Origin of the sequence: Kitasatospora sp. NPDC004745 (assembly GCF_042873275.1) — a bacterium.
GTDB lineage: Bacteria > Actinomycetota > Actinomycetes > Streptomycetales > Streptomycetaceae > Kitasatospora.
On record NZ_JBIALK010000001.1, the window covers coordinates 406,937 to 463,671 of the forward strand.

Here is a 56,735-nt window from a genome sequence, read left to right on the forward strand (position 1 = left end):
GGCGGGCACCGGGACGGCGGGCGTGCCGCAGCGCAGCGTGGCGGCCGTGGTGCCGGCCCCGGCGTGGTGGACCACGGCCGCCGTCCGCGGGAACAGCCACTCGTGCGGGGTGTCGCCGATGGTCAGGACGTCGTCCGAGTCCTCGGCGCCGAGGCCGCTCCACCCCGCCTGCAGGACGGCCCGCGCCCCCGCGCCGCGCACCGCCGCGAGGACGGTCGCGGTCAGCCGCTCGGGCTCCGGGACGACCAGGCTGCCGAAGCCGACGAAGACGGGCGCGGGCCCGGCGGCCAGGAAGTCGAGCAGCCGGGCCGGGGGCTGCCAGTCCGGATCCCGCACCGGCCACCAGTAGCCGGCGACGTCCAGTCCGGGAGGCCAGTCGGCCGGGCGCGGCACGACCGTGGGCGAGAAGCCGTGCAGGACGGGGTGCCTGCGCCGGGCCCGGGCGATGCCGACCGGGGGCAGGCCGAGGCGGCGGCGCAGGGCGCGGACAGCCGGGGCGAACAGCCGGTCGGTGGCGGCCTGGACGGCGTGCCCCGCGAGCAGGTTTCCCCGCCGGCCGAGCGACCGGGTGCCGGTCACCGCCGGCGCGAACTCGCGGGTGGGGGAGAGGGGTTGGAGGTACAGCCCGATGCTGGGGATGCCGGCGGCCTCCGCGGCCACCTGGCCCAGCGCACTGGTGGTGCTGGTGGTGAGCAGCAGATCGGCGCCCAGCGCGGTGGCGTCCGCGATGCCCTCGCCGAGGGCCGGCATGAACCTCCGCCCCAGGCGCAGCAGTTGCAGGATCGCGTACGGTCCGCTGCCGGCGCGCAGCAGCCGCTGCCCGTCGTCGGAGGCGAGTTCCGCGCGCGGGTCGACCGGCAGCGGGCGGAACTCGAGCCCGGCGGAGCGCACCGGCGCGGTGAAGGTGGTGTGCGTGGCGACGGCCACCTGATGGCCGGCCGCTCGCAGGCGGACACCGAGCCCGATGAACGGGGCGACGTCGCCCCGGGAGCCGGCGGTGGCGATCAGGATGCGCATGGCGGCAGTATCCCGGCGCGGGCGCCCGGGCGGGAGGGTGCCACGCCCGGGGCAGGGGCCCGCGGGGCCCGTCGGGCGGGTGTGCCGGACGGGGCCGGTTCGAAGCCGGGCCAGGGGCGGCTCCGGACTGGTCGGGCCGGTGCGGGGCGCCCTGCGTCGTCGCCTGCCGGTCTCGCCGGTGCGTGTCGCCGGTCGGTGTCGCGGGGGTGGTGGCGCCGGAACCGCGGGCCGGGCGGGTGGCGTCCTCCGGTGCAGAGCGGCGGGACGGGGCCGTCGCGCCGCGAACGGGAGGGACAGATGAGCATCGTCGCGTGGATCGTGCTTGGCCTGGTGGCGGGGGCCCTGGCCAAGCTGCTGCTGCCCGGGAAGGACCCGGGCGGCCTGATCGTGACCACCCTGATCGGCATCGCCGGCTCCTTCGTCGGCGGTTGGATCGCGTCGCACTTCCTGCACAGGTCGGTGACGGCGCACTTCTTCGACATGGCCACCTGGTTGTCGGCGATCGGTGGCGCCCTGGTGCTGCTGATCGTCTACCGGCTGCTGTTCGGCAGTTCGCGGCGTTAGGGCCCGCGGTGAGCCGGGCGGCGGCGGACTCGTGCCCGCCGCCCGGCCCCGGCCATGTCGCGGTCGCATGCGCAGGCCAGTCGTCGGCTCGCCGTAGGCCCGTCGCAGGTCCGTAGCGGGCCCGCGGCGGGCCTGCGCTCAGTTCGGCGCCGCCGACTCGGCGGCCCAGCCCGGGAGCGCCTCGCGCGCGGCCGACCAGGCGGCCGGGACCTGCCCGAGACCGGTGCGGGCGGCGACCACCCCGGCCGCGATCGCGCAGGTGGTGTCCATGTCCCCCCAGCCCCCGAGGGTGTGCCAGACCGCCTCCGGCAGGCAGTCGAGCCGGCCCGCGGCGGACCAGAGGGCGAACGGGACGGTGTCCGGGGCGGAGATCGACAGGCCCGAGCCGAGCACCGTGGCGGCGTGCCGGACGCTGGTGTGCGCGGGCAGCCGGGCGGCGATCCGCAGGCCGGAGCGCACGTCGCCGTCCGGCAGCCGCTCGGCGACCTCGGTCAGCAACTCGGCCCGGTCGGGCGGGGTTTCGCCCCGGCTGCGGACGGCGAGGGCCGCGGCCAGGGCGACCGCGACGGCGCCGGCGACGGCCTCCGGATGGAAGTGCGTGGTGAGCGCCTGCCGTTCGGCCTGCCGGGCGGCCTCGTCGAGGTCGTCGGCGAACCAGGCGCCCAGCGGGGCGACCCGCATCGCGGCGCCGTTCCCGTACGAGCCCTGGCCCTCGAACTGGCCGGAGGTGACGGTGCGCCAGTCCTCGCCGGCGCCGATCCCGCGCAGCACCCGGTGCATCGACGGGCCGTACTTGCGGCCGTACTCGCGGGCGTACTCCTGCGCGAACTCCCGCGCCAGCGCGTCCTGCCGGACCTCGCCGTGGTCGACCAGGTGCCGCACGAGCACCAGGGCCATCGCGGTGTCGTCGGTCCAGTGCCAGGGGGCGGGCCGGATCCGGCGGGCGGCCAGTGCCGAGGGTGCCTCGTCGGGCGGGACGGAGAACCACCGGTCGCCGAAGGCGTCGCCGAGGGCCAGCCCCTCCAGACTGTCCAGAACCGGCCGGGCCGCGCGCATGTCATCCTCCAAGTGAGATCAACCTGCGCGGCAGTCTGCCGGACGGCCCGGTGGGCCGGCCACCGGATTCCCTCCGGCGCCCGGCCCACCGGGCCGTGACGCGTCCTACTTGGCGAGCAGCCCGCCGAGGATGAGCTTCCAGAGCGCCTCGAAACGGTCCTCGACGGTCGGCTCCGACCACGTGGACGCGTACGCCGGGTCGTGGAACGGGGCGGTGGCGTCGAAGACGGCGCGGGCCGTGGAGAGGATGTGGGCGAGCTTGAACTCCTTGCCCTCCATGCCGTCCTGGACGATCTGGGCGATCTGGCCGACCAGGGTCTCGATGTGCGCGTCGACCGTGCGGCTGTTCTCCTCGACCAGCACCATGTACGTCGCGAACAGCTCCGGGTCGTCCAGCGCCTTCTTCCGCTTGGCCGCGAAGAGCGTCACCAGCCACCGGTGCAGCCGCTCGGCGGCCGGGCCCGGCTCGGTCGAGATGAAGGCGAGCTCGTGGTGCGCCTGGTCGAGCCAGCGCTGGGTGACCGCCTCGCGCAGCGCGGCCTTGCTCGGGAAGTGGCGGTAGACGCTGCTGTGGCTGACACCGAGGATCCGGGCGACGTCCACGACGGTGGCCTTGGCCGGGCCGAACCGCCGGAGGACGTCCTCCGCCGCGATCAGGATCTGCTCGGCGGTGAGTGTGGTGTCCGTGGTCACGGGGAGGCCGTCCTTAGGGTCGTGCGTTCAGGGGCGGTGCGGTGCCGGGCCCGGGGTCGGACCGGTCCGGCCGGGTGTGCTCCGATGGGAGCACCGGTCAGCGTTCGCTGTCCAGGTGCGCCATCTGGGCGGCAGCGTAGCGGTCGCCCGCCGCCGCACCCGCCGGCACGGCCGCCTCGATGGCGGCCAGGTCCGCGGCGGTGAGCGTGACGTCCAGCGCGCCGAGCGCCTCGGTGAGGCGGTCGCGGCGCCGCGCGCCGACCAGCGGGACGACGTCCTCGCCGCGCGAGGCGACCCAGGCGATGGCGACCTGTGCGACGCTCGCCCCCTTCGCGGTGGCCACCCCGCGCAGCGCCTCGACGAGGGCGAGGTTGTGGGTCAGGTTGTCGCCCTGGAAGCGCGGGCTGTGGCCGCGGAAGTCGGTGCCGGCCAGCGGGCGGTCCTGGTTCCAGTGGCCGCTGAGCAGACCGCGGGAGAGGACGCCGTAGGCGGTGACACCGATGCCGAGCTCGCGGGCGGTGGGGAGGACGGCCGCCTCGATCGAGCGGGAGATCAGCGAGTACTCGATCTGCAGGTCGCTGATCGGGTGGACGGCGGCGGCGCGGCGAAGGGTGTACGCGCCGACCTCGGACAGGCCGATGTGACGGACGTGGCCGGCCTTCACCAGGTCCGCGATGGCGCCGATGGTCTCCTCGACCGGGACGCTCGGATCCAGCCGGGCCGGGCGGTAGACGTCGATGTGGTCGGTGCGCAGGCGGCGGAGCGTGTAGGCGAGCGCCGTCTTGGTGGCGGCGGGGCTCGCGTCGTAGCCGAGCCACTGGCCGTCCGGGCTGCGCTGGGCGCCGAACTTCACGCTGATCTGCACGCTGTCGCGGTCCCGGCCGCGCAGGGCCTCGTGGATCAGCAGCTCGTTGTGGCCCATGCCGTAGAAGTCGCCGGTGTCGAGGAGGGTGATCCCGGCGTCGAGTGCGGCGTGGATGGTGGCGACGCTCTCGGCCTCGTCGGCCGGCCCGTACAGGTCGGACATGCCCATGCAGCCGAGGCCGAGGGCGGAGGTGACGGGGCCGGAGGTGCCGAGGGTGCGCTGTGCGGGGCGGGAGGTGGTGGACACGGGGGGCTCCAGGGGTGGGTGCGGCGCCGGGGCGGGCGAGGGCGGGGTGACCCGCGTCCCACTATGGCACGACGGCGAACAGATTTCAAAATCTGTTCGCTGTCGTCTGTCATCTGAAAGCTGTCATCTGAAAGCTGTCATCTGAAATCTGTCGGCTGTCATCTGTCACCCGGGGGCGTCCGTCGGCGCCGTCCCGGCCTCCCGCCCGCCGGGCGAGCGCAGCAGGTGGGCGCGGGCTGGCGGCAGGTTGCGCCACGCGGTCCGCCCGCCCAGCCCGTACGCCTCCTCGAACTGCCGCAGCAGCCGCACCACCGCACGGTGACGGGCACCCCGGCGGGGCCCCGCCACCAGCGTCCGGGCCGCGGTCGTGCCGAGGTACCCGAAGTACGTCAGCTCGCCGCCGGGCAGCAACAGGCGCAGGTAGAGGTCGAGGAGGTGGCGCACCTGAGCCGGCTCGAAGTTGGTGAACGGCAGGCCGGACACGATCACGTCGTACCGCTCGCCCTCGGCCGCCGCCCGGGCCCGGCCGTCGCCCGCGGTTCCGCCCCCGGCGCCGTCCGCGGTGCCGTTGCCGACCGCCCCGCGCGTGCCGTCCGGTCGTTCCGGTGCGGACGGGCGCCACCGCGCCAGCTCCTCCACCCGGCAGGCCGACAGTCGCACCGAGACCCCTGTACGGGGCTCGGCCAGGTCCGGGTCCGCCCGCAGCCGGGCGGCGAACCGGGGGTTGGCCTCGACGACGTGCAGCCGGTCGCCCGGGCGCAGCACCTGGGCCAGGCGTCGCGTCACCACACCCGTCCCGGCACCGACCTCCAGGACCGAGATGGGCCGGTCCGGGCGACTGGTGGCCGGCACCACCAGGGCGTTCACGAGGTCCGCGCCGCTCGGCGCCAGCGCTCCCGTGTCGTGGAAGGTGCGCAGTGCCTCGACGAGGAACAGCAGACGGTCGCCGCCGGACGGTGAACTGTGCGACGGGATGCCGGAGCCACCGGCCTCGGATCCGGCGGGCGAGCCGGGAGATCCGGGCGAGCCGGAGGGGGCGGAGGGGGCGGAGGGGGCGGAGGGGGCGGAGGAGCCGGGGCGGGTGCGGAGCTGATCGGTCGTCATGTCGACGACGCTAGGGAGCGGAGCCGGGGCGGGGATCGGCCGGGCAGCCGCGCCGGCCTCCGACGAAAGTCGAGGGTGCGGGTGCCCGGGAGGAGGGGGCGCTCGGCCGTCGCCCGCCCTTAGCATCGAGCCGGACGTCCGCGGAGCGGGTGCGGGAGGGCAGGGGAGAGCTGGGAGAGGACCGGGGAGGACGCGGGGAACGCACGGGTGGGGCGGGAGGGCAGGAGCGTGAGCCGGAGGACGGGAGGAGCCCGATGCACACAGCCCGGCTGGGCTGGTACGGCCCGGGTCGTCGGCCGTCGGCCGACACGGTGCTGCTGCTCGGCATCCTCGGCCTCGCCGTCGAGGAGTCCCTCTTCCAATGGACCCACGCCGAAGGACCGTTGCGCCTTGCCCGTACCGTACTGGCCGCGCTCGCCGCGCTCTCCCTGGTGTTCGCCCGGTGCCACCCGGTGGCCTCCGCCGTCCTGCCGGTGCTCACCGGCGGCCTGTTCAACCGCGCCTTCCCCGGCCTGTTCAGCGTCTACCACCTCGCCTCCCTCGGCCGGACCGGCCCGGCCGCGGCCGGCGGCGCCGTCATCGCCCTGGTCAGCGCCGCCCGTGCCGATTCGCTGATCGGCTGGGCCGGCACCACCGGCTCCCAACTCCTCGTCGAGTCGGCCACCTTGTCCGTCGGGCTGTGGCTGCACGGCCGTCGGGTGCTGATCCGCACCCTGCACGAGCAGGTGGACGTGCTGCGCCGCGAGCGCGAACTGCGTGCCGAACAGGCCCGGTCCGCCGAACGCGCCCGGATCGCACGGGAGATGCACGACGTGCTCGCCCACCGCCTCAGCCTGCTGGTGCTGCACGCCGGGGTGCTGCGCGATCAGGCCCTCGCCGGTACCGTCGCCGACGACCCGGACCGGCTCGCCCACCGCCTCGAACTGCTCCGCACCACCGCGGCCCGGTCGCTCGACGACCTGCGCGACGTGCTCGGCGCCCTGCGCGCCGACCCCACGCCGCCACCGGTCGCCGGTCAGGGACCGCCGGAGTCCACCGGATCGGACCGCGTCCCGGCACCCGCCCTGCGCGACCTCACCGAACTCGTCGGCGAGGCGGTCTCGGCCGGGCAGCAGGTGGAACTCGCCCTCGCCGGGGATCCGGAGGCGGTGCCCACCACGCACCGCCTGGCCGTGCACCGCCTGGTGCAGGAGGCGTTGACCAACGCCCGCAAGTACGCGCCGGCCGCGGCCGTCACCGTGCTGGTCCGCTACGGGGCCCCGGCCACCACCGTCGAGGTCCGCAACGGGCCGGGCGCGGCCTCGGCGAACGGTCCGGTCACCGGTGGCGGGTACGGCCTGGTCGGGCTCACCGAACGGGTCGGCGCACTCGGCGGACGGCTCGACGCGGGCCCTGACGGCGGGGGCGGCTTCCGGCTCTCCGCCCGGTTGCCCGCTCCCGAGCGTCCGCCCGACCCGGCTCCGGCCGCAGTCTCGGTCTCGGCGCCGGCCTCGGCCTTGGCCCTGGCCCCCGTACGGCCCGTGGTCGGCGGGCCCTCCCCGATCCCCTCTCCGATCCCCGCCCAGCCCCCCGCCCCGAAGCCGGAGGACGCCTCATGATCCGCACGATGGTCGTGGACGACGACGCACTGGTGCGGCTCGGCCTCGTCGACCTCCTGGCCCAGGACCCGGCCCTGACCGTCGTCGCCGAGGCGGCCGACGGGCTGCAGGCCGTCGAACTCGCCCGCCGCCGGCGGATCGACGTCGCCCTCATGGACATCCGGATGCCCCGGCTCGACGGCATCGCCGCCACCCGGCGGCTGCGCGAACTGCCGGAGCCCCCGCGGGTGATCGCGCTCACCACCTTCGACCTCGACGAGTACGTCTACCAGGCGCTCGCCGCCGGTGCCGACGGCTTCCTGCTCAAGGACACCGAACCCGCCGAGATCGCCCGGGCCGTCCACGTCGTCGCCGCCGGCCAGGGGATGCTGCACCCGGCAGCGGCCCGCCGCCTCATCGACCGCTACCACCGCACGGGCGCGCCCCGGTCCGTGGCCGCCCGCAACCGGATCGCCGGGCTGACCCCGCGCGAGACGGACGTGCTGCGCGAACTCGCGGACGGGCTCTCCAACGCGGAGATCGCCGGCGCCCTCGGCATGCGGGAGAGCACCGTCAAGGCGCACGTCAGCCGGATCCTGACCGCGCTCGGGGTCGGCAACCGGGTCCAGGCGGCGCTGCTCGCCCGGGACGCCGGGATGGTGGAGGACGGCGGCTGAACCCGACCGCGGGGCCGGGCCGGCCGACCTCGACGGCCCGCCCGGTGGCCGGGCGGGGGCAGTGGGCGGATGCGCGGGAACCGCGTGGGGCGGGAGCCGCGTGCGGTCCGCGCCGGGCATCGTCCGGTGCGTGCCGCTCGCCGCGTGGAACCGAGGACGCCGCCAACCGGCCGTCCACCAACCATCCACCGACCCATCCACCGACCCATCCACCGACCGGACGGTGCGCCGCCAGGGGAGGGCGGGGCGCCGGGGCCGGTGGTGCCGGGTGAAGCTGTCGGGGCCCCGCTGGCTCCGCACTCCGATGGTGCCACCGAAGCCGCGAGGGGCGTTACGTCGGGCGGTGTTCACGTGGGTGTTCCCCACGCTTCGGACCGGGCTCCCCCTGAGCCGGTGCTGTGCCCCCGGTTGGTACCGCGCGCTGAGCCGTTGTCACCCATCCGGCGTGGAAATCCCGCGCCTTGGCGGTTTGCGCTGCCGAACGCGGGCGGCGGGTCCATGGTGGAGATGGGCGCGATCCGGCGACCGCGTCCGCGCGCCGATCCAGGCCCGCGCGCCGAGCGCCCGCCGCCGTTCTCCGACGGGTGCCCGTGGCTGAGGCCCGGTCCCGGCACGCTGGGAGCAGGGCCACCTCGCAGGAAGTCGAACGGTTCTTCTAGGCTCACATCTCGGCTTCCCTGCGACGGTCCGGCCACTGCGCCCGTCACCAGGAGGCCGCCGTCCACGGGGCCCCGGGCGCACCGGGGCCACCGGATCGAGCGAGGAGGACGCAATGCCAAGCACGCCGACCAGCCGTTCCACCGCACCCGGGCCAGACGGGCCGTCCCGAAGGACCGCGCACCATCCCGGTCGATCGGCACGGTCGGGCCGGGCCCGGCAGCCGGGTTGGGGCGGTCGGCCGGTGCGGCCGCTGAATACCGGCGGCGGCCGCGGAGGCGAGCGTTGAGTCCCCAGATCGTCGGGTCGCCCGCCGCACCGAGTGCCGCCGCCGAACCCGACCCGGACCGCGGCCCCGCCCCAGCGGGCGCGCCCGTCCCCGCCGATCCCGTCGCGCCCGCCCCTGCCGCGCCCGCTCGTACCGCGGTGGTCCCCGCGGCCCAGGCCGCCGCCGAGGGCGAGGCCCCCGCCGCCGGTGCCCCGGCCGCCGTCATGGCCGCGACCACCACCGCCGCGCTGGCGACCGCCGCGGCCGCCGCCGCGCTCCCCGGCCTGCCGCAGGCCCTCAGTACGCGAGCGCGCACCCTCGCCGGCGCCGTCCGGCGCCGCTGCGCCGATCTGGCCCGGATAGAGTCTCCGAGTGGGGACGCCCCCCGACTCGACGGCCTCGCCGAGGAGTTGGCCACCGGTTTCGGTGCGACCGGCGCCACCGCCCGCCGCGAACCGGGGCCGGCCGGAGACCACCTCGTCCTGGAGTGGGAAGGGCAGGACGAGACCCTTCCGCACCTGCTGATCGTCGGGCACCACGACACCGTCTGGCCGGTCGGCACCCTCGCGGACTGGCCCGTCACCGAGCAGGACGGCAGGCTCAGCGGGCCCGGCGTCGTCGACATGAAGGGCGGACTCGCCATCCTGGAGGGCGCGTTCGCCCTGCTCGCGGACCTGGGGCAGCGCCCGCACCGGACGGTCCGGCTGGTCGTCGTCTCGGACGAGGAGGTCGGCAGCCCGGACGGCAGGAGGCTCGTCGAGCGCCAACTCCGGGGCGCGGCAGCGGTCCTGGGCCTCGAACCGCCGCATCCCGACGGCCGGCTGAAGACCGCCCGGCGCGGCAGCACCCGGGTCCGGCTCACCGTCACCGGGCGCGAGGCGCACGCGGGCAACGACGCCCGCGACGGGGTGTCGGCCGTAGACGAGCTCGTCGACCAGCTCGTCGTCGTCCGGGGCCTCGCCGGCCAGCCCGGCACCGAGCTCAACGCCGGTCGGATCAGTGGTGGTTCGCGTGCCAACGTGATCGCCGGCCGGGCCGAGGCGGAGCTCGGTCTGCGGTTCGCCACCGCCGAGGCGCAGCGCCGTACGCTCGACAACCTCGCCAGACTCACCGCGCTGCGCCCGGGCGCGAGGGTGCGGACGGAGGTGCTGTCGAGCCGGCCGGCCTGGCCGGAGCGGTCGGCCAACCCGCTGCTGCGGCACGTCCGTTCGCTCGCCGCAGTGCTCGGTCAGCAGCTGGACGGCGGTCCGGCGGGCGGCGCGGGGGACACCAACCTGCCGGGTTCGCGCGGGTTGCCGACGCTGGACGGCTTCGGCGCGGTCGGCGCTGGTGCCCACGCCCGGCACGAGCACATCCGCCTCGACCAGCTGGCGCCCCGGATCGCCCTGCTGGCCGCGCTCCTCGCCGTTCCGCTGCCGAGGCTGCGGGACCGTACGGAGGGGTGACGGGCCTGCCCGGCTGCCGCTGAGGGCTTGGGTCGGCCGGCGCTCGCCCGCCACCCGTCCGCCCGCGGCCTGCCCGGCCGTCCGCGTGCCGCCCGCCGGCGTGCCGCTCGCCAGCGCCTCCGCCCGCCCGTACTCCGGTGGTCGGCCGACGACCGGCCCGCGACCGGCCGACGACCGGCCGGTGCCGGCTGACGGGTGACCGGTGACGGCGAACAGATGACAGCTGACAGATTTCAGAATCTGTCGGCTGTCATCTGTCGTCTGTGATCTGTTCGTCGCCGCCCCTCGCCCCGTCGCTCCTCCCGTGTCCCTTGCCATCCCTCCGTCCCGCCGCGCAGAATGGTACCGACCGAACGGTCAGTCGGTTGGCGCCCCAGGGGGCGCCGGAGCAGGACACGAGAGGGGACCGTGGTGACAGCAGAGGTGGCCGAGGCGGTCCCGGCGCAGACGCCGGAAGACCGGTTCGGGGCGGTCGTCGCCGCCGAGCAGCGGATCGAGCCCAGGGACTGGATGCCCGAGGCCTACCGGGCCACGCTCATCCGCCAGATCGCCCAGCACGCCCACTCCGAGATCATCGGCATGCAGCCCGAGGGGAACTGGCTCACCCGTGCCCCCTCCCTGCGCCGCAAGGCCATCCTGCTCGCCAAGGCCCAGGACGAGGCCGGCCACGGCCTCTACCTCTACGCCGCCGCCGAGACGCTCGGCGTCGACCGCGCCGAGCTCACCGAGAAGCTGATCTCCGGGCGCCAGAAGTACTCCTCGATCTTCAACTACCCCACCCTCACCTTCGCCGACGTCGGCGTGATCGGCTGGCTGGTGGACGGCGCCGCGATCTGCAACCAGGTCCCGCTCTGCCGCTGCAGCTACGGCCCCTACGCCCGCGCGATGGTGCGGATCTGCAAGGAGGAGTCCTTCCACCAGCGCCAGGGCTACGAGCTGCTGATGACGCTGATGCGCGGCACCGAGGCCCAGCGCCGGATGGTCCAGGACGCGGTGGACCGCTGGTGGTGGCCGTCGCTGATGATGTTCGGCCCCTCGGACGCCGACTCGCCGAACACCGCCCGCTCGATGGCCTGGCGGATCAAGCGCCACACCAACGACGACCTGCGCCAGCGCTTCGTCGACATGTCCGTCCCCCAGGCCGAGCACCTGGGCGTCACGCTCCCGGACCCGGAGCTGCGCTGGAACGAGGAGCGCGGCGGCTGGGACTTCGGCGAGCCGGACTGGTCCGAGCTGACCAGGGTCATCCAGGGCCAGGGGCCGTGCAACACCCAGCGGATCGACCGCCGCCGGGCCGCGCACGAGGACGGCGCCTGGGTCCGCGAGGCGGCCGTCGCCTACGCGGCCAAGCGCCGGGCCGAGCAGTCCGCACCGGCCGCCGCGGAGCCGTCGGAGAGCCCGCGGCCCGCCGGAGAGCACGCGCACACCGAACAGGAGAACGGAAAGTGACCGAGTCCAAGGCCGAGTCCAAGGCCGGGTCCAAGGCCGGCTGGCCGCTGTACGAGGTGTTCGTGCGCCCCCGGCGCGGCCTGAACCACGTCCACGTCGGCTCGCTGCACGCGGCCGACGACCGGATGGCGCTGCTCGCCGCCCGCGACCTCTACACCCGCCGCAACGAGGGGGTCAGCCTCTGGGTGGTCCGCTCGGACGCGATCACCGCCTCCACCCCGGACGAGCGGGACCCGTTCTTCGAGCCGAGCGGCGACAAGGTCTACCGCCACCCGACCTTCTACGACATCCCCGAGGATGTCCCGCACATCTGACGGGGGAACCGCAATGCAGGATCACACCACGCACACCGACGCGCACGACGTCGACGACCACGTGTACCTGAGCCTCACCGAGGCCGCCCCCGGCCCCGAGGGCGAGGGCCGCTGGGCGTACGGGACGGGCTTCGCCGACCCGCTGCTGGGTGTGGACACCACTCTGCCGGCCGGCCTGGACGGCGCCGACCTCGCCGCCTGCTGCCTGATGCTCGGCGACGACGCCCTGGTCCTCTCCCAGCGGCTGATCGAGTGGTGCACCCGGGCGCCCGAGCTGGAGGAGGAGGTCGCGCTCGCCAACCTGGGCCTGGATCTGCTCGGCCAGGCCAGGCTGCTGCTCACCCGCGCCGGCCAGGTGGACGGCTCCGGCCGCACCGAGGACGACCTGGCGTACTGGCGGGAGGAGCACGAGTTCCGCAACGTCCGCCTGGTCGAGCTCCCCAACGGCGACTTCGCCCACTCGATCGCCAGGCTGCTGCTGTTCGCGACCGCCCGCGGCGCGCTCTACGAGGCGCTCGCCACGCACCCGGACCCGGTGCTGGCCGCGGTCGCCAACCGGGGCGCCAAGGAGCTGGCGTACCACCGCGAGTACGCCACCGCCTGGACGCTGCGGCTGGGTGACGGCACGCCGTACTCGTCGGCGCGGATGCAGGCCGGTCTGGACGCGGTCTGGCCGTTGCTGGAGGAGCTGTTCACCGCCCATCCGGTGGAGCTCCGGGTGGGCGTGGACCCGGCCGCACTGCGCGATCCGGTGCTGCGCGAGCTCGGCGCCGTCCTCGCCGAGGCCGGACTGACCGTGCCGCAGGTGCCGCCGCTGGCCACCGTGCTCGGCCGGGCCGGTCGCGACGGCGTGCACACCGAGGCGCTGGGCCTGCTGCTCGCCGAACTCCAGGTGCTGGCCCGCGCCCACCCGGGGGCGACGTGGTGAGCGCGACGACGGCGGCTGGCGCGGCGCTCCCGGGAGCGGCCGGCAGGGCGGTCCCCGAGACGGCCTGGGAGATCGCCGCGGCCGTCCCGGACCCGGAGCTGCCCATGCTCACCCTGGCCGATCTGGGCGTGCTGGCCGAGGTCGAGACGGACGGCGCCGAGGTGACGGCCTGGCTGACGCCGACCTACTCCGGCTGCCCGGCCGTCGCCGAGATGGCCGCCGACGTGGACCGCCGGCTGCGCGCGGCCGGGTACCGGGCCGTCCGGGTCCGGCTGCGGCTGGACCCGCCGTGGTCCACCGACCTGATCACCGCCGAGGGCCGCCGCAAGCTCGCCGAGGCGGGGATCGCCCCGCCGCACCCGAGCGCGGCCGCCGCAGGCGCGGCCGGGCCCGGGCCCGTCGCGCTGACCCTCGGCCCCACCCGCACCGCCGCCGCCCTCCCCGTGCCCTGCCCGCGCTGCGGCGGCGCGGACACGGAGGAGCTGTCCCGCTTCGGCTCCACCGCCTGCAAGGCGCTCTGGCGCTGCCGCGCCTGCCGGGAGCCCTTCGAACGCGTCAAGGAGATCTGAATGCCCGCCGCCTCGCCCGCAGCCTCCTCCGCCGAGGCCTCGCTCACCGCGGCCACGCCCGTCGAGGACCTCGGCCCGGCCGCCCGCCCGGCCCGTCGCCCGGCCTTCCACCGGCTGCGGATCGACCGGATCGAGCGGCTCTGCGAGGACGCCGTGGCGGTGACCTTCGCGGTGCCGGACGGGCTCGTGGAGGAGTTCGCGTTCCGGCCGGGCCAGACCCTGACCCTGCGCAAGGTGGTGGACGGCGGCGACGAGCGCCGCTCGTACTCGATCTGCGCCCCGGCCGGGGGCCCGCTGCGGATCGCCGTCCGGGAGGTGCCCGGCGGGCTGTTCTCCCGGTGGCTGGTGCGGGACGCGCGGCCCGGCGAGGAGGTGGAGGTGCTGACGCCGTCGGGCCTGTTCACCCCCGAACTCGGTTCCCCCGCCGACCACGTGCTGCTCGCGGCCGGCTCCGGCGTCACTCCGATGCTGTCGATCGCCGCCTCCGTGCTGGCCGCCGACCGCCGCTCCACCGTCACCCTGCTCTACGGCAACCGGCGCAGCGACACCGTGATGTTCGCGGACGAGCTGGCCGACCTGAAGGACCGCTACCTCGGCCGCTTCCAGCTGGTCCACGTGCTGTCCCGGGAGACCCGCGACGCCGAACTGCTCACCGGCCGCCTCGACCCGGAACGGGTGCGGGCCCTGCTGGCGGCGCTGGTGGACGTGCCGACCGTCGGGCACTGGTGGCTCTGCGGCCCGTTCGGCATGGTCGCCGGGGCGAAGGAGCTGCTCGCCGAGCTGGACGTGCCGGGTGAGCGGGTGCACCAGGAGCTGTTCCACGCCGACGACGAACCGGTCGCCGAGCGCCCCGAGGACCGCGACGACGCGGACGCCGCCGACGGCGCGCACAGCGAGGTGACCGTCGTCCTGGACGGACGCGGCAGCACCCTCTCCCTCTCGCGCGACCGCTCGATCCTCGACGGCGCCCAGCGCTCCCGCCCCGACCTGCCGTTCGCCTGCAAGGGCGGGGTCTGCGGCACCTGCCGCGCCCTGGTCACCGAGGGCGAGGTGGAGATGCGCCGGAACTTCGCGCTGGAGGAGAAGGAGCTCGCCGCCGGCTACACCCTCACCTGCCAGGCCCGGCCGCTCACCGACCGGGTGACGGTCGACTTCGACCGCTGATCCGCTGATCCGCCGACTCGCCGACTCGCCGACTCGCCGGCCCGATGACCGCTGGCCGTTGCCGACGGGCCGGTGACCGCCGGCGTCCGCCTCGCGGGCCGGGCGGGCCGGCGGGCGTCAGACCGCGGCCGGTACGGCAGCCGGAACCAGGGCCGCAGCCGGGGTCCGCACCGGGACCGGGGCCTGGACCGGGACCGGAGCCGTGGCGGGATCCACGGCCGGGGCGGGCTGCTCGGCGGGGTCGCCGAGCAGCCGGACCAGGTCGTTGACGGCTGCGCGCCCGGCCCGGTTGGCACCGATGGTGCTGGCGGACGGGCCGTAGCCGACCAGGTGGACGCGCGGATCGGCGGTCGCCCTGGTGCCGGTGAGGGCGATGCCGCCGCCGGGGGAGCGCAGCCCGAGCGGGGCCAGGTGACCGACCTCCGGCCGGAAACCGGTGGCCCACACGATCGCGTCCACCGCCAGCTCCTGGTCGCCCCAGGCGACGCCGTGCTCGGTGAGCCGGTCGAACATCGGCCGCCGGTGCAGCGCTCCCAGCTCCTCGGCGCGCCGGTAGGCGACGGACGGGCCGAGGCCCGTCACGCTCACCACGCTGCGCACCGGCAGCCCCTGCCGGACCCGCTCCTCGACCTTGGCGACCACCGCGCGACCGTACTCGGGGGTGAAGGGTCCCTCGTGGAAGACGGGTTCGCTCCGGGTGACCCAGACGGTCTCGCCGACCGCCGCCACCTCGGACAGCACCTGGATCGCGGAGGCGCCGCCGCCGACCACCAGGACGCGCCGGCCCGCGAACTCCTCCGGGCCGCGGTACTCCGCGTAGTGCAGCTGACGGCCGCCGAAGTGACCCGGGTAGTGGGGGAGGAAGGGGCGGGTCCAGGTGCCGGTGGCGTTGATCAGGGCCCTGGTGGACCAGGTGCCCCGGTCGGTCTCGACCAGCAGCCGGGAGCCCGGGCGGTCGGACTCGGCGCGCACCGTGCGCGCGGTGACCGGGCGCACGACGGGGAGCGCGTGGCGGGCCTCGTACGCCGCGAAGTACCCCGGCACCACCTCGCGCGCGGGGGCCTGCGGGTCGACCGGCGGGAGCTCGGCATCCGGGAGGTCGTGGAAGCCGTGGACGGTGGCCATCCGCAGGGACGGCGCGCGGTGCGCCCAGGCGCCGCCCGGCGCGGGGGCGGCGTCGAGTACGACGAAGCCGCCGTCGGCGTCCGCCCGGTAGGGGACGAAGCCGCGGCGGCCCAGGTGGTAGGCGGCCGACAGGCCCGCCTGGCCGGCGCCCACCACCAGCACGTCCACGCGCCGGGCTCCACCGTCGTTCGTTGCACCGTAAACAGTCACGACCGTGAAACATCCGGGGTGGGGCCGGTGTTCCCGGGCGGTGGACGCTCTCCGGCGGCGGGTGTTCCCTTGCCGTCAGCCGTCAGCCGTCAGCCGTCAGCCGTCAGCCGTCAGCCGTCAGCCGCCGGGTGGTCGGTGGGTCGGCGGTCGGCGACCCTGCGCTCGGCGACCTCGCGCTCGGCGGTGGTCGGCCGCCGCTCTCAGGTGGCGGGGGAGATCACCACGGCCGTGCCGTACGCGCAGACCTCGGTGCCGACGTCCGCCGCCTCCGTCACGTCGAAGCGCATCATCAGGACGGCGTTGCCACCGCGCGCCCGGGCCTGCTCGACCAGCCGCTGCATCGCCTCGTTGCGGCTCTCCACCAGGGTCTTCGTCAGGCCCCGCAGCTCGCCGCCGATCAACGACTTCAGTCCTGCGCCGATCTGGCTGCCGATGTGACGGCTGCGCACGGTCAGCCCGAAGACCTCGCCGATCACGTGGTCGACCCGGTAACCGGGGATGTCGTTGGTGGTCACGACCAGGACGTCGGCGTTCGGGCCCTGCCCGCCGCCGTACTCGTTGATGTCAGCCATGGCGCCCATCCTGCCGCCGTCGTGCGTCCGAGTGACAGAGGCACGACCGGGCGATGGCCGAGAAGGCGTCCAGAAGCTGGTTCAGACCGGTGATCGGGCGGCCGAAAGGCCGTACCGTAGCCCCATGGGCGAGCGAAGCGATCATCCACAGGGGCCGGGCGCGGCGGAGGACTCCGGCGCGCAGGAGATCGAGGCGACGGTGGTGCTGGGCCTGCGGATCACCGACTGGCCGGCGCTGCGCGCCGCCGCGATCAGGGCGGTCGAGGACCTGACGTTCGAGGGCATCGACCCGGCCGGCCAGCGCCGTGAACTGCTGCGCGAGGTCGCCGAGGACGCCAACGCGGCGCTCGGCGCGCTGCTGCACCCGGACCGGCTGGTGGCCGCGATCCCGGGCGTCGAGGCGATCGGCGGCACGCTGGAGATCAGCGTCACCGAGGACTTCGCGCCGGACTTCGCCGAGCTGTTCCCGCTGGAGGGGGACGACGAGGAGGGCGGCGCGGGGGTGGACTGGACGCTCACCCCGCGCACCGCGTGCCTGCTGCACGCCCAGCTGCTCGGCCTGGCCGACGCGGCCTACGACGACCTGGACGAGCACGGCGACGACCCGGTCGCCGAGGGCGACGACGCCGACTGGACGGTTTTCGCCCGGCTGCCCCAGCGCACCTGGCGGCTCCACCGCGCCTGGCGCCGCGCGATGGCCCGAGCCTTCGACGACCTCGCCGACGACCTCGCCCTCGGCGAGTGGCCGCTGCCGCGCTGCCTGGCCGAGGAGATCGCCCTGCGGATGGCCCTGGTCGACGCCCGGGCCCTGCTCGGCGCGCAGCCCGAGTCGGTGGCCGACATGATGGGCGACCTCCCGGCCGACCTGTACGACTACGACTGGGACGGCTGCCACGACGAGCTGTTCGGTGTCTACGGGCCGGACGACGGTGACCCGGAGCTCGGCGCCGAGCAGCGGACCGAGGTGCTGCTGGCGGCCACGCACCCCGAGGGCTGGTTCCTGACGTACGAGGACGCCGAGGCGAGGGACCTGCAGCGCGGCTACCGGCGCTGACCGGCTGTCGGGCTTTTCGGGCTGTCGGGTCCGTGCCCGGCGTTCCGGCGTTCCGGTGTCCGGGCGCTGGGACGGGGGTCCGGCTAGGCTGCGGGCATGTCCGATGCGTCTGATGTGCGTGATGTGCCGGGGCGGACGGCCGGGGCGGACGGCCTGCCGCCCGGCGAGGGCGACCAGGTGTTCGCCCGGATCTCGCTCGGGCTGGAGGGCGTGCAGGCCGCGCAGCGCGGTCGGACCGCCCAGGCGCGGGCCAGCTTCGAGGCCCTCTGGGAGGCACTCGGTGAGAGCGGAGACGTCTTCCACCGCTGCGTCCTGGCGCACTACCTGGCCGACCTGCAGGACGACCCGCAGGCCGAACTGGAATGGGACCTGAGGGCGCTGGCCGCGGCTGACTCGCTCACCGCCGAACGCGCCGAGACCTACCGGTCCGCCCTCCAGGTGCGGGCCTTCTACCCCTCGCTGCACCTCAACCTGGCCTCGGACCACCTCAAGCTCGGTGAGCCCGTGCTGGCACGCGAACAGCTGGAACACGCCGTGCACAGCCTGGACGCCCTGCCCGAGGACGCCTACAGCGCGAGCATCCGGACGGCGGTCGACGAACTGCGCCAGCGGCTGCGTTGAGCGGGCCGCGCCGCCGTCCCGCCCGGCGTGCGCCCGGCCCGGCCGTCCCGTCGCGTCCGGCCCGTCGCGTCTGGCCCGTCCGTCCCGTCTCCTCCCGTCCTGCCTCGCGTCGGCCCGTTTCCTTTCGTCCGTCCCGGACACCGCGTGATCACCGGCTCGGCCGGGCTGGCATGCTGGACGGGTGACTTCTCCGTTCGATGACCCGACTCCCGCTCCCGCCTCCGCCCCCGTCCCCGAGGGGGACTCCGCCCCGCACCCCGAGGACCGCGACGCGCGGACGCAGTACGTGCTGCCGCTGGTCGTCCGGCTGGAGCGGGCCACGCCGCCCGGGCGGACGGACGCGCTGGAGACCTCGGCGCGGGCGGTCCTCACCCTGCTGGCCGACGCGCGGGTGACCGGGGCGGACGGCGAGTGGGCGGAACGCGTCGTGGCCTGGGAGGACGCCCGCATCCGCAAGGTGGTCCGGCGGGCCCGCGGCGGGGAGTGGCGCAGGGCGGGCGAGCTGCCGGGGATCACGGTCGCCGGAAGGGAGGCCGAGGTGCGGGTGTTCCCGCCCGTCCCGCTGGACGGCTGGCCCAAGGAGCTCGCCAAGCTCCAGGTCTCGGGTACGGACCTGGAGGAGACGGCCGAGGTCGGCGCTCCGGAGCCGGGCCTGCCGGTGCTGTGGCTCAACCCCGAGCTGGAGATGAGCGCGGGCAAGACGATGGCGCAGACCGGTCACGCGGCGCAGCTCGCGTGGTGGCGACTGGACGAGGCGCAGCGCAAGGAATGGGCCGAGTCCGGGTTCGCGCTCGCGGTGCGGACGGCCTCTCCTGAGGCGTGGGAGGGACTTGTCGCGAGTGGCCTGCCGTTGGTCCGGGACGCGGGTTTCACCGAGATCGCGCCCGGCAGTTGCACGGTGGTCGCGGACCACCCGGCGCTGCGGTGATCGGTGATCGGTGATCGGTGACGTGCAATAGGTGCCCATTGACCGGAGAGCGGCGTGGGGGAGCCGTGACGCACGGCAGTCAGCGGACGCCGGCTGACAGATGACAGCGAACAGATTTCAGATTTCAAAATCTGTTATCTGTTATCTGTTCGCTGTCATCTGTTTCGTCCCGCCGGGGCTCGCCCTCGTACGGCGCCGGCGGTCGAGCGGATCAGCCGGCCTCGAACCGCCGGAGGGCTCGCAGGCCGCCGTAGGTCGCGGCGGCCGTCCAGAGGGCCATGATCAGCAGCCCCGTCCAGTGCCCGTAGTGGACACCGGCCTCGGCCTGGGTGCGGGTCGCGTACAGCCCGGCGCGGTCGGGCAGGAACTGCCCGGCCTCGCGGACGCCGGGGATGGCCGCGAGCCAGGTGGTACCGAGGAACAGCATCGGCGTCAGCACACCGAGCGCGGCGCTGAAGTTGCCCAGCATCGCCGTCAGTCCGAGGCAGAGCAGCACCAGCAGCGGGTGGTAGAGCACTCCGGCGAGGAAGCTGCGGGCCAGGCCGGGGGTGGAGAGGTCCAGGCCGACGGTGGCGCCGACGACGAGGAACGAGCCCGCCGTCGAGACCAGGCCGAGCAGCAGTCCCACCGCGGCCCCGAGCGCGAGCTTCGCTCCGTACAACCGCCTGCGCAGGGGTACGGCGGCGAGCGAGGTGCCGATCATGCGGGTGTTGAACTCCTGGCCGATCAGCAGGATCCCGGTGCAGGCCACGGCCACGTGGCCGAAGAGCAACCCGTAGTAGATCCCGCCGGCGGGATCCTCGCCCGGTGTGTGGTCCTTCGTGCCGTAGGCGGCGTTGACGGCCGTGGTGATCCCGACGGTCAGGGCCAGGGCCACCAGCGGGGCCGCCCACTGCGAGGGCAGGGTGGTGAACTTGATCCGTTCGGCGCGCAGTGCGTGGATGGGGCTCAATCCCTCGTCTCCACTTCGTTCGTGGTCGGTTGGCGGTTTGTGGTCCGCCGGGAGGTGCGGATCCACCCGGCGATCGTGGGGTGGCCGGGGCACCTTGGCCGCGGGAGTCACCCGGTGCGTCGCAGGGCGAGCAGTCCGCCGTAGGCGGCCCCGCCGGCCCACAGGGCCATGATCAGCAGCCCGGTCCAGTGGCCGTACGCCACCTGTGGATCCCCGGCGTAGCGCAGGGCGTACTGGCCCGCCCGGTCCGGCAGGAACTGGGCCACCCGGCGCACCCCGGGAACGCCGCCGAGCAGGGGCGAGAGCAGGAAGACCACCGGTACCAACAGGCCCATGGCGGCGGTGAGGTTGCCGAGCAATGCCGTCGTCCCGAGGCAGAACACCACGAGCAGCACCGGGTACAGCACACCGGCGGTGGCGGAGCGGGCGAAGCCGTGGCCGTCCCAGGCGCCGGGCACGGTGGTTGCGTGCCCGGCGAAGGCGCCCGCCGTGCCGGCCGCACCGACGGCGAGGCCCACGAGGGCGCCGAGCGTGAGCTTCGCTCCGTACAGCAGGCCGCGTCGGGGCACGGCGGTGAGCGAGGCGTCGATCATGCGGGTGTTGAACTCCTGGCCGATCAGCAGGACGGCGAAGCAGGTCAGCGCGGCCTGGCCGAAGTTGAGCCCGTAGTGGACTCCAGTACCGGGGTCGTCGGTGAGGTTGTGGTCCCTGTCGCCGAGGGCCGCGCCGACCGCCGCGGTGACGCCGGCGGTCAGGCCGAGGGCGAGTAGCGGGGTGAGCCAGAGCGAGCGGAGGGTGGTGAACTTGATCCGCTCGGCGGTGAGGGCGTTGAGGGCGTTCATGCGGCGGCCTCCGCGCGGTACTCGAGACTGTCGGCCGTCATCCTCATGAAGGCCTCCTCCAGGGAGTCCTGTCGGGTCGTGATCTCGTACAGCACGACGCCGTGCGCGGCGGCGAGGGCGGCGATCCGCTCGGGCTCGAGGCCGGTCACCTCCCAGGCGCCGCCGTCGACCTGGGTCGCGGTGGGGGCGCCCCCGATGTCCCGGGCACCCGGCGATCGGCCGTAAGGCATCTCACCGTGGGGCAGTTGGTCCCTGACCAGTTGGTCCTTGAGCAGTTCACCGCCGAGCAGTTCGCCGCCGAGCAGGGCGGCCAGCTTGTCCGGGTCGACGGCTCGGACCCGGATCCGGGTGCGGCCGTGACGGTCGAGGAAGTCGCGGGTGGCGGCGTCCGCCAGCAGCCGGCCGCGGCCGATCACCACCAGGTGGTCCGCGGTGAGCGCCATCTCGGTCATCAGGTGGGACGAGACCAGCACGGCACGGCCCTCGGCGGCCAGTCGGCGCAGCAGGGTGCGGATCCACCGGATGCCTTCCGGGTCGAGGCCGTTGACCGGTTCGTCCAGCAGCAGTACCGGCGGGTCGCCGAGCAGGGCGGCGCCCACGCCGAGGCGCTGGCGCATGCCCAGCGAGAAGGTCCGGATCCGCCGCCCGGCGGCCTCGGCCAGGCCGACCTGGGCGAGCACCTCGTCCACCCGGCGCTGCGGCAGGCCGTTGCTCGCGGCGAGCCAGCGCAGGTGGCCGCGGGCCGTGCGGCCGCCGTGCAGGGCGTGGGCGTCCAGCAGCGCGCCGACCCGGCGCAGCGGGTCGGAGAGTTCGGTGTACGGGCGGCCGTCGACGAGGGCGCGTCCGGCGGTCGGGCGGTCGAGGCCGAGGACCAGGCGCATGGTGGTGCTCTTGCCGGCGCCGTTCGGGCCGAGGAACCCGGTCACCAGCCCGGGCCGGACCTCGAAGGACAGCTCGTCGACGACGCGTCGGCCGCCGTACTCCTTGGTGAGGCCCTGGATGTCGATCACGGCCGTGCTCCTCTCTCGTCGGTCCGGCGCCCCTGCCGTCACCGTCTCGGCGGCCTGGTCGCCCGTGGTGCTCCGGGTTTCCGGTGGGTCGTGCTCCGGTGGTCCCGTGCTCCGGTCCTCCCGCGGCCCGGTGGTCCGGTGGTCCGGTCCTCCTGCGGCCCGGTGGTCCGGTGGTCCGGTCCTCCTGCGGCCCGGTGGTCCGGTGGTCCGGTCCTCCTGCGGCCCGGTGGCCGCGTGCTCCGGTTGGTCCCATTCGACCGGAGCGGGGCCGCCGGCGGATCCCGCCCGGGCGGGGACCGGTCTCCCTCCCGGGAGGGAGACCGTCCTGCACCGGTGGGGGAGCGCCGGTGAGGCGCTGACCTGGCAGGATGTCGGGATGCCCAGGATCCTCGCGCCACTTCTCGCCGGCGCCACGTACGCGCGTCTGCTGCACCTGATGGTCGGATGGATCTTCGCGGGCGTCCTCCTGATGGTCTATCCGGGGACGTACCACAAGGGTCTCGGCGAGATCGTCGTGGCGAGCGTCTGCGTGGACGCGGCCCTGCTCGTGCTCGTAGCCCTGGTGCCCGCCGCACGGCTCGCGGAGGGCGTCCAGGCCCGGCTGTTGCTGGTGCCCGACCGGGAGCGGGACATCTCCGCCGAGCCCTCCCGCACCTGGGCCGACCGCCGGCGCACCGCAGGGTGGTTGATCGGGCGGGTCGCGCTCGGCTCCCTGGTCGGGTTCGCGACGATCTTCGGACTCACCGGCGGATTCGACCTGCTGTCCGGCGCCGACTCCCTGCGCTACCTCCCGCTCGTGCCGCCGGCCCTGTTCGGCTACGGCTGGCTGGTCGTCGCCGCCGGGCGGCTCCAACTCGCCATGGCGGTGCGGCTGCTGGGGCCGTCTCCGGCCGAACGGCTGGCCGACGCGGAGCTGCGGGCCGAACGGCTGCTGGAGCGCAACCGGTTGGCCCGCGAGCTGCACGACTCCATCGGCCACGCACTGACGGTGACGGTCCTTCAGGCCGGCGCGGCGCGCGAGGTCGGGGACCGGGAGTTCACCGCCAGGGCGCTGGAGGTCATCGAGGAGACCGGCCGCCGGGCCATGGAGGACCTCGAACGCACCCTCGTCCTGCTGCGGGAGAGCCCGGACGCCGACTCGCCCGCCACCGTGACCGAGCGGCCCGGCGTGGAGCAGCTGCCCGCGCTCTTCGACACCGCCCGCGCGGCCGGCAGCCCGGTCGAGGCCCGGATCGAGGTGTCGGCGGGGGAGTTGCCCAGGGTGCTCTCGCGGGAGTCGTACCGGATCGTCCAGGAGGGTGTCACCAACGCGCTCAAGTACGCACCGGGCCAGCCGGTCAGCGTGCGGATCGCCGTCCGCGACGGACAGTTGGAGCTGCGCTGCGCCAACCGCACGGCGGTGGCCGGCGCCGGTGCGGTGCGGCCCGCGGGCGGCGCGGGCCGCCGGGGCGGCAAGGGCCTGCGCGGCATCCGGGAACGCGCCGCGCTGCTCGGCGGGGAGGCCGGTGCGGGAGCGTCCCCGGACGGGGCCGGGGAGTGGGTGCTCGCCGTCCGGCTCCCCCTACGCTTGGGCTCGTGACGAACGATCTTGTGGGGGACGGCCGGGCGAAGGTGACCGCGGCGACGATCGACATCCTGCTCGCCGACGACGAGGAACTGGTCCGGGCCGGCCTGCGGGCCGTCCTGGAGGCGCAGGGGGACCTGCGGGTGGTCGGCGAGGCCGCCGACGGCGCGGAGGCGGTGGCACTGGCCCGGGCGCTGCGCCCGGACGTCGTGCTGATGGACGTCCGGATGCCGGTCCTGGACGGCCTGGCGGCGACCCGTGAGCTCGTCCGCCCCGGCGCCCCGGGGGAGCGGCCGCCGAAGATCCTGGTCGTGACCACCTTCGAGAACGACGACTACGTCTACCAGGCGCTGCGGGCCGGCGCGGACGGCTTCCTGCTCAAGCGCTCCCGCCCGGCCGAGATCGCGCACGCGGTGCGGCTGGTGGCGGCGGGCGAGTCGTTGCTGTTCCCGGCCGCGATCCGCCGTCTCGCGGCCGGTCAGGGCAACCCGGCCGCGCGCGCCGCGATGGCCGGGGCGGCGCTCACCGAGCGCGAGGCGCAGGTGCTGCGGCTCGTCGCGCGCGGACTCAGCAACGGTGAGATCGCCGAACGGCTGTTCCTCGGAGTGCAGACGGTGAAGACGCACGTCAGCAGTGTGCTGGCGAAGCTCGGGGCGCGGGACCGCACCCAGGCGGTGATCGCGGCGTACGAATCGGGGTTCGTGGAGCCGTCGGAGTCGGACTGACGGCACCTGCGGCCAGGGGCGGACGAGGAGGTGGGGGCGTGGCAGGACCGGTCAGGCCGGGTAGCCGTGGGTCTGGGCGGCCTTGACCGAGGCCCAGACCGCGGACCCGGGAGCCAGGTCCAGCTCCGCGACGGCCGCCGGGGTGAGGTCGGCGGCCATCGGCAGTTCGCCCTCGAGATCGGCGCGCACCTGGTCGCCGTGCAGGTCCAGGCCGGTGACCTGGAGCTTCCACACGTTGCGCGCGCTGGACTCGGGCCGCTCCCGGTGGAGGGTCACGGCGGATGGCGGGAAGGCCACGAAGGCCGGGCCGGACAGGTCCTCGGTGGTGGTCAGCACCGTGCCCGTCGGCAGTGTCACCTGGTGGTCCTTCGCCGTGCCCTGGTACAGGTTGAGTCCGACCAGGCGGGCGATGTAGTCGGTGCGCGGCCGGCGGGCGACCTCGGCCGGGCTGCCGGACTGCACCTCGTGGCCGTCCTCGATCACCACCAGCCGGTCGGCCAGCACCATCGCGTCGAGCGGGTCGTGCGTGACCAGCACCGCTACCGCCTCGAACTCGGCCAGGCGTCGCCTGAGTTGGGAGCGCACGTCGAGCCGGGTGCGGGCGTCCAGGGCGGCCAGCGGTTCGTCCAGCAGGAGCAGTCGGGGGCGTACGGCCAACGCCCGTGCCAGCGCCACCCGTTGGGCCTGACCGCCGGAGAGGCGGCCTGGCCGGGCGGAGGCGTGCTCGGCCAGGCCCATCCGGTCGAGCCAGACGGACGCCTCGGCCCGGGCGGCGCGCTTGGGCCGGCCCTGGCAGCGCGGGCCGAAGGCGACGTTGTCGAGCGCGCTGAGGTGCGGGAAGAGCAGGTAGTCCTGGAACACCACGCCGACGGGCCGTTCCTCGGCCGGGGTGCACACCCGCCGGCCGGGGTCCTCGAGCAGTACTCCGTCCAGGCGCAGGTGGCCGCCGGTCAGGGGGAGCAGCCCGGCGAGCGCGCGCAGGGCGGTGGACTTGCCGGCGCCGTTCGGGCCGAGCAGCGCGACCACCTCGCCGGGGGCGGCGGTGAGCGCGAGGTCGAGCGTGAACGCGGCGCGGTCCACCCGGAGCCGGGCGTCGAGGGCGGGGGCGGTGCTCATCGGGGCGGCGTCCAGGGGCTCGGTGGGCGGAGGTTCGGCCTTCGGCGGCCCGGTGTCAGGTGGCCCGGTCTCAGGTGGCTCGACGGCGGGTGGCCCGGTGTTCGGTGGCCCGGCGGCCGGTGAGGCGCCGTCCGGTGGTGAGGTGCCGTGCAGTGGTGCCTCGCCGTGCGGTGGTGAGGCGCCCGGGAGGCCGGCCGGGTGGCCGCCCGGGCGGCCGCTGCGGGGGCCCTCACGGCGTGGGCATCCAGCGCTCGCGCAGGCCGACCAGGACCGCGATGGACACCACCAGCAGGACCAGGGACAGGGCGATGGCCGCCTCCGGATCGGACTCCATGGCGAGGTACACGGCCAGCGGCATGGTCTGGGTCCGGCCCGGGAAGTTGCCCGCGAAGGTGATCGTCGCCCCGAACTCGCCGAGCGCCCTGGCCCATGCCAGGACGGCCCCGGCGGCGATCCCCGGGGCGATCAGCGGCAGCGTGACCCGGCGGAACGCCGTCAGCCGGGAGGCGCCCAGGGTCGCCGCGGCCTCCTCGTAGCGGGGGTCGGCGGCCCGCAGCGCGCCCTCGACGCTGATCACGAGGAACGGCATCGCCACGAACGCCTCGGCGATCACCACGCCGGTGGTGGTGAACGGCAACGTGATGCCGAAGGTCGAGTCCAGCCAGGAGCCGACGATGCCGCGCCGCCCGAGGACCAGCAGCAGCGCCACACCGCCGACCACCGGTGGCAGCACCAGCGGCAGGGTGACCAGGGCCCGGACCACCCGCCGGCCCGGCAGCTCGGTGCGGGCGAGCAGCCAGGCCAGCGGGACGCCGAGGACCAGCGAGACGGCCGTGGCCGCCGTCGCGCAGACCAGCGACAGGCGCAGTGCGTCCCAGACGGCGGCGCTGGTCAGCTGGTCCGACAGACTGCTCCACGGCGCCCGGATGAGCAGCCCGACCAACGGGAGGACCAGGAACGCGAGCCCGAGCAGCGCCGGGAGCAGCAGGGCGACCGGGACCCGGTTCGCCCGCCGCCGACTCCGGCGCGGCACGGCCTTCACCGCTGCGGCCGCGCCGGGGCCGCCGCCGGGCCCGCCGTCCGGGCCGGTGCCGGCACCGCTGCCGGCACCGGGGGTGTGGCCGGGGGAGTCGTCGGGGCCACCGGCGGTGGTGCGGTCGCTCACGGTGCCTGGAAGCCCGCCGTGGTGAGCACCTGCTTGGCCTCGGACGACTGGACGTACGCGACGAAGGCGGCGGCGCCGTCCTTGTTCGGTGCCTTGGCCAGCGCGGCGATCGGGTAGTCGTTCACGGCCTTGTCGGCCTCGGGGAAGTCCACGCCGTCGATCTTCGCAGCATCGGCCTTCACGTCGGTCTTGTACACCAGCGAGGCGTCGACCTCGCCGAGTTCGACCTTGGTGAGCGCACCCTTGACGTCCTGTTCGAGGGTGACCGGGGTGAGGCTGACGTTGGCGGCCTTGAGCGCGGTCAGGGCCGCGGCGCCGCACGGCACCTCCTTCGCGCACAGCGCGACCTTCACCCCGGAGCCGGTGAGGTCGTTCAGACCCGCGACGTGCTTGGGGTTGCCCTTGGGCACGGCGATGGTGAGGGTGTTGCGCACGAAGGTCTTCGGGTCGCCGCTCGCGCCGCCCGCGTCGGTGACGGTCTTCATGGTGGCCGGGCTCGCGGCCGCGAACACGTCCGCCGGGGCGCCCGAGTTGATGCTGGTGGCGAGGGCGGAGCTGCCGCCGAAGTTGAAGGTGACCTTGGCGCCCGGGTTCGCGGCCTCGAACTTCTTGCCGAGGTCGGTGAAGGTCTCCTTCAGCGAGGCGGCGGCGAAGACGGTGATGGCGCCGGTCGCCTTCGGCACGCCGGCGCCGGTGGTCGCCGCCGCGCCCGTCGCGGCGGCCGGGGCCGCGGAGGAGGACGCCGCGTCGGAGGCCTTGCCGCCGTCGCTGCCGCACGCGGTGGCCCCGAGGCTGAGAGCGAGGGCCGCGGCGGCGGCGACGGCGAGTCTGCGGGTGTTGGTCGTACGGGTGTCCATCGGTGCTGCCCCTCCAGGGTTCGCGCCGGAAGGGGCGCGGGGACCAGGCCGCAGCTGCGGCCATTACGGCGATCATAGTGCCGCAAATGCGAGCGATAAATCCTCTGTCGCTTTGCACAGGCAGGGTGCGGCGAGGGCCTGTTCCCGGCTGTGGGAAGGCTCAAACGTGCACGGACCGTGCCGGGGTCGCGGCGCGTCCGCGGGCGGCGTCGGCAGGGCCGAGGGGGTGGACGACGGGCAGGCGGGCGGGGGTGTCGGCCGGAAAATTGCGTCGCGCGGGATCGGCCGAGCGGACAGAGTGGTGCGAGCGGTCGGGGCGGGGCCGCGGGTCGCAACCCGTGTGCGCCACACGCGCCACACATGCGCCGTATCCCGCCCGTATCCCGTACCTCGCATCCCGTATCCCGTATTGCGCACCACGCACACCACACACCGCCGGCCGGCGAACGGCCGGAACCGAAGAGGGGGAGGAGTCCGCCCATGTCCACCTTGCGCGTCACCGCCGAGAAACTGGTCATCCTGGAGCACCCGAACGCCGATGCCCTGGAGCTCGCGCAGGTCGGTCTCTACCGGGCGGTGGTCGCCAAGGGCAGCTACCGGACCGGCGACTACGCCGTCTACATCCCCGAACAGGCCGTGCTCCCGGAGCAGTTGATCGGCGAGCTGGGCCTGACCGGCAAGCTGGCCGGCAGCCGGGCCGACCGGGTGCGGGCGGTTCGGCTGCGCGGTGAACTCTCCCAGGGCATCGTCTGCCGGCCCGGAGTCCTCGCCGACACCGACCTGGAGGCCGCCGCCGAGCGCGGCGAGGACTTCGCCGAACTCCTCGGGATCGTCAAGTGGCAGCCGCCGGTGCCGACGTCGATGAGCGGCGACGTGCTCAGCGCGCCGGACCTGCTGCCCTGGGTGGACATCGAGAACCTCAAGCGCTACCCCGACATCTTCGAGCCCGGCGAGCCGGTCGTGCTCACCGAGAAGCTGCACGGCAGCTGCTGCCTGGTGACGTACACCGCGGCCACCGGAGAGGTGCGGGTGTCGTCCAAGGGCATCGGCGCGCAGGGGCTCTCGCTGGTCGAGGACGAGCGCAACCTGTACTGGCGGGCGGTGCGCGCGCACGGCATCCCCGCGGTGGCGGCCCGCCTGGCCGAACGGCTCGGCGCCGAGCGGGTGGGCGTCTTCGGCGAGGTCTTCGGTACGGGGGTCCAGGACCTGACGTACGGGGCCTCCGGGTGCGCCGAGCTGCCCGGGTACGCCGCGTTCGACGTGTCGGCCGTGGTGGACGGGCGGATGGAGTGGTACTCCGCCGCCGAACTCCTCGAAGGGGAGCTGCCGTTGGTGCCCGAGCTGTGGCGCGGTCCGTTCGATCCCGAGGTCGTGCTGGGGCTGGCCCAGGGCAGGGAGACCGTCTCCGGACGGGAACTCCACCTGCGCGAGGGCGTGGTGGTCCGGCCGGTGACCGAGCGTTGGAGCATGGCGGTGGGCGGACGCGCGATCGCCAAGGTGGTCAGCGACGCCTACCTGACCCGTAAGGGCGGCACGGAGTACGAGTGACGCGCCGGGGCGTCGGAGCGGGATCGGCGGGCGGGTGACGGCGAACAGATGACAGTGGACAGCTGACAGAGTTTGAAATCTGTTATCTGTTCGCTGTCATCTGTTATCTGTCACTTGTTCGTCGTCCGGCGCCGCAGACCGCCGCCGGAGCCCCGGGCCGACGCCCGGACGGGTGTGGTCGTCGGCCTTCCAGGCACACGACCTCTCCATTCGAACACGGCGACCGCGCTCTGCGGGCAGCTTTTCACATCTTCGGGTGGCTGATTCCGGCCCCTCGATAGCGTCCCACGCACCCCAGACCGGAAGCGCACGTGCGGCTGGCATATGACGGGCCGGCGGTCCACGTGACCCCGCCGATCCGCCGCCGGCCGCCTGGAGTCCGCCCGGTCCGGGTTGCCCGGGCGCACCGCGAACCGCCCCCGGGCTCGACCGGTCGACCGGAGGTCCCGTGGGCACCCTCAACCATCTCGGCTTCGGCTGGCTGACGCCCGCCCTCTCGTACCTGATGGCCTGCGCCGGCGCCGCCCTCGGCCTGCGATGCACCCTGCGCGCACTCGCCGCGAGCGGCGCCGCCCGCCGGAACTGGCTGCTCGTCGCCGCCACCGCGATCGGCTCGGGCATCTGGACCATGCACTTCGTCGCCATGTTCGGCTTCGCCGTCGACGGCACCGAGCTGCGCTACGACGTGCCGCTGACCGTGCTCAGCCTCGCCGTCGCCGTCCTGGTCACCGGTCTGGGCCTGGTGGTGGTCTGCTGCGGCGGTCACCGCGGCCCGGCCCTGCTGGCCGGGGGCTTCACCACCGGCATCGGCGTCTCCGCGATGCACTACCTCGGCATGGCGGCGGTCCGGATGCACGGCGGCCTGCGGTACGACGCCGGCACGGTCGCGATCTCGGTGCTCATCGCGATCGGCGCGGCCACCGCCGCCCTCTGGGCCGCCGTCACCATCCGCAACGTGTACGCGGCGGCCGCCGCCTCACTGGCCATGGGCCTCGCCGTCACCTGCATGCACTACACCGCCATGGCCGCCGTGCACGCCCGGCTCGATCCGGCCCGGACCGGCCTGGGCGGAGCGAGCCCGCTGGAGTTCGTCCTCCCGCTCGCCGTCGGGCTCGGCTCCTTCCTCTTCCTCGCCTCGGCCTTCGTCGCGCTGTCGCCGCCCGCCCAGGACCGGGCCGGCGGCCACGACGAGGGTGAGCTGACGATCGAGGAGTTCCGCGTCGCCGCCGAGCACCCCGGTCCCGGGCCCCACCCCGGCCCCGGCCCTGGCCCCGGCGCCGGGCACCCGGGGGCCGGACGCCACGGGACCCGCGAGCGGCACGAACGCGCGGCCTGACACCCACCCGCCGTCGCCCGTCCGTTCCGGAGCCCCCGCCGGCCCCGATCGCACCGGTCCCCGCCGCCGGCCCTCCCCCTCCGTCGCCCCCTCCCCGCCCGAAAGGCGCCCCACCCATGCCTGAAGACCGCGGCGCCCCCGCCCGCCCGCCGCGTCCCGGCTCCGGGCGGCCCGGTTGCCGGGTGCGCGGCCCGCGCGGCCCGCGTGTGCTGCGCGACCTGCGGCCCAGGACCGTGCGCGCCCGGATCATCGCCCTGCTGATGGTCCCGGTGGTCTCCGTCCTCGCCCTGTGGGGGTTCGCCACCGTCACGACCGCCGAGGACGTCTGGCAGCTGCTCCGTCTGCGCGACGCCCAGCGCACCCTGCTCACGCCGGTCGCCGCCACCGTGGCCGGTCTGCAGGTCGAACGGGCTGCCGCGGGGCAGCTGTTGGCCGCGCCCGGCGCCGACCGGGCGGGCGCCCTGCAGGAGGCCGTGGCCGCCACCGACCGGGCGGTCGCCCCGCTCTTCCCCGATCAGGGTCGCCCCGATCAGCGTCACCAAGAACAGGGTCGCGCCGATTCGGGCCGTCCCGTCACGGCCGGTGCCGGCACGGCCCGCCCCGGTTCCGGCTACAACCGGGCCGACGCGCAAGGCCTCGGTGCGGACGCCGCGACCAGGCTGGACGCCCTCGGCGCCGCCCTCGGTGCGCTGCCCGGGCTGCGTGACCGGGTGTCGGCCAGAAGCGCCGACTGGTCCGAGGTGTACGCGGTGTACGGCGCCGCGGTGGACCGGGCACTGGCCGTCGCCGGCGCGCTCACCCCGGCGCCGGACCGGCGGGCCGGCGCCGTCGCCCGCGTGCTGCCGGAGCTCGCCCGCTCCCGTGAACTCCTCTCCCGGGAGGACGCGTTGCTGCGCGCCGCCCAGCTCTCCGGAGCGCTCACCGCGGACCAGCTGCGCGAGTTCTCCGGCGTGGCCTCCGCCCGGCGGCAGTTCGAGCAGGCCCTCGTCGCCGACCTCCCCGGGGCCGATCTGCCCGGCGCCGACCCGGCGGGGGCCGGTCCGGGCGCCGTGGGCCGGGCGGCACTGCTCGCCGTCACCGGAGGCCAGGACCAGCGGGATCTGGCCGACTACGAGGAACGGGTCCGTGCGGCCGGCGACCCGAAGGCGGCGCTCGCCGCGGTGGCGCCCGACCGCTGGGCCCTGGCCGCCGGCAACCTCACCCGTGACCTGCGCACCGTCGAGGACCGGGCGGGCCGGATCGCCGCCGAGGGACAGGATCCCTACACCTCGGGCCTGTTCACCCCGGCCGGGGCGGCCGTGCTGCTCGGTCTGCTCGGGCTGATCGCCTCGCTGGTGATCTCGGTGCGGATCGGGCGGGGCCTGGTCACCGAGCTGATCGGTCTGCGCGACTCGGCTCTCGACCTGGCGGGCCGCAGACTCCCGGCCACGATGCGGCGGCTGCGGGCCGGGGAACCGGTCGACGTCGAGGCCGAGGTGCCGGAGCCGGTGGGCGGCGGAGACGAGATCGGCCAGGTGCACCGGGCGCTCGGGACGGTCCGGCGGGCGGCCGTCACCGCGGCGGTGGAGCGGGCCGAGGTGCTCTCCGGAGTGTCCGGGGTGTTCGTCAACCTGGCGCGGCGCAGCCAGGTCCTGGTGCACCGCCAACTCACCCTGCTGGACGCGATGGAGCGCCGCACCGAGGACCCGTCCGAGCTCGCCGACCTGTTCCGGCTGGACCACCTCACCACCCGGATGCGCCGGCACGCCGAGGGCCTGATCATCCTCTCCGGGGCCGCCCCCGGCCGGGCCTGGCGCCGACCCGTCCCGCTGCTGGACGTGGTGCGCGCAGCCGTGTCGGAGGTCGAGGAGTACGCCCGGATCCAGCTGCACCCGCTGCCGCCCGCCGCCGTCAGCGGTGCGGCCGTCGCCGACCTCACCCACCTGGTGGCCGAGCTGGTGGAGAACGCCACCGGGTTCTCGCCGCCACGCACCCGGGTCCACGTCCGGGGCGAACTGGTCGGCAACGGCTACGCGTTGGAGATCGAGGACCGCGGCCTGGGCATGGGCCGGGCGGCCCTCGCCGCGGCCAACCGGCGGCTCGCGGCCGTGGAGCAGAGCGACCTCTTCGACAGCGATCGGCTCGGCCTGTTCGTGGTCAGCCGGCTCGCCCGGCGGCACGGCGTCCGGGTCTCGCTGGTGACCTCCGCCTACGGCGGTACCACCGCCGTCGTCCTGTTGCCCGCCGTGCTGCTGGCCGATGGCGCGGAGGGCGGGCGGCAGGTCCAGGAGTCCGAGCCGGTACCGGAGTTGGACGTCGTTCCGGTGGACGAGGGGCGCGCGCACACGGACCGGCCGGTCAGGGCGCGTCCGGGCGCGGCCTTCACCCTGGACGACGGGCTGCTGGACGGCCTGCCGGAGGGGGAGCCGGGCGGCCGGCCGCTGTCCCCGGCCGGGGACGAGCTTCCGGCGGCGGGTGGGCCGTCGCCGGAGGGTGGGGCGCTGCTGCCGTTCGGCTCCCGGGGCGGCGACCCCGGGCCGGCGCGCCGCACCCCCGCCCGGGCCTCCGCTGCCCGGGCGGGCGGACCGGCTGCGGGCGGGGAGCCCGGTCTCGCCTCCGGCCCGCAGCCCGGCCCGCAGCCTGGTCCGCGGTCTGGCCCGCAGCCCGGCCCGCAGCCCGGTCCTCCGCGGCCGGTGACCGGGCGGAGTGGCGCGGTCCTCGGGCCGTGGCCGGGTGGACAGCAGGCCCGACGAGTGGACGACGGGGGCCGCAGGGACGACGGGGACGACGGGGGCTACGGGGACGAGGAGTTGCCGCGCCGCGTCCGACAGGCGAGCCTCGCCCCGCAGCTGCGCGAGGCCCCGTCCGGTGCGGCCGCACGCGGTGGCCGTACCACGGCCGGGTCGACGTCCGGGGAGCGGAGCCCGGAGGCGCCGGGCGCCGCGATGTCCGCGTTCCGGGCCGGATGGACGCGCGGCACGGGCTCGTTCGGGAGTTCGGGTACGGCCGGGCGCTCGGTTTCGGACGCTGACCCCGACTCCGGCCCGGACTGTGCATCCGATACCGGCCCCGATACCGGCCCCGATACCGGCCCCGATACCGGCCCCGACACCGGCCCCGGCGACGTCGGCGATCCTGGTGGCGGCCGCCCGCTGCGCCTGTCCAGACCCGAAGGGGACCGGTCGTGACCGGTACCGACCACTCTGCGGCGGTCTGGAAGCGGCTCCTCGACGAGCCGGTCCGGCGCGCCCCCGCGTTCCGCCGCGCGGTCCGGCCCACCGCGACCACGCCGCCGTGCGCGACGGGCGGTCGGTGAGCACCGTGGCCCGCCCCCACCGGCCCCCGCAGCAGGCGCCGTCGCCACAGCAGGAACCACCGCCACAGCAGGCGCCCGCGCAGGACTGCGGCGCCGGGGCGGTGGCCCCGGGGCCCTACCCCCGCAACCCCCTCGCCGCCGCCCACCACGCCCGGTGGTTCGACCGCGACGCCGGCCCGCTGGTCCGTCCGTACACCGTGACGGGCGGCCGGACCGCCGCCGGCGGCCGTCGCCTCGACCTGATCGCCCTGGTGGTGAGCGAACCGCTGGCCCTCGGGGAGCTCGCGGGCCCCGGTGACTTCGGGGATCCGCCCGCGCTGCAGGTCGGTCCCGAGCAGGCGAGGATCCTCGCCCTGTGCCGGGGGACGCCACTGTCCGTGGCCGAGCTGGCCACCGAGCTCGACCTGCCGGCGGGCGTCGTGCGGGTGCTGCTCGGCGACCTGCAGGCGGCCGGACTCATCCGGGTACGCCACCCCGTTCTGCCCGCCCTGCTCCCCGACGAGCGCATCCTCCAGGAGGTCGTCCATGGACTTCACGCACTCTGACCACCCGCCCGTACCGCTGCGGCGCTCCGGACCGACCGGGCGGTCCGGACCGGCAGAGCCGACCGGGCGGTCCGGGCCGTCCGGACCCGACGACGGTGCCCTCGCGCTCAAGATCCTGGTGGCCGGCGGCTTCGGGGCGGGCAAGACGACGCTGGTCGGAGCGGTCAGCGAGATCCGCCCGCTCTGCACCGAGGAGCGCCTGACCGAGGCCGGCCGGGAGGTGGACGACCTCGGCGGCGTGGAGTGCAAGACCACCACGACGGTGGCGATGGACTTCGGACGGATCACCATCCGCCAGGGCCTGTCCGTCTACCTGTTCGGCACCCCGGGGCAGGACCGGTTCTGGTTCGTCTGGGACGAGTTGGCGCGCGGAGCCCTCGGTGCCGTCGTGCTCGCCGACACCCGCCGACTGACCGACTGCTTCCCCGCGGTGGACTTCTTCGAGCTCCGCGGCATCCCCTTCGTCGTCGCGGTGAACCGTTTCGCCGGGACGCGCGAGTACAGCCCCGACGAGGTCGCCCGCGCGCTGGACCTGGACCCGGGCACGCCGGTGGTCCTGTGCGACGCGCGGCTGCGGGCCTCGGGCAAGGAGGTCCTGGTCGGCCTGGTCGAGCACGCCGGCCGGGTGCACGCCGCCCGGCTGCTCGCCGACGCCGCACCGGTGCGCTGACGGCCGACCCCGGCCGGTGCGGAGCCGGCCCCGGCCGGCTCCGCGGCCTCAGCCCCGGGTCTGGAACACGATCCTGGTCCAGCTGGAGCCCGGGCAGTTGCCCCAGACGTCCCAGGCCTGCGGTCGCGCACCGATCCACAGGCCGGTGGTGTGGGAGCCGTCGGCGCAGTAGGTGACGGTGCGCAACTGGCCCGAGTAGACGTTGCAGCGGCCCTCCCAGCGCCAGCCGTAGTCCGCGGTGATGACGCAGCGGTAGGAGGCGGCGGTGACCCCGGGCGAGGTGGCGAGGGCCTCCTTCGTGAGGGTCCGGTCCGCGGTGGTCGCGGTGGTTGCCGTGGTGCCGGTGGGCACGGCGGTGGCGGACAGGGTGCCGGCGGTCAGGGCGGTGGCGGGCGGGGCGGTGGTGCCGAGGACCCCGAGGACCGCCGCGGCGGCCGTCCCGAACACGGCGGTCTTCCTGGCGATGCAGCCTCGCATGGCGGTTCTCCTCGCTCGAAGGTTCCGATCGGGTGTGCGTCTCCGGCCGTCGGGGGCGGTGGCGAGCGTCAACTCCGCTGCCCCGGACGGTCGATGACGTATTGCACACGAATGACTGCGGACGGTGAAACGACGACCTATGATGTGATGCGGGTCACAGGGATTCCCCGATGGTCGCGACCGGGCCCGCCGGGGCGTTCGGGGTGCCGATTTCCGGGGAGAGCGGCATGGCGGATTGCAGCGGTCGGCGGAGCGGTGGGTGTGGCAAGGATTTCGGTCCGGGGCCGGCCGATCGCCGGTCGGCCGATTTCGACCGGGTGTTCACCGCTCTGCTCCCCAGGCTCCAGCAGGCGGCCGTGTCGCTCACCGGCAGCCCGTCGACGGCGGGGGACGTGCTGCACGACGCGTACCTGCGGATCGCGCGGCGGCCGGAGCGGTTCCTCGACCACCCCCAGCCGTACGCCTACGTGTTCACCACGATGGCGAACATCCTGCGCGACCAGTGGCGTCGCGAACGTCGGCGGGCGGTGCTGCCGGGGCCTGTCGAGGTCGTCGAGCTCCGGTGCGAGGGGGCGGCGGCCGGTCCGCCGGTCGGCGGGGTTGCGGAGCTCCAGGCGCGCTGGGAGGTGCTCCGGCTGCTGGGCTGCCTGACCGCCAAGCAGGCCCGGGTGGTGGCCCTGGTGGACCTCGACGGCTACACCGTCGACGAGGCCGCCGAGCTGCTGGGCCTGCACCGCAGCACGCTTGCCGTCACCCGGCGCCGTGCGCACGGGCGGCTGCGCGCCGCCGTCGAACGCGAACGCGAACGCGAGCGGGAACGCGAGCGGGGCGGCGAGGGTGAGGGCAGGGGCGAGTCGGGGGCCGGTCGCGGGCGGGAGTCCGGACGGGTGCCCGGCCAGGTGCCCGCGCGGGATCCGGGGAGAGAACGCGGCTGCGGCCGGGACGGCGGCCGGGGGTGCACCCGGGAGCGGCGCCGCGGGTAGCGGCGACCGGGGTGCGGGCGGCCCCCGACGCACCGGGCTGACGGGATGTCAGCTGATGTGCGACCCCGGCCCGTACGCTGAAAATCGTGATCACGTACGAGGACCACCGCCTGCGCGCCCTGGCCGACGACGGCCGCTGGCCCGAACTTTTGGCCGCCTACCGGCAAGGCCGGGCGGCCGCCGTGGAGCGGGCCGGGGAGGAGTCCGCGGCGGCGCTGACGGCGCCGCTCGGCCACCTGATCGCCTACTCGGCGCCGCCGGAGCTGGCCGTCCGGCTGTTCGACCGGGAGGGCGGCCCGGGGACCGTCGCCGGGGTCGTCGACCACGACGCCGGCCCGATCTGGGAGGTGCTGGCGACCCGGCACTCCTGGCTGCGACTGGCCCCGCTGCTGAGCCCGGCGCCGGTGCGCCGCCTGGTCGCCCAGACCCGGGTGCTGCTCGGCGAGGACCTCTCCTACGGGGCCGAGCCCGATCCGGAGGGCGTGCCGCTGCGGCTGGAGCCGTGGGAGAACGCCGGGTGGGAGGAGGGTGCGAGGGTGCGCGAGTACCTGCCGTGCGGGGGCGCGCGCAGCGCCCTGCTGACCCTGCCGGCCAGCCGGGAGGGGCTGGCCGAGGTGCTGCTGCCGCCACCGGGCGTACGCCTGGGCGGGCAGCGGGCCACCCGGGCGCTGGCCGCGCTGGCGGACTGGGCGGAGGTGGTCTGCGTCCGCGGACCGGCCCCGCAGGCGGCGGCCCAGCTGGCCCGTACGGCGAGGGTCACCGGCGGCTACCTGCCCTTCGCGCTGGCCTATCCGGCACTGGTGCAGGCCGCCGCGGCGGGCCGGGAGCGCGGTTCGGCGCACGGCCGGCTGGCGCTGTGGCGGGCCCTGGCCGCGATGGCGGGGGTGGACGGCCTGGACGGTCCGGAGCGGGTGGAGGTCGACGCGTTGGTGGCCCGGATGCGCTGCTTCGTCTGGCTGGAGCCGGCGGCGGGGCTGCGCCATCTGCACGTCGCGCTGGAGGACCCGGCCTGTGGTCTGGCCTGGGCGGTGAGCGGCTCGGAGGACCTCTGACCGAGGCCGTGGGCGGGATCACCGGAGGTCCGGCCCGGAGGGCGGACGGCTCGGGACGGCGGGGCGGCTCGGAAGTGCGGACGGCTCGGGGAGCACGGGCGGCCCCGGGAGGGTGGACGGTCCGGCCCGGAAGGCCACTGGCCCGGGCGGCGGGCGGGTCGCCGTCCGGGCCAGTGGCCCGCGGTGATCGCGGGACCCCCGGTCCGGCGCCGTTTTCCGGGGGAGGTGGTGGCGCCGGACCGGGGGAGTGTGGGGAGCGGCGGAGCGCTCAGGCGGCCGTGGCCGCGCCGTTCTGGGCGGGGACGGTCTCCGGGGAGTCGGTTCCCGCCGCCGCCGGGGTGGCCGCCGACGTCCCGGCCGGGGCGCCGTGCGTGCCGTGCGGCGCGCCGTGCGACCCGGTGTCCGGCCCGCCGTGCGTGTCGACGAGGGTCTGCTCGTCGAAGGGCAGCTCGCCGGCGAGCACCCGGCGGGCGCGCCCGGCGTCGAGTTCACCGGTCCACTGGCCGATCAGCACGGTGGCGACGGCGTTGCCCGCGAAGTTGGTGAGGGCTCGGGCCTCGGACATGAAGCGGTCGATGCCGACGATCAGGCCGACGCCGTCCACCAGCGCGGGCTTGTGGGACTGCAGTCCGCCCGCCAGGGTGGCCAGTCCGGCGCCGGTGACCCCGGCCGCGCCCTTGCTCGCGATCACCATGAAGACCAGCAGCGAGAGCTGCTCGCCGATCGACATCGGCTTGTCCATCGCCTCGGAGATGAAGATCGACGCCATGGTCAGGTAGATCGCGGTGCCGTCGAGGTTGAAGCTGTAGCCGGTCGGGACGGTGATGCCGACGACCGGGCGGCTCACGCCCAGGTGCTCCATCTTGGCGATCAGACGGGGCAGCGCGCTCTCGGAGGAGGAGGTGGAGAGGATCAGCAGGAACTCACGGCCGAGGTAGCGCAGCAGCGCGAACACGTTGACCCCGGCGACCAGGCGCAGCAGCGTGCCCAGCACCACGACGACGAACAGGACGCAGGTCGCGTAGAAGCCGATCATGATGACGGCGAGGCTCTTCAGGGCGGCGGTCCCGGTCGCCCCGACGACGGCGGCCATCGCCCCGAAGGCGCCGATCGGCGCCACCCACATGATCATCGACATGACCCGGAAGACCAGGCGCTGCAGGTGCTCGATCCCCCGCAGCACGGGGGCGCCGACCGGGCCCATGGCCTGCAGGGCGAAGCCGGCCAGCAGCGCGACCAGCAGCGTCTGCAGCACCTTGCCCTCGGTGAGCGCCGAGAACATCGTGGTGGGGATCATGCCGAGCAGGAAGTCGGCGGTCGACTGGGCCCCGCCGGCGGCGGCCTGGGCGTGGCCGGACTTGGCGAGCGCGGCGGTCAGGTGCAGACCGCCGCCGGGCTCCAGCAGGTTGCCGACGGCCAGGCCGATGGCCAGGGCGACGGTCGACATGGCGAGGAAGTAGCCGAGGGCGAGGCCGCCGACCTTGCCGACCTTGGCGGCCTTGGTCACCGAGCCGATGCCCAGCACGATGGTGCAGAAGATCACCGGGCTGATCATCATCTTGATCAGATTGACGAAGCCGGTGCCGACCGGCTTCAGCTCCACGGCGAAACCGGGGGCCGCGAGCCCGACCACCACGCCCGCGACCACGGCGGCGATCACGGCGAGGTAGAGGTAGTGCGTCCTGTCCCGGCGTCTGGATCCCCCCGCCGGTGCGGCTGCATCGATCGACATCTGCGGCTCCTTCGCCCTGCGGTCCTGGCGGCCCCGGGTGGTGGGCCGCTCCGACTATCGGGCCCGGCCGTGACGGAGGTCACGTTTGCGTTCATAGAGTTCACGGCGGACGGGTGCGACGGGCCCCCTGACGGCCGTCGGGGCGTGGTGCACACTGGCAAGCATGTCCGTGCGCACCGCCCCCGCCCCCGCGCGGCGGCGAGTCCTCCCGCCCCGTCCCGGCCCCCGCCTCCCGCGCGGACCGGTGCGCAGCCTGGCCGGTCAGCTCTTCGTCGTCCAGGTGGTCATCGTCGCCGCCGTGGTGGCCGGTGGTGCGGTGCTCGCCTACCTGTTCACCGCCGGGCGCACCGAGGACGCGGCCCGCCGCCAGGTCACCGCCGTCGCCCACGCCGTGGCCGACGCGCCGTCGGTGCGCGCCGCCGTCACCCAGCCCGACCCGACCGCGCTGCTCCAGCCCTACGTCGAGCAGGTCCGGGTGGACACCGGGGTCTCCTTCATCACCGTGATGGACACCGGCGGGGTGCGCTGGACCCACCCGCTGCCCGACCAGATCGGCAAGCGCTTCCTCGGCCACATCGACTGGGCGCTCGCGGGGCAGACCCGCAGCGAGACCTACACCGGCACGCTCGGCCCGTCCGTCCGGGTCGTCACCCCGGTGCTGGACGACCGGCACCGGGTGATCGCGCTGGTCAGCGCGGGCCTCACGGTGGAGTCAATCTCCGCGCAGCTGAGCGGCCCGCTGCTCGCCCTGGTCGGGGTGGCGGTCGCCGCGCTGGCGCTGGGCGGCGCCGGCACCTATCTGGCCAACTCCCGGCTGCGCAGGCACACCCACGGCATGGGACCGGCCGAGCTCAGCCACCTCTACGAGTACCACCAGGCCACCCTGCACTCGGTGCGCGAGGGGCTGGTGCTGCTCGACCGCGCGCACCGGGTGGTGCTCTGCAACGACGCCGCCCGCGACCTGCTCGGGCTGGCCGGAGCCGTGGACGGCCGGCCGGTGGCGGACCTGGGGCTGCCGCAGGCGCTCGTCGACGCCGTCCTCGGGGACGAACCGGTGCGGGACGAGGTGCACCTGACCGCCGAGCGGGTGGTGGTGCTCAACACCTCCACCATCGGCACCGGCCTCGGCCGCGTGGTGACCCTGCGCGACCACACCGAACTGCAGTCCCTCAGTGGCGAGTTGGATTCCGTCCGTGGATTCACCGAAGCGCTCGGGGCGCAGGCGCACGAGGCCGCCAACCGGCTGCACGCCGTCGTCTCCCTGGTCGAACTCGGCCGCCACGAACAGGCGGTGGAGTTCGCCACCGCCGAACTCGCGCTCGCCCAGCAGCTCACCGACCGGGTCGTCGCGGCCGTCGGCGAACCGGTGCTGGCCGCGCTGCTGCTCGGCAAGGCCGCCCAGGCGGCCGAGCGGGGCGTCGAGTTGACCCTCACCGGGGACAGCCGGATCGACGACGGGGTGATCCCGCCCGGGCTCTCCCCGCGGGACCTGATCACCGTCCTCGGCAACCTGATCGACAACGCCGTGGACGCCGCCATCGCCGGCGCGGCCCGGAGCCCGGTGCCGCCGGAGGTCACCGTCACCGCACGGATCGACGGTGCGGCTGCGGACGGTGCCGCACCGGGCCCGGGCGCGGGAGTGGACGGTGCCGGCCTGGGCGCGGACGGTGCCGGCGTGGGAGTGGACGGTGCGGATGCGGGCCCGGGGCCGGGTGCGGACGGGCACCTGCTGCTGCGGGTCGCCGACACCGGTGCGGGGATCGACCCGTCCGCCGTCGAGGACGTGTTCCGCCGCGGCTGGAGCACCAAGCAGGACGGCCACGGTCACGGCCTCGGGCTGGCGCTGGTCGCCCAGGCCGCCCGGCGCAACGGCGGCACGGTCGAGGTCGGCCGGGACCGCGGCGCGGTGCTCACCGTCCGGCTGCCGCTCGCCGGGCCGGCCCGCGCGCGACGGCAGGACGGTCCGGCCCGCCCGGGCGTCGGGCGGGAGCGGGAAGCGGTGCCGTCCCCGTGAGCGCGACCGCACCCCCGCCGGGGATCTCCGTGCTGGTCGTCGAGGACGACCCGGTGGCCGCCGCCGCGCACACCCTCTACGTGGAGCGCGAACCGGGCTTCCGCGCCGCCGGCACCGTCCACAGCTGCGCCGACGCGCTGCGCTTCCTGGACCGCGCCCGGAGCGCCGGGACGCCCGTCGACCTCACGCTGCTCGACCTCTACCTGCCGGACGGCCACGGCCTCCAGCTCTGCCGGACGCTGCGCGCCGCCGGCCACACCACCGACGTCATCGCGGTGACCTCGGCCCGGGACCTCGCGATGGTCCGCCAGGCGGTGTCCGCGGGCGTCGTCCAGTACCTGCTGAAGCCGTTCGGCGCGGCCGCCCTGCACGACCGCCTGGAGCGCTACGCCCGGTACCGCGACAGCCTCGGGCGCACCGGCGAGGCGACCGGGCAGGACGAGGTCGACCAGGCGTTCGCGCTGCTCCGCACGCCGGAGCGGAACAGCCTGCCGAAGGGGCTGAGCGCGCCCACCCTGGACGCCGTCGCCTCGGTGCTGCGCGAGGCGGCGACAGGGCTGTCCGCGGCCGCGGCGGGCGCCGCCGCCGGGGTCTCCCGGATCACCGCGCGCCGCTACCTCGAGCACCTGGTCGACACCGGGCAGGCGGTGCGGGAGCCGCAGTACGGCAACGTCGGCCGGCCGGAGCTCTGCTACCGCTGGAAGGGGCGGGCGTGACCTTTCGGCGCGCCGCTCGTTGGCAGGACCGGGGGAAGTTCACCCACTCGGGTGGTTCTGGGCACCCGGGGGCATCCCTCCAGGTCAGGGGCGATAAAGTTAGGCTTACCTAACTTCCTCTGGGGGTCTGCTTTGTCGCTCGCCGCCGTTCCCGCCCAGGCCCAGGCCACCACCGCGACACAGGGCCGGTCCCCGTCCTTGGGTGAGGCCGTCCTGCGCCGTCAGCGCGTGCGCGAGTCCGCCGCCCGGACGTACGCCCGGTCCTTCCCCATCGTCCCGGTGCGCGCCAACGGCATGACCGTCGAGGGCGCCGACGGGCGACGCTACCTGGACTGCCTCTCCGGTGCCGGGACGCTGGCCCTGGGGCACAACCACCCGGTGGTCCTGGAGGCGATCCGCCGCACCCTCGACAGCGGCGCCCCGCTGCACCTGCTCGACCTCGCCACCGCCGAGAAGGACGACTTCACCACCGCGCTGTTCGAGAGCCTGCCCGCCGAGTTCGCCGCCCGCGCCCGGATCCACTTCTGCGGGCCCGCGGGGACGGACGCCGTCGAGGCGGCACTCAAGCTGATGCAGACCGCCACCGGCCGCGCCGGTGCGCTCGCCTTCACCGGCGGCTACCACGGCATGACCGCGGGGGCCCTCGCGCTCACCGGCAACGTCGCCGTCAAGGAGCCGCTGCCGAGCGGTGGCGAGGTGGTCCGGCTGCCCTACCCGTACGGCTACCGCTGCCCGTTCGGCGTCGGCGGCGAGGCGGGCGCCGACCTCGCCGCGACCTACGTCGAGCGGCTGCTGGACGACCCCTCGGGCGGGGTCGTGCCCCCTGCCGCGATGGTTCTGGAGGCCGTCCAGGGCGAGGGCGGCGTCGTCCCGGCGCCCGACGGCTGGCTGCGCGCGATGCGCCGGATCACCGCCGAGCGCGGCATCCCGCTGATCGTCGACGAGGTGCAGACCGGCGTCGGCCGCACCGGCGCGATGTGGGCCGTCGAGCACAGCGGCGTCGTCCCGGACGCCATGGTGCTCTCCAAGGCGATCGGCGGCAGCCTGCCGCTCGCCGTCGTCGTCTACCGCGAGGACTACGACGGCTGGCGGCCCGGCGCGCACACCGGCACCTTCCGCGGCAACACCCTCGCCATGGCCGCCGGCGCCGCCACCCTGCGGTACGTCACCGCGCACGGGCTGGCCGAGCGTGCGGCCCTCGTCGGCGAACGGATGACCGGCCGACTGCGCGACCTCGCCGGCGAACTGCCGGTGATCGGCGACGTGCGCGGGCGCGGCCTGATGATCGGCGTCGAGCTCGTCGACCCGAGCGGAGCGCCGGACGCCTGCGGAGCCCACCCCGCCGACCCGGCGTTCGCCGTCCGGGTCCGGGAGGCCTGCCTGGAGCGCGGCCTGATCGTGGAACTCGGCGGCCGGCACGACGCGGTGCTGCGGCTGCTCCCGCCGCTCACCATCACGGACGAGCAGGCCGCCGCGGTCCTCGACCGGCTCGCCGACGCCATCGCGTCGGCGTCGGCCGCGTCCGCCGGGTCGGCCGTCTCAGTCGGGTCCGCCAGGTCGGCCGGGAGCGGGCAGGGGCGTGGGGCCGGGTCGGCCGCCGAGGTCCGGGGCGCCGAGTGACCGCCGGGCCCGGGGCGGGCTCCGGTTCCGGGGCTGACTCCGGTTCGGGCTCCGGGGCTGACTCCGGCCCCGGCTCTGGCCCTGGCCCCGGCCCCGGAGAAGGCGCGGGCTCCGGTGGGGCCGCGGGTTCGGCGCCGGGTGGGGGCTCCGGGCCGGGCGGCGGCGGAAGCCCCGGCGACCTGCCCGAACTGCCTGACGATCCGGCCCCGTTGGACGCCCTCGCCGGCGGCGCCGGCGGGCCCGGCGCGCTCGGGCCGCTGCTGGCCACCGTCCTCGACGCGCTCGACGAGGGCATCGCCCGGCGCGGCGGTCCACTGCCCGCGGGCAGCCCCGCCGAGATCGGCGCCCTGGTCGCCGACGCGCTGGCGGGCGCCTCCGGCCCCGACGCCCTCGCCCGGCTCACCGAACTCCTCGCCTACGGCGCCGCCGATCCCGCCGACCCGGCCTGTGCGGCCCACCTGCACTGCCCCCCGCTCGCGGTGGCCGCCGCCGCCGACCTCGCGGTCAGCGCCCTCAACCCCTCCCAGGACTCCTGGGACCAGGCCCCCGCCGCCACCGCGATGGAGACCGCCCTGCTCGCGGAGCTCGCGGCCCTGGTCGGCTACGACCCGGCCCGCTCCGCGGGCGTCCTCACCTCCGGCGGCACCGAGTCCAACCTGATGGGACTGATGCTGGCGCGTGACCAGAAGCTCGACGGCATCGTCGAGTTGGACGGCATCCCGGACGGCGTCCGGCCGTGCATCGTGGCCTCCGAGACCGCACACTTCTCCGTCCAGCGCGCCGCGGCCCTGCTCGGCCTCGGCGAGCGAGCCGTCGCCACCGTCCCGGTCGACCGCCAACTGCGGATGGGAGCAGCGGAGTTGGAGCGCGTCCTGGCCGAGGTCAGCTGGTCCGGGCGCACCCCGATCGCCGTCGTGGCGACGGCCGGCACCACCGACACCGGCGGCATCGACCCGCTGCACGCCGCCGCCGACCTCGCCGGCCGCTACGGCGCCTGGCTGCACGTCGACGCCGCGTACGGCGGCGGCGCCCTGCTCTCCGACCGCCTCGCCCCGCTCCTCGACGGCATCGAGCGCGCCGACTCCGTCTCCCTCGACTGGCACAAGCTCGGCTGGCAGCCCGCCGCCGCCGGCGTCTTCCTGGTCCGGCGCACCGAGACCTACGTCTCGCTCGCCCGCCGCGCGGAGTACCTCAACCCCGTCGACGACGAGCAGGCCGGCTACCCCAGCCTGCTGGGCCGCTCGCTGCGCACCACCCGGCGGGCCGACGCCTTCAAGCTCGCCGTCACCCTGCGCACCCTCGGCCGCGACGGGCTCGGCCGGCTCGTGGACGCCTGCCACGAGCTGGCCCTGGTCGCGGCCGAGGCGGTCCGCGCCGAGCCGTCGCTCGAACTCCACGCCGAACCCGTGCTGACCGCCCTGCTGTTCCGCTACCGGCCGCCGGGGTCGGCGGACGAGGCGGTCCTCGACGAGGTCAACGGGAGGCTGCGGCGCCTGCTGCTGCGCTCCGGGCGGGCCGTGGTCGGGCGGACCGAGCTGCCCGGCGGCGGGCCGGGCCGGGTGCGGCTCAAGCTCACCCTGCTCAACCCGCACACCACGCCGGGGGAGGTGCGCGCACTGCTGCGCGAGGTGGTGGTGGCCGGCCGGCGGGCCTCGGGGGACCGGTCCGGCTAGCCGGTCCGTTCGTACGGCGTCGTTCTCCTTTCGATTCCAAAACAAATACCTTCTCCGGCGCCGATGTTGGAGGAAGCGACACTGGTGTGAGAGGGTGCCGGGGCGATATTCAACCGCTCCCGGAATGCGTCCGTGGACATACCTTCGCGAGGGCGTACAGGCTGTTTCCGGCCGCCCGGTGATCACATTTCGCCAACCCCCGGGCAGGGCTTGCGGAGATCCCGAACAGCGGCGGTAACTTCATGTGGTCGCAGCCCCACCTTGCGCACACGGCACCCCGGGGTAGGCCGCCTGACCAGGTGCGAGCCGTGATCCTCGATGAGCGGAACCTGACATCCGGGTGAACTCCGCCTACCCGCCGTGCACTTCTGTGAATCCCGGTAAATCCACGTGAACACCGTCCAGTGACCAATGCTGCGAAGCGGAGCCAAAGGCATGCGCGAAACCCTCCCGGACGAGATCCCGATACGCCCGACGGCCGACGTGTCGGCTGGCTACGAGGCACTGCCGTACTCCCGCCGCTGCCGGGAGATCTGGCGGCGCGGGGAGCACCTGCTCATCGGCGTCAGCCCGGGGAACAGCTATTTCAGTCACCGCCGGATCGCCGAACTCGTCGGGTGGGGGAGCGGGTTCTTCGAGCGCATCGACATCGTCTACGCGGACCTCCACGTGGCGACCCAGTTCGAGACCTTCGGCTACACGCCGGAACACGCCCGGCGGCGCGCCGGCAAGGAGGTCAAGGCCACCGCCCGCCGGATCGAACGCGGGGTGGAGGAGTCCGGCCGCCCCTGCCCCGTCCGGGTGCACGCCCTCTCCGAGTTCACCGGCGACGACCACTACCGCCGCCTGCACCGGCAGGCCGTCGAGGCGCTGCAGACCGATCCGGCGTACCGGACCGCCGCCGAGAACATGGCGCGCGGATTCCTGGCCGCCCGGCTGGACGAGGGGCTGGCGCCCAGCGAGGCGCAACTCGCGGCCGGCGTCCGGTACATCACGGCCGAGCTGCCGTTCTTCCTGGACACCCCGGCGCTGCTCGGGGTGACCACCTCGGTCAGCTGCTACCACCTGCAGCTCCCGCTCACCCACGTGCTGTTCGGGCGTGACGAGGGTCTGCGGGCGGCGCCCGGCCAGGCCTACGCGGTGGTCCGCCCGGCCGCCGTGCCGTCCGTACCGCCGCTGCCCTCCTTGCCCGCCCGCGCCGCCTGACCGCCGCCGGCCCGATCGCCGGCGTCTGACCGCCGCCGGCCCGATCGCCGCCGCCCGCCCGCTGTCACCCCACCGCCGCCGGCCGTTCCGCCTGCCGCCCGCGCCCGGCCGCCGATCCGCCCGAGGAGCCACCACCGTGACCGACCTGCTGACGACCGACCCGACCGTCTTCCCGCTCCCCAGGAGGGGGGACGTCCTGCCCGAGGAGGCCACCCGCCTGCGCGAGGAACGCCCGATCGCCGGCATCCGCACCCTCACCGGCGACCCGGCCTGGCTGGTGAGCAGCTACGCGCTCGCCAAGCAGGTGCTCGAGGACGAGCGGTTCAGCCTCAAGGACACCGCCAACCCCGGTGTGCCGCGCCAGTACGCGCTGACCATCCCGCCCGAGGTGGTCAACAACATGGGCAACATCAACAGCGCCGGGCTGCGCAACGCCGTCATGAAGACCCTCTCACCGCGCGCCGACCGGGAGCTCGACGGCTGGCTCCAGGCCGAGGCCCACCGGCTGATCGACGACCTGCTGGCCCAGGGCGCGCCCGGCGAACTGCGCGACGGCTTCACCGAGCCCTACTCCGCCGCCCTGCACTGCCGACTGCTCGGCATCCCCTCGGACGACTGGCGGCGGCTGATGGCCGGCATCGACGTCGCCTTCCTCACCAGCCCGGTGCCCTTCGCGGGTTCGGCGCCCAACTGGTACAAGGACCTCGGCTACATGCTCGGGCGGCTCAACGCCGACCCGGCGCCGGTCGACGGCCTGCTCGGCCGGTTCGTCGAGCTGCGCCGCTCCCCGGACGTCTCCGACCGGGTGAGCGACGAACTGCTCGCCACCGTCGCGCTGTCACTGTTCGGGGCGGGCGCCGTGTCCACCTCCTCGTTCCTGCTCAACGCCGTCGTCTACCTCTGCGAGCAGCCCGAACTCGCCGAGCGGCTGCGGCGCGAGCCCGCACTGATCGGGCGCGCGGTGGACGAACTGCTGCGGGTCAACCTGTCGATCGGCGACGCGCTGCCGCGGCTGGCGACGGCCGACGTGCAGGTGGGCGACGTCCTGGTGCGGGCCGGCGAGCTGGTGCTGGTGCTGGTCGAGGGGGCCAACTACGACCCGGCGGTCTTCCCGGACCCGGAGCGGATCGACTTCGACCGGACGGACAACCCGCACCTCGCCTTCGGCGCGGGCCGGCACTTCTGCCCGGCCTCGGCGCTCGGCCGCACGCACGCCGAGATCGCGATCGCCGCGCTGGTGGAGCGGCTGCCGGGCCTGCGGCTCGCCCTGCCGGCCGACCAGCTGGCCTGGCGGCCGGGGTTCATCAAGCGGATGCCGGAGCGGCTGCCCGTGGTGTGGTGACGGGTCCGTCGTGTGGTGACGGGCCCGTGGCCTGGTGACGGGCGCGCCCGCGCCGGCCGTCAGCCCCGGGAGCGCGCGCCCGCGCCGGTCGTCAGTCCCGGAGCAGGACGGCGCGGGTGAGCTCCCAGGTCTCCGGGTCGGCCGCGACCAGCAGGCCGTCCTCGCCGCCGGGGGCCTCCGGGCGGTACGGGTTGCCGTCCAGCCGGGAGGACACGCCGCCGGCCTCGGTGACGAGCAGGGAGCCGGGGGCGTGGTCCCAGGGCAGGGTGCGCCAGTAGAGGATGAAGTCGCAGCGGCCCTCGACGACGTCGGGGTACTCGATCCCGGCGGCGTGCCGGCCGGGCGAGACCTCGCCGAAGGCCGCGGCGTTGGCCCGCAGCCGTTCCTGGCGGTCCGGTTCCAGGAAGCGGCTCTTGACCGATCCGCGCAGCTTCGCGGCGTCGTGCGGCGCCGGCGGCCGGGTCAGCCGGGTGCCGTCGCGCCAGGACCCGGCGCCCAGTTCGGCGCGGTAGGCGGTGGCGGTGGCGGGTTGCCAGATCCAGGAGGCGACGGTCCGTCCGGAGCGGACCAGGGAGCACATGACGGCGTAGTCGGGGCGGCCGGCGACGAAGTTGGCGGTGCCGTCGACCGGGTCGACCAGCCAGGCGGCGGGCTCGTCGTGCAGGGCCCGCGCGAGTGCCGGGTCGGCGGCGACGGCCTCCTCGCCGACCACGGGGACCGGCAGCAGCTCGCGCAGGCGGCGGGCGATGATCGCTTCGGCCTCGCGGTCCGCGACCGTCACGACCTCGCCGGGTGCCTTCTCCATCACCTCGCCGGCGGCCAGCGCCCGGAAGCGCGGCTCCACCGCCTCGGCCGACGCCTCGGCGAGTATCTCCGCCACCTTGTCCATCAGCACCTTCGCGCTCCCTTCGCTGCCTCCACTGTCCCACGAGTGCGCGGACGTGACCTGCGGCGGCCCCGGGGTGGCAGGGGGCGGGAGGGGGAGAGGCGGCGGCCGTCGGCTGACGTCTGACAGTTGACGGGTAACAGGTGACAGATAACAGATGACAACTTTCGAAATCTGTTATCTGTCACCTGTCATCTGTTACCCGTCAACCGTCGGCCCTCACCCGCCCAGGTAGTGGAAGCCCGGGCGAGGGTGCATCAGGAACTCGTGGTGCGAGATGTTCCAGGCGTAGGCCCCCGCCATGGCGAACAGCACGCGGTCGGCCGCCCGCAGGCCGTCGGCGCCGTCCGCGGCCCGGGCGAGGACGTCCTTCGGTGTGCAGAGCTGTCCGGCCAGAGTGGCGCGGCCGGTCGTGACGGCGGGGCGCGGCCACGGGTGCGGCCAGTCCTCCACCGGGAGGACCTCGAAGGGCTGCGAGTGCCCCCGGGTCGCCGGGGTGCGCAGGTGGTGGGTACCACCGCGGACCACGGCGAAGTCCTCGCCGTGGCTCTGCTTCACGTCCAGCACCTCCGTCGCGTACCAGCCGCAGTGGGCGGTCAGGGCGCGGCCGGGTTCGATGCGCAGGGTCAGCCCGGGACGGTCGCCGAGCAGCTCGTCCAGCCCCTCCCCGAAGGCCTTCCAGTCGAAGTGTTCGGTCGGGTCGTCGTAGTCCACGGCCATTCCGCCGCCGATGTTGACCTCGGTGAGCGGGAATCCGTGCCGCTCGGCCAGCGCGGCCGACCAGGCCACGATCTGCCCGGCGACGGCCAGTTGCTCGGCGGCGGCGAGCCCGCTGGCCAGGTGGGCGTGCACGCCGCGCAGGCGCAGCCGCCGCCCGAGCCGTCCGACGCCGTCGCCGTGGCGATCACCGTGGCGATCGCCGTCGGCGCCGGCGGTGAGCAGCCGCACGCACTCCTCGGCCTGTTCCGGGTCCAGCCCGAAGGGCGTGGGCCGGCCGCCCATCGCGAGCGCCACCTCGTCCAGCGCGCCCGTGGTGACGGGCAGGTTGACGCGCAGCAGCACGTCGACGACGGTGCCGGGCCGGTCGGCGAGCACGGCGTCGAGCCGGTGCAGCTCCTGCTCGCTCTCCACGTGCCAGCGGTGCACCCCGGCGTCCACCGCGGCGGCGATCTCGGCGGGCGTCTTCCCGGGCCCGCCGAAGGCCAGCGGGGCTCCCGGGACGGCGGCCCGCACGTGCGCGAGTTCACCGCCGCTGGAGACCTCGTAGCCGTCCACCGCGTCGCGCAGCGCGGCCAGGACGGGCGCCTCCGGGTTGGCCTTGGCCGCGTAGTACAGCTCGACCCGGTCGGGCAGCGCGGCCCGGACGACGGCGGCGTGCGCGCGCAGCGCCGCCAGGTCGTACACGTAGGCGGGCAGCTCCTCGGGTGCGAGGGCGGCGGCGTGTCGGCGGACGGTCTCGGTCATCGGACGGCGCTCCCGAGGGACAGCGGGACGGGCATGCGGGCGGCCTCGGCGAGGACCGAGCCGGCCAGCGGGGAGGGCAGGCGGACGTAGCCGGCCTCGCGGTCGGCCTTGCGTTCCCAGCGGGTCAGCAGGTTGGCCTTGGCCGGCAGCGGGACGCCGGCCAGCAGCGCCCGCAGCCGGGGCGGGCGGCCGTGGGCTGCCGCGTACTCCTCCAGGGTGTCCCGGACGGCCTGCCACAGCGGGCCCTCCAGCCCGGGGTGGCGGTCCGCGAGGGCGGCGAGCAGTTCGGCGACGTGGTTGACCAGCAGGCAGTAGACCACCCGGTCCCAGCCGCGCTCGGCGTCGTAGGTCATCGGCCCGGCGACCTCGGGCGGGAGGGCGGCGAGGACGGCGGCGTTGCGCTCGGGCACCAGCTTGGTGCCCTCCAGGTCGCGGAAGAGGACCTGGGCGGGGTGCCCGTCGGCGTCGACGCCGATGAGCACGTTCTGCAGGTGCGGTTCCAGGACCACGCCGTGGTCGAAGTAGGCGGCGAGCACCGGCGGGAGGAGCAGCCGCAGGTAGGCGCGCCACCAGTCCAGGGCCCGCCCGCCGTCCGGGTCGTCCCCCAGCAGCCGGGAGACGTGCGCCGAGCTGGTGGGGTGTTCGTCGGCGACGGCGGCCGCCAGCAGCGGGGTGACCCCGGGGCGCAGCAGGCCGCCGAAGCCCTCGCGGACGATCAGGCCGAAGCCCTCGTAGAGCGCCTGGTCGGGTCGGCCGTCGGCGCCGGGCAGGGCCAGTGTGCGGAACGCGGGCTCGCGCAGCATCGCCGCGTCGGGGAAGCGCCGGGCGAGGTCGGCGAGCGCGGGGGCGAGCAGCCGGGTCAGGGCGACGGCGCCGGTGAGCTCGTACGCGGCGTTCTTGCGCAGGCAGTTGGTGATGCGGACGTTGAGGCTGAACTTGAGGAAGGCGTCCGCGCCGTACAGGGTGCGGACGGAGGCGGTGGCGGCGAACTCCTCGCCGCGCGGCCCGAGGTCGAGCACGTCGCCCCGGGCCAGCGCCCCGCGCAGCAGCGGGTGGTCGCCGACCAGTCGGTACTGCCAGGGGTGGGCCGGCAGCAGCCGGTAGCCCTCCGGGGCGTCGCCGAGCCCGTCGAGCAGGGCGTTCGACCGTTCGTCCGGGGACTGCCCGGCGAGCAGTTCGGAACGGACGGCGAGGTGGCGGAGCCGGAACGCGGCGCGGGACTCCGGCGCGTAGTGGCGCCAGTCGCCGCGGGCGGCGGAGCGGGACTTGGGCGCCGGGTGGAAGCGGTGGCCGAACAACAGGGCCTGCTCGGACTCCAGGTAGCGGTCCGCGCCGGGGGCCGGACGGTTCTCCAGCCCCTGGCGTACGCCCTCGTGGCTGGAGGCGACCTGGTCGAGGAACTCCTCGTTGACCGTCCCGGTGCGCAGCTCCAGTTCGCCCTGGACGTGCGCGGCCAGCTCCTGCCAGCCCAACTCCTCCCAGTCGCCGTTCCGTTCGATCTCGACCGGGCCGGTGAAGCGGTGCGCTCCGAGCAGCGAGGTGCGGCGCAGGGCGACCCGGAGGAGGGCGCCGCGCCGGGGCAGGCGCAGCAGCAGGCGGCCGTCGGCCGCGGCGGTCTGGTGCTCCGGCGCGGAGACCTCGCGCAGCAGGCAGTTGAGCAGGGTGTGGGCCACCGCGTGGTCGGCGGACGGGAGTTCACGGTCGAGCGGGTGGTGACTGACCGGGCGGTGGCCGGCCGGGTGGTGGCCGGCCGGGTGGTGGCCGGCCGGGGCGTGGCCGAGCGGGTGGTGACTGGCCGGGGCGTGGGTGATCGGCTCGTCGGTCATCGGCGACTCCATCGCTGGCGGAGGGACGGGAGGGTGAGTGCGGTGGCCGCGACGGCGGCCAGGACGGCGGCGGCGGTGCCCGCCACCACGGGGGCGGCGGCGCCGTACCGGCCGTTGGCCAGCGCGGCCACCGCGCCGGCGGCCACGGCGCCGCCCTTGGAGACGAGTTCGAGGGTGCCGAACATCCGGCCCGGCTGGCGGCCGCGGGCGGCCCCGGCGGCGAGCACGGACAGGCTCACCAGGCCGAGGGTCAGTCCGGCCCCGAGCAGCAGCCGCACCGCGACGAAGACGGGCAGCGAGTACGCGACGGCGTGCCCGGCCAGGCCCAGCGCGACGAGGCCGAAGCCGAGCGCGATGCCGGCGTGCGGGCGGGTGTGGAAGGCGGTGTGGGTGCGCGCGGCGAACACCAGGTAGCACAGGTGCGGCACGGCGAACAGCACTCCGGTGGTGGTGTCGGAGACGCCCGGCAGCCGCTGTTCGGCGAGCGCGATGAGGTAGGGGAAGGAGATGACGGTGGCGAAGACGAACGCGAACTCGAAGGCGTAGAGCGGCAGGAGCGGTGTGCTCGCCGCCGGCCCGGCGGGCTCCGCGGGGCCGGCGCCGGTCGCCGGGCGGGCCGGCTCGGGCAGCAGGGCGAGGAACACGGCCGCGGCGAGCGGCAGGACGGCCATCACCAGGTACTGGCGGTGCGGGTCGATCCAGGGGGACAGCGCGCCGACCAGGATGGGTGCGGCCACCAGGGCGGCGCGGGCGGAGCCCTGCATCAGGGTGAGCGCGCGGGACAGCCTGGAGCCGTCGAGGGCGGCGGCGAGGTAGCCGTTGGTGGCGGCGAAGGTGCCGCCGAGGAACCCCTGCAGTACCAGCGCGGCGGTGAACGCGGGCAGGCTGTCGGCGGCCCCGGCCAGCAGGAAGGAGACGGTGAGCCCGAGTTGCGCGCGCAGCAGCAGCCGCTTGCGGCCGAAGCGGTCGGCCAGCCGGCCCCACAGCGGTGCGCCGAGCGCGCTGAACACCGTCGGGACGACGTAGAGCACCCCGGCCCAGCGGGCCTGCGGGTCGCCGAGGGTCGGCAGGATGGTGGTGAGGTAGGGCGGCAGGCCGAGTGCGGCGAAGGAGGCGACGAAGTAGCAGGCCGCCACGGCGTGCACCTGGCGTCGGCCGATCCCGTCCGCCGCGGTGGTGCGGCCACCGGTCCGCTGAGGGAGGGTTTCCACGCTCATCGGGTGTCCCCGGCCGGGGACCTGCCCGGTATCGCCTGCTCCAGCAGGTAGTTGGGGCCGGTCGTGTAGTGCTTGTTGACGTCGGCGGCGCCGGAGCGCTGCTTGCTGAGCAGGGTTCCGGCGGTGACCATGGCCTTGACCGGCAGGCGTTCGGCCTCCAGCAGGTCGGTGCGCAGCGCTGCGCCGGCCGGTCCGATCCGGTCGACGGCCTCGGCCAGGCGCTTGCGCAGCAGGGCCAGCAGCTCGTCGAGTCCGGCGCGGCCGTGCGCGGCGAGGCCGAAGGCGAGCGCGCCGGTGCACAGGTGGCCGGTGATGGTGGTGAACAGGTCGGTGAGCGGCCGGTCGTCCTCGCCGAAGATCCTGGCGTCGTCGAACTCCTCGCGGGCCGGGGCGAGTTCGCCGAGCGTCGCGGTGAGCCGGGCGGTGTGCACGCGCGGGCCGTCGTCGTCCTTGTAGAGCAGGCGCAGGCCGTTCCCGTCGAGCACCAGCGAGGTGTTCTGCTGGTGCGACTCCAGGGCGACGCCGTAGCCGAACAGGGTGGCCTGCCAGTCGAGCAGCAGCTCCAGCAGGGCGTCGTAGAGGGCGAGGGGGTCGCCGCCGTGGAAGCGGTCGGCGAGGTGGTCGAGCACCAGGCGCCCGCCGGGCGCGGGGGCCAGCAGGGCGGCCAGCGGGACGGTGACGGCCCGCTCCAGCCCGGCCGGGTAGCGCCGCAGCAGCACGGCCAGCAGCTCGTGCCCGGCGTGCGCCCAGCTCTGCTCGTCGGCGTGCAGGATCCGGTCGGCGAACCGCGGCTCGCGGGCCAGCACGGCCTCGACCAGGCGCTGGCCGGCGGCGCCGTCGAGCAGCGTCCCCGGCTTGATGGTGCGGCGGTTGAGCCGGCCCAGGGTGGCGGTCGCGAGCGGGAGCTTGAGGTGGCAGGAGGGGTCGTCGGCGACGGCGACGGTGCGCATGGAGAGCGTCGGCACGACGGTCAGGTAGGGCCGGTCGGCGAGCACCGCGCGGCCGGCCAGGCCGGTGGCCGCCAGCGCCTCCTCCAGTGCGGTCCCGACGGTGAGCGGGTGGACCGGCAGGGTGGTCCAGCCGTCGCCCGGGCACGCGTCCGCCAGGCCGAGCCAGGCCGGGGTGGGCCACCAGCTCGGCAGCGGGTGTTCGCCGTGGGTGGTGAGCGCGTCCGTCGGCACGGCCAGCCAGCGCAGTTCGAAGGCAGGGTGGAACTCGGGCGCGTAGGAGCGCAGTTGTGCCTCGTCGAGACCGGCCCGGCCGCGCGCGGTCGGGTAGACGGGGTGGTCGAGGTAGGCGGCGAGGGTGTCGTGGCCGAGGGCGGCGGCCGGGCCGGTCCAGTCGGCCGGGTCCGCGCCGTACAGGTCGGTGAGCCGGGCGTGCACCTCGTCGCGGGCCCGTTCGTGCAGCTCCATGGTGGCGAGGGTCTGCCGGCACTCCTCGGCGAAGGCCGCCCAGCCGGGCCGGTCCTCGGCCTCGGCCAGGGCGGTGAGGGCCGCCACGACGGCGTCCAGACCGGTGACCGTCCGCCCGTCGAGCTCCAGCAGCGGCAGCCGGGCGGCGTACTCGCTCTGGAACCCCTCGGCGGTGACGGGCAGGGCGAGCGGGGCGTCCGCCGGGACGAGCCAGCGGCCGTCGGCGCGCTCCTGCGCGGAGGAGCGGGTGCGCAGGCCGAGGACGTCCTCGCGCAGCAGGGCGGAGAGCACGCGCAGGGTGAGCTGCTCGTCGGCGGTCACGGGGTGACCTCCCAGCGGTTGGCGGCGAGGAAGCGGGCGACGGCGGTGTCCACCGCGCCCTGGTCGGTGCCGACGGCCCAGATGACGCCCAGGTAGTCCCGGTTGGTGCGGTAGTGCTCGTGCCGCTCGCCGAGCGGGCGCAGCGGGCGGTAGGCGAGCCGGACGCCGTCGCGTTCCTCGTCGTACGGTCCGGGGGCGGAGGTGAGCACGCCGGCGCGGTCGGCGAGGACCGCCTCGTTGCGGGCCCGGCGCGGGGTGGCGGCGCACGACTCGCCGAGGTCGGCGGGGAGTTCGCGGCCGAGGTGGACGGCGAGGATGTGCTCGAAGAGCGGGACGCCGAGGATCTCGGCGAGCATCAGGTCGCACTGGTCGCCGATGGCGCGGTAGTTGACCTCGATGATCCGGGCGCGGCCGTCCGGCTGGACGACGAACTCGGTGTGGCAGGCGCCGAGTCCGACGCCGATCGCGTCCAGCTGGGCGAGCACCTGCCCGACCACCGCGGTGGGGTGGGCGGGGACGAACTCGAGGACCTCCTCGATGAAGTCCGGCGGCGGCGACAGACGGGTGCGGAAGCCGCCGAGGACGTGCCGGCGGCGGCCGTCGCCGAGCGTCTCCAGGGTGCACAGCGGCCCCTCCAGGAACTCCTCGACGACGAGCGTGGCGCCGGCCCGGCGGTGCTGGATCTCCCGGCAGCGCGCCGCGAGTTCGGCGGCGTCGGCGACCAGGACGACGTCCTCGCTGGCCACGCCCTCGCGCGGTTTGACCACGCACGGGAACGGCGGGTCCAGCTCGGCCGGGTCCTGTCCGGGGGCCAGCTCGGCGGACCAGACGGCGTCCTGGCCGGTCAGGGCGAGGTGGCGGCGCAGCTGGCCCTTGTCCTTGGCCCGCAGCGCGGCCTTCCAGTCCTTCGCGGGCAGGCCGAAGTACTCGGCGGCCAGGGCGGTCTGGGTCTGCAGGTGGTCGCTGTTGCTGAACACCGCGTCGGGCGCGTGGTGCCGGGAGAGCAGGCTGATCACCGCACGGAAGTCCCGGACGTCGCACTCCAGCACCTCGGGTGCGGTGAACGGGAGGTCGGCGTAGGCCTTCAGGTGGGGCCCGGCGTGGTCGGTCAGGACGGTGACGTCGAGCCCGAGCCGGTCGGCGGCGGGCAGGAAGCCGTCGGTGACCGAGTCGGTGGGGTTGAGGGCGAGCAGGTAGAGCCGCATGGGGAGGGGTCCTCGGGTTGTCCTCGGGGTGGTGGCGAGCCGGTGGCGGCGGGCGGACCGGGCGCCCCGCGCCCGCCCGCCGCCGGCGGTCGGCGGTTACTTCGGGGCGTCGACGCCCGCGGCCTTGGCGATGTCGACGAGCATCGCGTCGGCGGCCTGGACGCCGATGCCGGACATCCAGGTCTCGTCCGGGACGTTGAAGACCTTGCCGTTCTTGACCGCGTTCAGGCCCTTCCAGACCGGGGTCTGCTGGACCTCGCTCTCCTTGGTCTTGGACGGGTCGTCGGCGGTGGTGACGAACACCAGGTCGGCGTCGGCCTGGTTGATCTGCTCGGCGCTGACCTCGAGGATGTTCTGGTCGACGTCCTGGGGGGCCGGGCGGGTGAGGCCGACGTCCTTGAGGACGACGCCGCTGTAGGAGGACTTGGCGTACAGGCGGGTCGGCCCGGCGACGAAGCGGACCACCGAGGCGGTCGGCATGGTGCCGCCGTTCTTCGCCTTGATCGCCTCGCCGAGCTTGGCCGCGCGCGCCTCGTAGTCGGCGAGCGCCTTCTTCGCCTGGTCCTCCTTGCCGAGGGCCTGGGCGTAGAGGGCGAGGTTCTGCTTCCACGGGAAGCCGGTGGTCTCGGCGAGCACGGTGGGGGCGATCGCGTTCAGCTGGTCGTAGACCTTGGCGTGGCGGACCTTGGAGGAGAGGATCAGGTCGGGCTTGAGGGAGGCGATCAGCTCCAGGTTCGGCTCGTTCATCGGGCCGACGTCCTTGGTGTCCTTGATCTTGTCCTTGAGGTAGGAGGGGAACCCGCCCTCGGTCTTCATGTGCGGCGACACCGCGCCGACGGGCGTGATGCCGAGCAGCGT

Annotated in this window: 50 protein-coding genes (2 of these 50 running past the window's edge); 28 read left to right on the forward strand and 22 right to left on the reverse strand. The window is 75.2% G+C overall.

The genetic code is table 11. The features are described 5' to 3' along the window. Positions 1–1,017 carry the 5' portion of a glycosyltransferase gene (locus tag ACFYUY_RS01890; RefSeq protein WP_387897113.1) on the reverse strand. Its footprint begins 228 nt before the window's first position, so 1,017 of the gene's 1,245 nt are visible here — the first part of the coding sequence; the start codon lies at positions 1,015–1,017; its stop codon lies beyond the left edge, outside the window. Positions 1,018–1,314: 297 nt separating this feature from the next. On the opposite strand from ACFYUY_RS01890, the gene ACFYUY_RS01895 reads away from it, so the two are divergent. Then, complete coding sequence (locus ACFYUY_RS01895) at positions 1,315–1,581, forward strand: GlsB/YeaQ/YmgE family stress response membrane protein (RefSeq protein ID WP_360205325.1); 267 nt, start codon at positions 1,315–1,317, stop codon at positions 1,579–1,581. 138 nt (positions 1,582–1,719) lie between these two features. Here the strand turns inward: ACFYUY_RS01895 and ACFYUY_RS01900 are convergent, their stop codons facing one another. The 4 genes from ACFYUY_RS01900 to ACFYUY_RS01915 all read right to left on the reverse strand — a co-directional run bounded on the left by ACFYUY_RS01900 (position 1,720) and on the right by ACFYUY_RS01915 (position 5,545). Continuing rightward, a complete protein-coding gene (locus tag ACFYUY_RS01900) occupies positions 1,720–2,637 on the reverse strand; it encodes an ADP-ribosylglycohydrolase family protein (protein WP_387897493.1) in 918 nt (305 codons plus the stop codon). A gap of 105 nt (positions 2,638–2,742) precedes the next feature. Then, positions 2,743–3,330: a TetR family transcriptional regulator gene (locus ACFYUY_RS01905; protein WP_387897116.1), complete on the reverse strand. Its 588-nt coding sequence runs from the start codon at positions 3,328–3,330 to the stop codon at positions 2,743–2,745. A 97-nt stretch (positions 3,331–3,427) separates the two neighbouring features. Beyond that, complete coding sequence (locus ACFYUY_RS01910; RefSeq protein ID WP_387897118.1) at positions 3,428–4,441, reverse strand: aldo/keto reductase; 1,014 nt, start codon at positions 4,439–4,441, stop codon at positions 3,428–3,430. Between the two features lie 165 nt (positions 4,442–4,606). After that, entirely contained in the window at positions 4,607–5,545 is a 939-nt protein-coding gene (locus ACFYUY_RS01915; protein ID WP_387897120.1) for a translation initiation factor IF-2, read from the reverse strand. A gap of 254 nt (positions 5,546–5,799) precedes the next feature. On the opposite strand from ACFYUY_RS01915, the gene ACFYUY_RS01920 reads away from it, so the two are divergent. From ACFYUY_RS01920 to paaE, 8 genes are all read left to right on the forward strand, one after another. Further along, positions 5,800–7,143: a sensor histidine kinase gene (locus ACFYUY_RS01920; protein ID WP_387897121.1), complete on the forward strand. Its 1,344-nt coding sequence runs from the start codon at positions 5,800–5,802 to the stop codon at positions 7,141–7,143. Further along, positions 7,140–7,799: a response regulator transcription factor gene (locus ACFYUY_RS01925; protein WP_360205342.1), complete on the forward strand. Its 660-nt coding sequence runs from the start codon at positions 7,140–7,142 to the stop codon at positions 7,797–7,799. The genes ACFYUY_RS01920 and ACFYUY_RS01925 overlap by 4 nt, the downstream gene beginning before the upstream one ends. 942 nt (positions 7,800–8,741) lie before the next feature. Then, the gene (locus ACFYUY_RS01930; RefSeq protein WP_387897123.1) at positions 8,742–10,169 is read left to right on the forward strand and encodes a M20/M25/M40 family metallo-hydrolase; all 1,428 of its coding nucleotides are present in this window, start codon (positions 8,742–8,744) and stop codon (positions 10,167–10,169) included. Positions 10,170–10,577: 408 nt separating this feature from the next. Further along, on the forward strand, positions 10,578–11,618 hold the full coding sequence (gene paaA, locus ACFYUY_RS01935) for a 1,2-phenylacetyl-CoA epoxidase subunit PaaA (protein ID WP_387897125.1): 1,041 nt from the start codon (positions 10,578–10,580) through the stop codon (positions 11,616–11,618). Beyond that, a complete protein-coding gene (gene paaB, locus ACFYUY_RS01940; protein WP_387897127.1) occupies positions 11,615–11,932 on the forward strand; it encodes a 1,2-phenylacetyl-CoA epoxidase subunit PaaB in 318 nt (105 codons plus the stop codon). The genes paaA and paaB overlap by 4 nt, the downstream gene beginning before the upstream one ends. Positions 11,933–11,945: 13 nt before the next feature. Then, positions 11,946–12,860: a 1,2-phenylacetyl-CoA epoxidase subunit PaaC gene (gene paaC / locus ACFYUY_RS01945; RefSeq protein WP_387897129.1), complete on the forward strand. Its 915-nt coding sequence runs from the start codon at positions 11,946–11,948 to the stop codon at positions 12,858–12,860. 71 nt (positions 12,861–12,931) lie between these two features. Beyond that, the gene (gene paaD, locus ACFYUY_RS01950; protein WP_360205470.1) at positions 12,932–13,429 is read left to right on the forward strand and encodes a 1,2-phenylacetyl-CoA epoxidase subunit PaaD; all 498 of its coding nucleotides are present in this window, start codon (positions 12,932–12,934) and stop codon (positions 13,427–13,429) included. Next, positions 13,430–14,593 carry a 1,2-phenylacetyl-CoA epoxidase subunit PaaE gene (paaE, locus tag ACFYUY_RS01955; protein ID WP_387897131.1) on the forward strand — a complete coding sequence of 388 codons (1,164 nt, stop codon included), beginning with the start codon at positions 13,430–13,432 and terminating at the stop codon, positions 14,591–14,593. A 117-nt stretch (positions 14,594–14,710) separates the two neighbouring features. On the opposite strand, the gene ACFYUY_RS01960 is transcribed toward paaE, so the two are convergent. Further along, a complete protein-coding gene (locus ACFYUY_RS01960; protein WP_387897133.1) occupies positions 14,711–15,886 on the reverse strand; it encodes an NAD(P)-binding domain-containing protein in 1,176 nt (391 codons plus the stop codon). A 242-nt stretch (positions 15,887–16,128) separates the two neighbouring features. After that, entirely contained in the window at positions 16,129–16,500 is a 372-nt protein-coding gene (locus ACFYUY_RS01965; protein ID WP_360205361.1) for a YbjQ family protein, read from the reverse strand. 124 nt (positions 16,501–16,624) lie between these two features. Between ACFYUY_RS01965 and ACFYUY_RS01970 the strand changes: the two genes are divergently transcribed. The 3 genes from ACFYUY_RS01970 to ACFYUY_RS01980 all read left to right on the forward strand — a co-directional run bounded on the left by ACFYUY_RS01970 (position 16,625) and on the right by ACFYUY_RS01980 (position 19,103). Beyond that, on the forward strand, positions 16,625–17,554 hold the full coding sequence (locus ACFYUY_RS01970) for a hypothetical protein (protein ID WP_360205364.1): 930 nt from the start codon (positions 16,625–16,627) through the stop codon (positions 17,552–17,554). A 96-nt stretch (positions 17,555–17,650) separates the two neighbouring features. Then, on the forward strand, positions 17,651–18,175 hold the full coding sequence (locus tag ACFYUY_RS01975; RefSeq protein WP_360205367.1) for a hypothetical protein: 525 nt from the start codon (positions 17,651–17,653) through the stop codon (positions 18,173–18,175). Between the two features lie 181 nt (positions 18,176–18,356). Next, positions 18,357–19,103 (forward strand): aminoacyl-tRNA hydrolase, encoded by a 747-nt coding sequence (locus ACFYUY_RS01980; RefSeq protein WP_360205369.1) that lies wholly within the window; start codon positions 18,357–18,359, stop codon positions 19,101–19,103. A gap of 211 nt (positions 19,104–19,314) precedes the next feature. Here the strand turns inward: ACFYUY_RS01980 and ACFYUY_RS01985 are convergent, their stop codons facing one another. The 3 genes from ACFYUY_RS01985 to ACFYUY_RS01995 form a co-directional block, all read right to left on the reverse strand. Further along, positions 19,315–20,055, reverse strand: a complete 741-nt coding sequence (locus tag ACFYUY_RS01985; RefSeq protein WP_387897136.1) for a hypothetical protein — start codon at positions 20,053–20,055, stop codon at positions 19,315–19,317. 107 nt (positions 20,056–20,162) lie between these two features. Beyond that, the gene (locus ACFYUY_RS01990) at positions 20,163–20,897 is read right to left on the reverse strand and encodes a hypothetical protein (protein WP_387897138.1); all 735 of its coding nucleotides are present in this window, start codon (positions 20,895–20,897) and stop codon (positions 20,163–20,165) included. Further along, a complete protein-coding gene (locus ACFYUY_RS01995) occupies positions 20,894–21,907 on the reverse strand; it encodes an ABC transporter ATP-binding protein (RefSeq protein ID WP_387897139.1) in 1,014 nt (337 codons plus the stop codon). The genes ACFYUY_RS01990 and ACFYUY_RS01995 overlap by 4 nt, the downstream gene beginning before the upstream one ends. A gap of 376 nt (positions 21,908–22,283) precedes the next feature. On the opposite strand from ACFYUY_RS01995, the gene ACFYUY_RS02000 reads away from it, so the two are divergent. Together ACFYUY_RS02000 and ACFYUY_RS02005 are read left to right on the forward strand one after the other, a co-directional pair. Then, positions 22,284–23,486: a sensor histidine kinase gene (locus tag ACFYUY_RS02000; protein WP_387897141.1), complete on the forward strand. Its 1,203-nt coding sequence runs from the start codon at positions 22,284–22,286 to the stop codon at positions 23,484–23,486. After that, the gene (locus ACFYUY_RS02005) at positions 23,483–24,196 is read left to right on the forward strand and encodes a response regulator transcription factor (RefSeq protein WP_360205384.1); all 714 of its coding nucleotides are present in this window, start codon (positions 23,483–23,485) and stop codon (positions 24,194–24,196) included. The genes ACFYUY_RS02000 and ACFYUY_RS02005 overlap by 4 nt, the downstream gene beginning before the upstream one ends. Positions 24,197–24,247: 51 nt before the next feature. Here the strand turns inward: ACFYUY_RS02005 and ACFYUY_RS02010 are convergent, their stop codons facing one another. The 3 genes from ACFYUY_RS02010 to modA all read right to left on the reverse strand — a co-directional run bounded on the left by ACFYUY_RS02010 (position 24,248) and on the right by modA (position 27,334). Then, positions 24,248–25,312 carry an ABC transporter ATP-binding protein gene (locus ACFYUY_RS02010; protein ID WP_387897143.1) on the reverse strand — a complete coding sequence of 355 codons (1,065 nt, stop codon included), beginning with the start codon at positions 25,310–25,312 and terminating at the stop codon, positions 24,248–24,250. A gap of 229 nt (positions 25,313–25,541) precedes the next feature. Continuing rightward, positions 25,542–26,354: an ABC transporter permease gene (locus ACFYUY_RS02015; RefSeq protein ID WP_387897496.1), complete on the reverse strand. Its 813-nt coding sequence runs from the start codon at positions 26,352–26,354 to the stop codon at positions 25,542–25,544. Between the two features lie 119 nt (positions 26,355–26,473). Then, complete coding sequence (modA, locus tag ACFYUY_RS02020; protein WP_360205389.1) at positions 26,474–27,334, reverse strand: molybdate ABC transporter substrate-binding protein; 861 nt, start codon at positions 27,332–27,334, stop codon at positions 26,474–26,476. 480 nt (positions 27,335–27,814) lie between these two features. On the opposite strand from modA, the gene ACFYUY_RS02025 reads away from it, so the two are divergent. The 6 genes from ACFYUY_RS02025 to ACFYUY_RS02050 all read left to right on the forward strand — a co-directional run bounded on the left by ACFYUY_RS02025 (position 27,815) and on the right by ACFYUY_RS02050 (position 34,728). After that, positions 27,815–28,882 (forward strand): RNA ligase (ATP), encoded by a 1,068-nt coding sequence (locus ACFYUY_RS02025; protein WP_387897145.1) that lies wholly within the window; start codon positions 27,815–27,817, stop codon positions 28,880–28,882. Between the two features lie 448 nt (positions 28,883–29,330). After that, entirely contained in the window at positions 29,331–30,218 is an 888-nt protein-coding gene (locus tag ACFYUY_RS02030) for an MHYT domain-containing protein (RefSeq protein ID WP_387897147.1), read from the forward strand. Between the two features lie 116 nt (positions 30,219–30,334). After that, positions 30,335–33,385, forward strand: a complete 3,051-nt coding sequence (locus ACFYUY_RS02035) for a nitrate- and nitrite sensing domain-containing protein (protein WP_387897148.1) — start codon at positions 30,335–30,337, stop codon at positions 33,383–33,385. Beyond that, entirely contained in the window at positions 33,382–33,513 is a 132-nt protein-coding gene (locus ACFYUY_RS02040; RefSeq protein WP_387897150.1) for a hypothetical protein, read from the forward strand. The genes ACFYUY_RS02035 and ACFYUY_RS02040 overlap by 4 nt, the downstream gene beginning before the upstream one ends. Then, complete coding sequence (locus tag ACFYUY_RS02045; RefSeq protein ID WP_387897152.1) at positions 33,510–34,058, forward strand: DUF742 domain-containing protein; 549 nt, start codon at positions 33,510–33,512, stop codon at positions 34,056–34,058. The genes ACFYUY_RS02040 and ACFYUY_RS02045 overlap by 4 nt, the downstream gene beginning before the upstream one ends. Further along, positions 34,039–34,728, forward strand: coding sequence for an ATP/GTP-binding protein (locus ACFYUY_RS02050; RefSeq protein WP_387897154.1), 690 nt, complete (start codon positions 34,039–34,041; stop codon positions 34,726–34,728). Before ACFYUY_RS02045 ends, ACFYUY_RS02050 begins: the two co-directional genes overlap by 20 nt. A 48-nt stretch (positions 34,729–34,776) precedes the next feature. Here ACFYUY_RS02050 and ACFYUY_RS02055 read toward each other — a convergent pair whose 3' ends face one another. Then, positions 34,777–35,205, reverse strand: coding sequence for a hypothetical protein (locus tag ACFYUY_RS02055; RefSeq protein WP_387897156.1), 429 nt, complete (start codon positions 35,203–35,205; stop codon positions 34,777–34,779). A gap of 317 nt (positions 35,206–35,522) precedes the next feature. On the opposite strand from ACFYUY_RS02055, the gene ACFYUY_RS02060 reads away from it, so the two are divergent. Both ACFYUY_RS02060 and ACFYUY_RS02065 read left to right on the forward strand, forming a co-directional pair. Continuing rightward, the gene (locus ACFYUY_RS02060) at positions 35,523–36,188 is read left to right on the forward strand and encodes an RNA polymerase sigma factor (protein ID WP_387897157.1); all 666 of its coding nucleotides are present in this window, start codon (positions 35,523–35,525) and stop codon (positions 36,186–36,188) included. 86 nt (positions 36,189–36,274) lie between these two features. Further along, the gene (locus ACFYUY_RS02065; protein WP_360205411.1) at positions 36,275–37,240 is read left to right on the forward strand and encodes a hypothetical protein; all 966 of its coding nucleotides are present in this window, start codon (positions 36,275–36,277) and stop codon (positions 37,238–37,240) included. A gap of 268 nt (positions 37,241–37,508) precedes the next feature. Here ACFYUY_RS02065 and ACFYUY_RS02070 read toward each other — a convergent pair whose 3' ends face one another. Then, positions 37,509–38,972 (reverse strand): cation:dicarboxylate symporter family transporter, encoded by a 1,464-nt coding sequence (locus tag ACFYUY_RS02070; RefSeq protein ID WP_387897158.1) that lies wholly within the window; start codon positions 38,970–38,972, stop codon positions 37,509–37,511. 163 nt (positions 38,973–39,135) lie between these two features. Here ACFYUY_RS02070 and ACFYUY_RS02075 point away from each other — a divergent pair, with 163 nt between their 5' ends. The 6 genes from ACFYUY_RS02075 (at position 39,136) to ACFYUY_RS02100 (ending at position 47,543) form a co-directional block, all read left to right on the forward strand. After that, entirely contained in the window at positions 39,136–40,986 is a 1,851-nt protein-coding gene (locus ACFYUY_RS02075; RefSeq protein WP_387897160.1) for an ATP-binding protein, read from the forward strand. Next, a complete protein-coding gene (locus tag ACFYUY_RS02080) occupies positions 40,983–41,702 on the forward strand; it encodes a response regulator (RefSeq protein ID WP_387897161.1) in 720 nt (239 codons plus the stop codon). The genes ACFYUY_RS02075 and ACFYUY_RS02080 overlap by 4 nt, the downstream gene beginning before the upstream one ends. Positions 41,703–41,900: 198 nt before the next feature. After that, complete coding sequence (locus tag ACFYUY_RS02085; RefSeq protein WP_387897163.1) at positions 41,901–43,322, forward strand: diaminobutyrate--2-oxoglutarate transaminase family protein; 1,422 nt, start codon at positions 41,901–41,903, stop codon at positions 43,320–43,322. A 209-nt stretch (positions 43,323–43,531) separates the two neighbouring features. Then, positions 43,532–44,995: a pyridoxal-dependent decarboxylase gene (locus tag ACFYUY_RS02090; protein WP_360205424.1), complete on the forward strand. Its 1,464-nt coding sequence runs from the start codon at positions 43,532–43,534 to the stop codon at positions 44,993–44,995. 435 nt (positions 44,996–45,430) lie between these two features. Continuing rightward, positions 45,431–46,201 carry a tRNA-dependent cyclodipeptide synthase gene (locus ACFYUY_RS02095; protein ID WP_360205426.1) on the forward strand — a complete coding sequence of 257 codons (771 nt, stop codon included), beginning with the start codon at positions 45,431–45,433 and terminating at the stop codon, positions 46,199–46,201. Positions 46,202–46,337: 136 nt separating this feature from the next. Next, entirely contained in the window at positions 46,338–47,543 is a 1,206-nt protein-coding gene (locus ACFYUY_RS02100; protein ID WP_387897165.1) for a cytochrome P450, read from the forward strand. A 91-nt stretch (positions 47,544–47,634) separates the two neighbouring features. Here the strand turns inward: ACFYUY_RS02100 and ACFYUY_RS02105 are convergent, their stop codons facing one another. The 7 genes from ACFYUY_RS02105 to ACFYUY_RS02135 form a co-directional block, all read right to left on the reverse strand. Then, the gene (locus tag ACFYUY_RS02105) at positions 47,635–48,432 is read right to left on the reverse strand and encodes an inositol monophosphatase family protein (protein ID WP_387897499.1); all 798 of its coding nucleotides are present in this window, start codon (positions 48,430–48,432) and stop codon (positions 47,635–47,637) included. 216 nt (positions 48,433–48,648) lie between these two features. After that, positions 48,649–49,893: a type III PLP-dependent enzyme gene (locus ACFYUY_RS02110; protein WP_387897166.1), complete on the reverse strand. Its 1,245-nt coding sequence runs from the start codon at positions 49,891–49,893 to the stop codon at positions 48,649–48,651. Next, positions 49,890–51,719 carry an IucA/IucC family protein gene (locus ACFYUY_RS02115; RefSeq protein ID WP_387897168.1) on the reverse strand — a complete coding sequence of 610 codons (1,830 nt, stop codon included), beginning with the start codon at positions 51,717–51,719 and terminating at the stop codon, positions 49,890–49,892. Before ACFYUY_RS02115 ends, ACFYUY_RS02110 begins: the two co-directional genes overlap by 4 nt. Then, the gene (locus tag ACFYUY_RS02120; RefSeq protein ID WP_387897169.1) at positions 51,716–52,936 is read right to left on the reverse strand and encodes an MFS transporter; all 1,221 of its coding nucleotides are present in this window, start codon (positions 52,934–52,936) and stop codon (positions 51,716–51,718) included. The genes ACFYUY_RS02115 and ACFYUY_RS02120 overlap by 4 nt, the downstream gene beginning before the upstream one ends. Beyond that, the gene (locus ACFYUY_RS02125) at positions 52,933–54,672 is read right to left on the reverse strand and encodes an IucA/IucC family protein (protein WP_387897171.1); all 1,740 of its coding nucleotides are present in this window, start codon (positions 54,670–54,672) and stop codon (positions 52,933–52,935) included. Before ACFYUY_RS02125 ends, ACFYUY_RS02120 begins: the two co-directional genes overlap by 4 nt. Continuing rightward, positions 54,669–55,877 carry an acetyl-CoA carboxylase biotin carboxylase subunit family protein gene (locus ACFYUY_RS02130; RefSeq protein ID WP_387897173.1) on the reverse strand — a complete coding sequence of 403 codons (1,209 nt, stop codon included), beginning with the start codon at positions 55,875–55,877 and terminating at the stop codon, positions 54,669–54,671. The genes ACFYUY_RS02125 and ACFYUY_RS02130 overlap by 4 nt, the downstream gene beginning before the upstream one ends. Positions 55,878–55,973: 96 nt before the next feature. Beyond that, positions 55,974–56,735 carry the 3' portion of an ABC transporter substrate-binding protein gene (locus ACFYUY_RS02135; protein WP_387897174.1) on the reverse strand. Its footprint extends 240 nt past the window's final position, so 762 of the gene's 1,002 nt are visible here — the last part of the coding sequence; its start codon lies off the right edge, out of view — the gene reads right to left on this strand; it ends in the stop codon at positions 55,974–55,976.

Coding starts and splice junctions, on each gene's coding strand:
- ACFYUY_RS01895 (WP_360205325.1), top strand. CDS start 1,315: ATGAGCATCGTCGCGTGGATCGTGCTTGGCCTGGTGGCGGGGGCCCTG.
- ACFYUY_RS01900 (WP_387897493.1), bottom strand. CDS start 2,637: ATGCGCGCGGCCCGGCCGGTTCTGGACAGTCTGGAGGGGCTGGCCCTC.
- ACFYUY_RS01915 (WP_387897120.1), bottom strand. CDS start 5,545: ATGACGACCGATCAGCTCCGCACCCGCCCCGGCTCCTCCGCCCCCTCC.
- ACFYUY_RS01920 (WP_387897121.1), top strand. CDS start 5,800: ATGCACACAGCCCGGCTGGGCTGGTACGGCCCGGGTCGTCGGCCGTCG.
- ACFYUY_RS01925 (WP_360205342.1), top strand. CDS start 7,140: ATGATCCGCACGATGGTCGTGGACGACGACGCACTGGTGCGGCTCGGC.
- paaC (WP_387897129.1), top strand. CDS start 11,946: ATGCAGGATCACACCACGCACACCGACGCGCACGACGTCGACGACCAC.
- paaE (WP_387897131.1), top strand. CDS start 13,430: ATGCCCGCCGCCTCGCCCGCAGCCTCCTCCGCCGAGGCCTCGCTCACC.
- ACFYUY_RS01965 (WP_360205361.1), bottom strand. CDS start 16,500: ATGGCTGACATCAACGAGTACGGCGGCGGGCAGGGCCCGAACGCCGAC.
- ACFYUY_RS01970 (WP_360205364.1), top strand. CDS start 16,625: ATGGGCGAGCGAAGCGATCATCCACAGGGGCCGGGCGCGGCGGAGGAC.
- ACFYUY_RS01975 (WP_360205367.1), top strand. CDS start 17,651: ATGTCCGATGCGTCTGATGTGCGTGATGTGCCGGGGCGGACGGCCGGG.
- ACFYUY_RS01990 (WP_387897138.1), bottom strand. CDS start 20,897: ATGAACGCCCTCAACGCCCTCACCGCCGAGCGGATCAAGTTCACCACC.
- ACFYUY_RS02000 (WP_387897141.1), top strand. CDS start 22,284: ATGCCCAGGATCCTCGCGCCACTTCTCGCCGGCGCCACGTACGCGCGT.
- ACFYUY_RS02010 (WP_387897143.1), bottom strand. CDS start 25,312: ATGAGCACCGCCCCCGCCCTCGACGCCCGGCTCCGGGTGGACCGCGCC.
- modA (WP_360205389.1), bottom strand. CDS start 27,334: ATGGACACCCGTACGACCAACACCCGCAGACTCGCCGTCGCCGCCGCC.
- ACFYUY_RS02025 (WP_387897145.1), top strand. CDS start 27,815: ATGTCCACCTTGCGCGTCACCGCCGAGAAACTGGTCATCCTGGAGCAC.
- ACFYUY_RS02035 (WP_387897148.1), top strand. CDS start 30,335: ATGCCTGAAGACCGCGGCGCCCCCGCCCGCCCGCCGCGTCCCGGCTCC.
- ACFYUY_RS02050 (WP_387897154.1), top strand. CDS start 34,039: ATGGACTTCACGCACTCTGACCACCCGCCCGTACCGCTGCGGCGCTCC.
- ACFYUY_RS02055 (WP_387897156.1), bottom strand. CDS start 35,205: ATGCGAGGCTGCATCGCCAGGAAGACCGCCGTGTTCGGGACGGCCGCC.
- ACFYUY_RS02070 (WP_387897158.1), bottom strand. CDS start 38,972: ATGTCGATCGATGCAGCCGCACCGGCGGGGGGATCCAGACGCCGGGAC.
- ACFYUY_RS02075 (WP_387897160.1), top strand. CDS start 39,136: ATGTCCGTGCGCACCGCCCCCGCCCCCGCGCGGCGGCGAGTCCTCCCG.
- ACFYUY_RS02095 (WP_360205426.1), top strand. CDS start 45,431: ATGCGCGAAACCCTCCCGGACGAGATCCCGATACGCCCGACGGCCGAC.
- ACFYUY_RS02105 (WP_387897499.1), bottom strand. CDS start 48,432: ATGGACAAGGTGGCGGAGATACTCGCCGAGGCGTCGGCCGAGGCGGTG.
- ACFYUY_RS02110 (WP_387897166.1), bottom strand. CDS start 49,893: ATGACCGAGACCGTCCGCCGACACGCCGCCGCCCTCGCACCCGAGGAG.
- ACFYUY_RS02115 (WP_387897168.1), bottom strand. CDS start 51,719: ATGACCGACGAGCCGATCACCCACGCCCCGGCCAGTCACCACCCGCTC.
- ACFYUY_RS02120 (WP_387897169.1), bottom strand. CDS start 52,936: ATGAGCGTGGAAACCCTCCCTCAGCGGACCGGTGGCCGCACCACCGCG.
- ACFYUY_RS02130 (WP_387897173.1), bottom strand. CDS start 55,877: ATGCGGCTCTACCTGCTCGCCCTCAACCCCACCGACTCGGTCACCGAC.